The organism is Streptomyces sp. JW3, assembly GCF_052216785.1.
Lineage (GTDB): Bacteria > Actinomycetota > Actinomycetes > Streptomycetales > Streptomycetaceae > Streptomyces.
Window position 1 is genome coordinate 1 of the sequence record NZ_JBQOUX010000031.1, and the last position, 57,671, is coordinate 57,671.

Below are 57,671 nucleotides of genomic sequence, written 5' to 3' on the forward strand. Positions count from 1 at the left end.
TCACCGGACCTTCCGGTGATGCGCGCCGCCCGTGCCGTTTTCGGCCCTGGGGGAGCGGGTCCTGGCGCCGTCGTGCGACGGGCCGGTGTCGATCGCACGGGTCTCCGAGCGGTTCGGTCGCCTCCAGTCGGACGGCGTGCGCGGCGGGCTGCCCCGGTCCGCTGCGGAGCCGGCGCGCCGACCGGCCGGCTCGCCAGGGCACCCCTTGACCGGAGTAGACCGGTCGTATATAAATGAGTCAAGAGACAACACATCCCCTGGAAGGGCGGACGTCATGGGTCGCATCAAGGTCGGCACCGAGAACAGCACGGACATCGAACTGCACTACACGGACCGGGGCGCCGGTCAGCCGGTCGTGCTGATCCACGGCTACCCGCTGGACGGCGACTCCTGGGAAGGGCAGGCGGCGGCCCTGCTGGAGGCCGGCTACCGCGTCATCACTTACGACCGGCGCGGCTTCGGCAAGTCCAGCCAGCCCGCCACCGGTTACGACTACGACACCTTCGCGGCCGACCTGCACACCGTGCTGGAGACCCTCGACCTGACCGACGCGGTCCTGGTCGGCTTCTCGATGGGTACCGGCGAGGTCGCCCGCTACCTGGCCGCCTACGGCTCCGCGCGGATCGCCAAGGCCGTCTTCCTGGCGTCCCTCGAACCGTTCCTGGAGATCACCGACGACAACCCGGACGGCGCGGCCCCCCGGTCCTTCTTCCAGGGTGTCTCGGACGCCGCCAGGAAGGACCGCTACGCCTTCTTCACCGGCTTCTACAACGACTTCTTCAACCTGGACGAGAACCTGGGCACCCGCGTCAGCGAGGAGCACGTCCGGCACGCGTGGAACATCGCCACCGGCGCCGGGGCCATCGCCTCCGCCGCCGCTCCGCTCAGCTGGCCCACCGACTTCCGCGCCGACATCCCGCGCATCGACGTACCGGCCCTGATCGTCCACGGCACCGCCGACCGCACCCTGCCGATCGACGCCACCGGACGCCGCTTCGCCAAGGCCCTGCCCGCCGCCCGGTACGTGGAGATCGAGGGTGCGCCGCACGGGCTGCTGACCACCCACACCGCCGAGGTCAACGAGGCCCTCCTCGCCTTCCTCGGGCAGTGACCCGGCTCGCGCGGGGGTCCGCTAGACGACTAGTCTAATGGATTGTTAACCTGTCCTCATGACAGTAGCTACGCGCAGTACCGACACCCGCGCGAACATCCTCGGGGTGGCCCGGCGCATCGTGGCCCACAAGGGCTACTCCGGGGTCGGCATCAACGAGGTCCTCGCCACGGCCGGCGTCCCAAAGGGCTCCTTCTACCACTACTTCGCCTCGAAGGACGCCTTCGGCGAAGCGCTCCTGCGGGACTACTTCGACGAGTACCTCTCGGACATGGACCGCATCGTCACCCAGCCGGACACGCCGGCCGTCGAACGGCTGATGGCGTACTGGCGGCAGTGGCGGGAGACGCAGAGCTTCGACGAATGCGAGGGCAAGTGCCTCGCGGTGAAACTCGGCGCCGAGGTCGCCGACCTGTCGGAGCCGATGCGGCTGGTCCTGAAGGAAGGCACGGGCGGGATCGTCGAGCGCATCGAGCGCACCCTCGCCGACGGCATCGAGGACGGTTCGATCACGGTCGACGGCGACCCGGGTGAGATGGCTCAGGCGCTCTACGACATGTGGCTCGGCGCGAGCGTCATGGCCAAGATCCACCGCAGTCTCGCACCGCTGGACACCGCCGCGGCCATGACCCGGCACCTCCTCCACCTGTAACAGGACACCCGCGTGTTGGCCGGCAGCAGGCCATCGGCGCCGGAAGCACCCCGTCGGAACGGGCGGGGCGCCTCCGGCGCCGATTGCTGTTCCCGGGTGACCACGGACGGCCCTTCCAGGCACCCGTAAGGCCGATGAGCCGGGACGGACGGCCGGCCGGCCTGCCGAGGCGGTGCTGCCCGTAGTGCGGGGGGAGGTGCCGCCGTTCCGGGACGGATGGACGGACGTGGTGGAATGGCGTGGTGAGCCGGGCCGTCGAGGAGAGCAATCGCCGCATGCTGCGGGCGCGGGACGCGATGGACCGGGAGTATGCGCGGCCCCTGGACGTTCCCGCCCTGGCCCGGATCGCGCAGGTGTCGCCGGCCCACTTCGCGCGTACCTTCCGGGCGACGTTCGGTGAAACACCCCACCGGTACCTGCAACGGCGGCGGGTGGAGCGGGCGATGTTCCTGCTGCGGGAGACCGGGCGGAGTGTGACCGGCATCTGCTTCGAGGTCGGGTTCGGCAGCACGGGGACCTTCAGCCGTACGTTCCGCGACATCGTCGGACGGTCGCCGCGGGAGTACCGGAAGGAGGCGGTGGCCGCGCGCGTGCCGACCTGCTTCACGATGGCGTGGACGCGGCCGAGCGACTGAGCAGTTTCGGATAAGTATCCGGGCGGTCCGCTCAGTAGCGTGGGGTCCATGTTCAACGCCATCACACATTCACAGATTTACGTTCTCGACCAGGACGAGGCCCTCGACTTCTACGTCGGCAAGCTGGGGCTGGAGGTCACGGCGGACATCGACATGGGGTTCATGCGCTGGCTGGCCGTCGGTGTTCCCGGTCACCCCGGCCGGGAGATCCTGCTGGAGAAGCCGGGTGCGCCGGCCATGTCGGAGGAGACGGCGGAGCAGGTGCGCGAACTGGTCACCAAGGGGGCGATGGGCGGCTGGCTCATTCTCACGACCGATGACTGCCGCAAGACCTACGAGACGCTGCTGGCCAAGGGCGTGGAGTTCACCGAGGTGCCGACCGAGCGGCCGTACGGGATCGACTGCGGGTTGCGTGACCCCTTCGGGAACCGGCTTCGCTTCACGCAGTTGAAGGGCTGAGCCCGGCCGACCGCGCGTCGGCGGAAGCGTGGGGGCGTGGGGACGTGGGGGCGCGTGGCGGGGGAGGGCGGGGGAGGGCTTCTGCCCACCCCCGCCCTTCGCAGGTTCCCGAGCGTGCCTCTCCGAGTGGTTCCTGAGTGATCTGAGTGATCCGGCGGTCCACTTGACGAGCGCTAGACGACTGGTCTACTTTTATCTCGGCGGAACCCACGCGGAACTCACGCGGAAAACCACTCGCAAGGGAAACGACATGACGAAGATCCTGATGGTGCTGACCTCCCACGACCGGCTCGGCGACACCGGGCAGCCGACCGGGTACTGGCTGGAGGAACTGGCCGCCCCCTACTACCGGTTCAAGGAGGCGGGCTGGGACATCACGCTCGCCTCGCCCCAGGGCGGCCGCCCGCCCCTGGACCCCACCAGCGCCAAGGCCGACTTCCAGAACGACCTCACCCGACGCTTCGAGGAGGACCCCGAGGCCCAGGCCCAGCTGGACTCCACCGTGCGCCTGGACACGGTCTCGGCGGCCGACTTCGACACCGTCTTCTACCCGGGCGGGCACGGCCCGGTCTGGGACCTCGCCGACGACCCCGTCTCCATCGCCCTCCTGGAGCAGTTCCTCGCCCAGACCAAGCCGGTGGCGCTGGTCTGCCACGCCCCGGTCGCGCTGCGAAACGTACGCACCCCCGATGGCAACCTGGCCGTCGCCGGCCGGCTGGTGACCGGCTTCACCGACACCGAGGAGGAGACCATCCTCGCCATCAAGGGCCTCCAGGAAGCCGGCGCGAAGGGGAAGGCGGCCCAGGTCATGCCCTTCCTGCTGGAGGACGACCTGCTCGCCCGCGGCGCCCGCTACACCAAGGTCGCCGACTACGGCGAGAACGTCGTCGCCGACGGACTGCTCATCACCGGACAGAACCCGGCCTCCTCCGGCCCCGCCGCCGACGTCCTGGTCAAGACCGTCACCAACGGGAGTGCCAAGTGAGCGCCTACGTGATCATGATCCGCGAGCACCTGCGCGACACCGCGGAACTGGACATCTACACAGCGGGAGCCCGCGCCGCACGCGCCGGGCACGACATCACCCCGCTCGCCGCCTACGGCCGGATCGACGTCCTCGAAGGCCCCCCGGCCGAGGGCGTACTGATCAACCGCTTCCCCACCAGGGAAGCCGCGCTCGCCTGGTACCACAGCGAGCAGTACCAGGCCGCGCTCCCGCACCGCCACCAGGCCGCCGACTACCGCGTCCTCATCGTCGAAGGCATCGACGCGTAGGCGCCCACGGTGCCCACGGTGCCCACGGTGCCGGGGAGCGAGGACGGCCCCGACCCGGCGGCCGTCCTCGGCGGACGTCCCCGGCGGACCGGAAGGACGCGTACAGACAGCGGCCGGGCGCGTCGAGGTTCGGACGGAGCGGGAAGCCGGCCTCGCGGATCGTGCGGACGAAGGGGGCGACGGCCAGGCCGTGCATCTGCCCGTACGGCTCGCTCAGCTCGGAAACCAGCCGCACGCCGGCGACTCGGCGTGCCCGAGGTGATGGCCCGGAACGAGTCGCGCACCGTGAGCGGACCGGAGTCACTGATGGGGTGCTCGCATACACTTCCTCGGGCGTCCGGCACGGCCCGTCGGAGCGCGGGTGGCCGACCGGGCGGCAACGCAGGGGGAGAACGCGGACGTGGAACCACTCAGGGACGACGACCCGGCCTGCATCGGTAACTACCGGCTGCTGTGCCGGCTCGGTGCGGGCGGTATGGGCCAGGTGTACCTCGGCGAATCACCCGCCGGGCTCCAGGTCGCGGTCAAGGTCATCAAGCCGTCGGTGCTCGACGAGGACGGCCGCGACCGCTTCCTGTCCGAAGTGGACAGCCTCAAAACGGTGTACGGCCCCTTCATCGCCCCCTTCGTCTCGGCGGACGCCCAGGCCGAGCGACCGTGGCTCGCCGTGGAGTTCGTGCCGGGCCCCGATCTGCTGACCTTCGTCACACGGTACGGCGCGCTGCCCCTCGTCGAGACGGCCAGTCTGGGAGCGCTCCTCGCCGAGGGACTCGGCACGGTGCACGAGGCCGGACTGCTGCACCGGGACCTCAAGCCCCAGAACATCCTTCTCTCCGCGTACGGCCCCAAGGTGATCGACTTCGGTCTGGCCGTGCTCGCCGAGCGGCGTTCCACCCTGACCGCCACCGGCGTCGTGGTGGGCTCGGTGCTGTGCATGCCGCCCGAGCAGGCCCGGGGCGAGCACCGGCTGGGCCGGTCCGCCGACGTGTACGCGCTGGGCGCCGTCCTGCTGTACGCCGCGACCGGTCACTTCCCCTACGCCGGGAACAGTTGGCAGGCGGTGGCCCTGAACATCGAGGACCCGCAGGTGGCTCCGGACCTCTCCGGACTCCCGGCGCAGCTCACACCGCTGATCACCACGATGCTGGCGCTCGACCCCGCCGAACGACCGTCCCTGGACCAGGTCACGAGCCGGCTCGTGAAGGTGCTCGCGGGCCAGGGGGTGAGCGCGGGACAGGCCAAGCGGCGGCTCACGGACCGTACTCCCGCCATCGAGGTGCCCGAGGCGTCGTTCCCGCCGCCGGCGGAGGAACGTGTGCAGGGCTGGACCGGGTACACCCCGACCGTCGTCGACGTGGCGGCGAGCGAGGACGACGGACAGCTGCCGGGGCAGGCCCCGGGAGACGGCCGCGGCCTGCCTGACGACGCCGACCGGGACGACGACGAGCAAGCCGAGCCGGACGGGCCGGACGCGGATCCCGTCGAGGCGCATGGCCCCGGTCCCATCCCTCCCGCTCCCGCGGACGGCTCCGGATCCGGTGGAGCCGGGCCCGCCCGTCCGTCCGGGCCGCCGCCCGCCACAGGCTCCCGTGGGGGCGGCGCCCGCCTCCCCGTTCCGCTGCGGATCGCCGAGCAGCTGCGGGCCGCGTACGCCGGTGACGCCCGCTTCTGACCACCGGCGCCGACTCGTCCGGCGAGATGCGCGAGATGCTCGCTCCTCATCACCGGGGGCGCCCACCCCGTACGAGACGGGCGCCCCGCGTGAAACACTTGCGGGCCCGGTCGGCGACGTCCGAAACGCGTGGGCGAGCGGCGCCCGGCAGGGCCCGAAGACAGCAGAACCCAGGAAGGACAACCGGTGGCACAGCAGGGGGAGACCCGGTATCCGCCAGGCGCCCAGATCCTCGTACGGGACGAGGAATGGCTGGTCAGGACCGCGGTTCGGGCGGGGCATCCCAAGGACGGCGAGCGGATCGAGGCGATCGGCGTCTCGGAGTTCGTCCGCGACGAGGAGGCTGTCTTCTTCACCGGCATCGACCGCGTGGAACTCCTCGACCCGGAGAAGACCCGCCTGATCAGCGACACCTCGTCCTACTTCCGCCGCGCCCGCCTCTTCCTCGAAGCGGTGCTCCGCCGCACCCCGCTGCCCCAGTCGGAACGCGGCCTCGCCCTCGCGGACCGCTTCCTGCTGGACCCCCTGCCCTACCAGCAGCGCCCCGCCGAGCTGGCGCTCTCCCTGCGCAACCTGCGCCCGCGCATCCTGATCGCCGATGTCGTCGGCCTCGGCAAGACCCTGGAGATCGGCCTCACGCTCGCCGAGCTGATCCGGCGCGGCCGGGGCGAGCGCATCCTCGTCGTCACCCCGCAGAGCGTGCTCGAACAGTTCCAGCACGAGCTGTGGACCCGTTTCTCCATCCCCCTGGTACGGCTGGACTCGCTCGGCATCCAGCGCATCCAGCGGGAGATCCCGGCCGGCCGCAACCCGTTCACGCACTACAAGCGCGTGATCATCTCGGTGGACACGCTCAAGAACATCGGCCAGTACCGGCACCACCTGGAACGCATCCAGTGGGACGCGGTCGTCATCGACGAGAGTCACAACCTCATCAACCAGGGCAGCCAGCGCCGCGCCCTCGCCGAGACCCTGGCCCCGCGTACGGACGCCCTGCTGCTGGCGAGCGCCACCCCGCACAACGGCGACAAACGCTCCTTCGCCGACCTGATCAGCCTGCTCGACCCGGCCGCCATCGCCGACCCGGACCACTACGACCCCGCCGAGGACCTCGGCCACCTCTTCATCAGACGTACGAAGATCAGCCCCGAGGTCCGCAACGGCATCGGCACCGAGTGGGCGGACCGCGGCCCCACCCGTTCGCTGCACTGCGCCGCCAACGAAGCCGAGGAGCGGATCTTCGCGGAGCTGACCGAGCACTGGCTGCCCGCCCCGCCCGCCTCCGCCGAGTTCGGGACCGCCGACCAGGAGCGCACCTCGGTGGCAACGGACCCGCTCTTCGCGTACAACCTGCTCAAGACCTTCCTCTCCTCCCACATGGCGCTCGCCGAGACCGTCGGCCGCCGTATCACCGCCCTCGACAAGAAGGTGCGGGACGCCGAAAAGGAGGGCCGCCGCCCCGACCCGGCGATCGGTCCCGAGCAGCAGGCCCTGGCCAGGCTCCGCGAGCTGACCGCCGCCATGGGCGACGGCACCGGACCCGGTGACTCGGCCAAGCTGGACACGCTCGTCGAGCAGCTGAGGGAGATCGGCGTCGGCCCCCGCAGCAGCACTCGCGTGGTCGTCTTCTCCGAGCGGGTCGACACCCTCAAGTGGCTCGTCCGGGTCGTACCCGCCCGGCTCGGCTTCAAGGCCGACCGCGACGGCGCAGTGAAGGCCGTACGCGTCATGCACGGCGGCCTCAGCGAGGAGGAGCAGCGACTGTGCCGGGAGGCGTTCGGCCTGGCCGGCGACCCGGTGCGGCTGCTGTTCACCGGTGACGTCGCCTCCGAGGGCGTCAACCTGCACCGCCAGTGCCACCACCTCATCCACTACGACATCCCTTGGTCGCTGATCCGCATCGAGCAGCGCAACGGCCGCATCGACCGCTACGGGCAGCGTCACGAGCCCCAGTTCCGCGCCCTGATCCTCACCTCGGCCCGGCCGGGCACCAAGGACGACCGGACCGTCGCCGAGAAACTGCTCACCCGGGAGGCGGAGGCCCACAAACTCAACGGCACCGCCGAGGCCGAGACCGGCTACTACCGGGCCGATGAGGAAGAACGCCGGCTCATCAGGGAACTGGTCGAGGGCGGCACGGTGGAGGACTTCCTCGACGCGGCCCCGGCCACCGCGGACACCGACCTCGCCGACCTCTTCGGCCAGGTCGACACCATCACCGAGGAGGAACTGCCGCCGCGCGCGGAGGTCCCCTCCCTCTTCGACGGGGACCTGACGGCCTTCGTCGACACCGCGTTCGCCGAACTCTTCGAGGACCAGGCCGAAGGCGTCCTCGACCTGTCCCACGCCGAGGACGCCCAGGGCCGCCGCTCCCTCTCCCTCTCCCCGGAGAAGGCCCCCGACCTGCTGCGCCGCCTCAAGGCACTGCCGCCCTCCTACCTGAAGGAGCAGGGCGTGGCCCAGCGCATGATCCTCACCTTCGACCGCGACCTGGCGGGGGACAAGCTGACGGAGGCCCGGGAGGCCACGGACACCATGTGGCCCACCGTGTCGTTCCTCAGCGACATCCACCCGGTGGTGGAGTGGCTGACCGACAAGGTCCTCGTCCAGTTCGGCCGGCAGGAAGCACCCGTCATCACCTCGCCGTACGTCACCGAGCCCACGTTCCTCATCCAGGGCATCTGCTCCAACGCCCTGGGCCGCCCCACCGTCGTACGGTGGATGGCCGTACCGGCGCGGCCCGGCGCACCGGTACGGCCCATGACCGAGGCCCTCGCCGAAGCACGGGTGGGCCCCGGCCTCGCCCGGACCGGCGAACCCCGCGACTTGGCCCGTCTCCAGGAGCTGCTCCCGGCGGCGGTGGCGACGGCACGCGAGTACCTGGACACGTACAAGGACGAGTGGGCCGCCCAGATCAGCGGCCCGCTGGCCGAGTACCGCAAGCGCCTGACGGCCTGGCGACAGGACTCACTGCCCGGCGCGACCGCCCGGCGGGAGCAGCAGATCGAGGCGACCGCCGACGAACAAGCCCACCTGCTGGACCAGTTGAGCACCTCCGGCCGCCCCCTGCTGCGCGTCCTCGCGGTCCTGGACAGGCCCGCGCCCGACGACCCCCTCGGCGCCGCCACCACCCTTGACCCGGCCGACCCGGCGGAGGACTGACGTGACCTACGACTCCCTCGTCAACCACGGCGACTACCTGTCGGCGCACTACCTCGCCGAGGTACTGCCCAAGGACCTCAAAGCCAAGGACGGCCTCCTCGCCCGCTGGGCCACCGCCGAGGAGGAGGCCCGCCGCGCCCACGCCGAGGCGGTCTCCCGCGCGAAGACCGACGGCGACGACCCGGCCACCGTCCCGCCCCGCGCCCGCACTCCCCGCGAGGGCCTGCGCGCCCTGCACGGCCCCTACTTCGCGAGCCGCGCCGACTTCGCGCAGGACGCGGAGTCCCTGACCGTGCCGGACGCGCCGCTCCCCGCAGACTGGACCAAGCGCCTCACCGAACTCCACCTCACCACCCTCCGCGCCCTCGGCTACACCGAAGCCCACGAGCAGACGGTCACCGTCCACCGCTCCGGCCACGACTACGCCGTGGAGACCCTGCACACCGAACCCGGCGTCATCGCCCTGGCCTGTGGCTGGACCGCGGAACCGGACGCCGCCCTCGACCCCGACGGCGCCGGTCGCCTGCTCCACCCGGTGCCCCTGGAGGCGTCCGGCCGCCTCCGCGACGCGAAGGCCGTCACCGACTTCCTCTTCGAGTGCGAGGACCCGCCGCGCCACGTGCTCCTGATGGCCGGCGGCGTGATCGTCCTCGCCGACCGCATGGCCTGGCACGAGGGCCGCTACCTCGCCGTCGGTCTCGACGCCGCCCTCAACCGCCGCGACGACCGCAACGGCGGCGAACTCGACACTGTCGCCGCCCTGTTCGGCGCGGACTCGCTGCGCGTCCCCGAGGAGGGCGGCACCGCGCCCCTCGCGGGCTTCGTCGACAAGTCCGGCAGGCACGCCGTGGGCGTCTCCACCGAACTGCGCGAGGGCCTGCGCCTGTCCGTCGAGTGGATCGCCGACGAGGTCCTGACCCGCCTGCGCGAACAGGGCGTCCCCGTCTCGAAGCTCGACGACCCCAAACGACTCGCCAAGGAACTCACCCGCGAGTCCCTGCGCTACCTCTACCGCATCCTCTTCCTCCTCTACGCCGAGGCCCAGCCCGCCCTCGGCATCCTGCCCTCCGACTATCCCGAGTACGGCCGCGGCTACGGCCTCCAGCGCCTCGGCGACCTCGTCGTACGCGACCTGGTGGGCGAGCGTTCCCGGCGCGGCTTCCACCTCTACGAGTCACTCGACCTGCTCTTCCGCAACGTCGAGAAGGGCCACCGCCCCTACGGCTCCGAGCCCGAGGACATCCGCGCCCAGGAAGCCGACCGCGCGGCGACGGAGGCCGAACGGGACGCCGCCCGCCGCCTCGCCGCCGGCGACATCACCCAGGCCGAGCACGACGACCTGACCCGCGAGGCCGACCGCGCCCGCCGCGCCGCCGCCCGCAGCGCCGACGTGGGCCTGCGCTTCGAACCACTGCGCTCCGAACTGTTCGCGCAGGACGCGGTACGGCTCATCTCCGCCGGCCGCCTGGAGAACCCGCTCCACGAGGGTGACGGCACCGACGCCCCCGACGTCCCGGAGTTCCTCGACACCCGGCTGCGCAACGAGACCCTGCACAAGGTGCTGCGCCGCCTGATGCTGACGAAGGGCAAGGGCCGCGAGCGCGGCGGCTTCATTTCCTACGCCCAGCTCGGCATCAACCAGCTCGGCGCCGTCTACGAGGGCCTGATGTCCTACTCCGGTTTCATCGCCGAGGAGGACCTTTACGAGGTCGCCAAGAACGGCGACGCGTCCGGCGGCAGCTGGATGATCCCGGCGTCCCGTGTGCACGACTATCCCGACGAGGTCTTCGTCGAACGCCCCCACGAGGAGACCGGCCGGCCGGTCCGCGTGGTCCACCCCAAGGGCACGTTCGTCTACCGCCTCGCCGGCCGCGACCGGCAGACCTCGGCGTCGTACTACACGCCGAAGTCCCTCACCGAGGTGACGGTCGAACTGGCACTCAGGCATCGTCTCAGCGACGACACCTCAGCCAAAGAGCTCCTCGAATGGCGCATCTGCGAACCCGCCCTCGGCTCGGGAGCGTTCCTGAACGAGGCGATCGACCAGGTGGCGGCGGAGTACCTGCGACGCCGGGAGCGGGAACTGGGCAGACGCGTCGACGCCGAGCAGCGCCAGATCGAACTTCAGAAGGTCAAGGCTTATGTCGCGCTGCACAACGCCTACGGCGTCGACCTCAACGCCACCGCCGTGGAGCTGGCGGAGGTGTCCCTGTGGCTCAACTCGATGCACCCGGGGATGCGGGCACCGTGGTTCGGCCTGCACCTGCGGCGGGGCAACTCGCTGATCGGCGCGGGACGGAAGGTCTACGGACCGGACGTCCTGGCGGACGGCCCCTGGCTGTCCAAGGCGAATGCGCTCCCACCGACCGAACTCCCCTTCCGCGACGGCGACCTGCCCGAAGGCGCCGTCCACCACTTCCTGCTGCCCGCCGTGGGCTGGGGCGCGGTCGCGGGGGAGTCGGAGGCGAAGAAGCTCGCCGAGGACCAGGCGAAGGCACTGGGCGCGTGGCGTCGGGGCATCCTGAAGGCACCGAAGGCCCCCAAGCCGTTCGAGGAGCGGGGCGAGGAGACGCCGGACAAGCGCCAGAAGCGCTTCGACAAGTGGAACAAGGCCGCCACGAAGACCGAACTGCGGCGCCTGCAGCGGGTCGCCCGCCGGGCCGAGTTCCTGTGGAGCCTGGTCGCCAAGCGCCTCGAACTGTCCGAGCGCAAGGTGTCCCGGCGTATCGAGGTCTGGGGCGCGGACTGGCTCGGCCCGTCCGACGAGGCAGCGGACAAGCAGCGCGTACTCGACGACCTGACGGTCGCCGGCACCCCGTACTGGCGGCTCAAGACCGTCATGGACACGTGGTGCGCCCTGTGGTTCTGGCCGCTGGACAAGGTGTCCGCGCTGGACGGCACGGCGCCGGAGTACGGTCCGGGCGGCGGGGTCGTCCGGGCGGCGGACGTGGCGGCGCTGATGTCGGATCCCACCGCCGCCGACGCCGTTCCAGTCCCGACAGCTCCGTCCGCCGCACCCGCGCCGGAACCGACCGGGCCCGCACCGGGCGATCTCGCCTGGCAGGCCGCCGGCCTCTTCGACAACCCCACCGGCGAACAGGGCGACTTCGCCTCGTTGCTCGACGGCGGCGAAGACACCGAGGCGGGCCTGCGCTCGAAGGGACGGAACACGGGCGGTGGCCGCAAGTCACAGCTGGGGGAGGACCCGTGGCGCCCGGTCATCCCCCTGAAAACCTTCGCCGACTGGCTGGACTTCCTGGAGGCCGTACTCGGCCGCGACGACCCCGGCGACGGCTCCTTCCTCGACGGCCTGGACGACCTCCCCGTCGACGAGGCGCTGCCCCTGCTGGAGGCGTACGAACGCACCCTGGACGGCGCCCTGGGCATGGACCGCGTTCTGAACCTGCCGATGCGGTTCCCGTGGCTCAACGTGGTGGAGGACATCGCCGGTTCCACGGAGAAGGACATCAAGGCGGAGGACGGCCACGGCTTCTTCCACTGGGAGCTCCACTTCGCCCACGTCTTCCGGGGCCCGGCGGGCGGGTTCGACCTTCAGGTGGGGAATCCGCCTTGGGTGCGGCCGGACTGGGACGAGGCTCTCGTACTAGCTGAGATTAACCCGTGGTTCAAGCTTACTGATCAACCACCTGCTGATCGTTGGCGTAATTACAAAGACGCGGCGCTAGCAGACGTAGTTCGCCGCACTAAGTACCTCAATGAGCTAGCTGAGATTGCGGGCACGGCTGGGTTTTTGAGCGCCACCGCCACTTATCCAGCGATCGCTGGGACACGACCAGACCTCTATCGAGCGTTCATGTGTGAGGTCTGGCGTCATTTGGGTGTCGCTAGTACGGCCGGGTTGGTTCATCCGGACACGCATTTTACCGGCGTGAAGGACGGGAAACTACGTGAGGTTGCATACCGCCACTTGCGGACACACGCCCACTTTTCCAACAGGCGCGGAGTCTTTTCCGAGATTCATGCGAATACTGAATTTGGCGTTCACATCTACGGCGAAGCGAGGGAGCCAAAGTTCACGCACTTGAGTTGGCTGTTCACTCCGGCCACTCTACGTGATTCGTTCCATCACGATGGAGCGGGACCGCTTCCAGGTATCAAGTCTGAAGGAAAGTGGGAAATCCGAGCTCATCGAGCACGATTGGTGGAGGTCGATGCAGAGTTGCTTGCAGAATGGCATCGATTGGCCGGCGACTCTTCGATCCCTGCCAGCCAGGCGGCACTCCTGTACCCGGTAACTGCCGACGAGCAGGGGGCTATTAGGGCATTGTCGGCAGTCAGTGACCGCTTGGGCGCACATAATCCACAGATCACTGTTGGCATGTTCGAGAATCTAGCTACTAAGAAGCTCGGATTGTACCGCTGGGATACTACAACGCCGGAGACTCTCGATGAGGTGATTCTCCAGGGCCCTCATTTGGGTGTGGCGAATCCCTTCAACAAGCAACCCAACATTCCGTGCCGGACCAACCGTGACTGGTCAGCTTGGGATCTTAAGAAGCTTCCCCTTGCCGCAGTGCCGAGAACTAACTATGTGCGAGACTGTAGTGTGCAGGAATATCGCGCTGTTCAGGATCGGTGGATTGATTCTTCCCGTATGGATAACGACTGGAAGCCTTCCGCCGCAGAGTGGGCCGCGAGAGGTGAAACGTTGCGAGAAGAGGAAATGGCGTTGCCTGTGGCAGATCAGTTGAATCTGCTTCGTGCAAAATCGTGGCAGTCACGTCCGTATACAGAATATTTTCGGCTTGCGTGGCGGGTTATGATTCCATTTGATACGGAGCGGAGCCTCTTCGCGTCTCTGATTCCTCCCGGCCCGGCGCATGTTCATACCGTCGAGTCAATGGCGCTGCCCGACAATCGCGCCACGGCGTTGAATGCTGGTCTGTGGTCTGCGCTGCCACTCGACTACCTCCTTCGCATTACAGGCCGCTCGCATCTGCAGGTAGCGGAAGCTCGTAAAATGCCGTTCGCTGATCCTTCGCACCCTCTTGCATCCTCCCTTCTGGTGCGAGCGTTGCGTCTGAATTGCCTCACTGATGCTTACTCTTCCCTTTGGAGTGAACTTTACGACGCGGCCTGGCGTGAGTCTGAGAGGTGGGGCGTCGTTTGGCCTCAGTTGGCGCCACTGGCGGGACATCTCACGCCGACTTGGGGGTGGGATACCCCTCTTCGAAGTGAGTATGGGAGGCGTGCTGCCCTTGTCGAAGTGGATGCGCTAGCTGCGGTTATGCTGGGAATCAGTGCAAATCAATTGGTGGCGCTATGTAATTCTCGGTACCCTATCCTCATGGACTATGAGTCCGAAACATGGTTCGATGCCAGTGGTCGAAAAATCTCCAGGAACCATCACGCCTATGGAATAGGGCAGACTAAAGAAGTATTTGAACAGTTTTTGCTCTATTGCAATGAAGAGCGAGGTGATCCGCCGGAGGGCTATGCCGCCCCGTTCTATAAGGTCGATCGTGAGCGAGAACTTCGTGCTGCGCACGAGTATTTTGCTCGGCAGATGAAGGCGTGACGCGGCGGCTTGTGCGGGTAGGCGAAAAACTGGACGCGCCCTCCCCGTTTCAGTGGAGTGGGCGCGTCGACTTTCAGGAGGTTTGTGTTTGAAAAGATATTAAACCAAATATGAAGGCGCCGATGCCGGCGGCCACCATAAGCGGTTGCGCCATCTTCTCGTTTGTGTGTGTTATGTAGGCGGCTGACCCTGCGCACACTAAGGCGAGTGCTAATATTAGGGAACTTCTATCCATCTGTATCTCCGACGTGTCAACGCATGGAACCGGGCGGCGAGTGCGTTTGTACTAGCTTGGTTGGTCAGATGGGTTCACGGAGGCTGAGCAAGGTATTCCCGTCAGTGGTGCACCAGGCGGTCCATCCATTCACGGGATGTCCGGCTAGAGCCGCACAGGCTCCTGAAGGGGTGTCGTGAACTGTCCCGTCTTCAAGACGAAGCTTCCCGTCTTCCGTCACGACAGCTTCGTGGACTATTCCGAGCTTCCGGCGACGCCACGTCAGAACTTGTCCCACTGCGAGGCGACCAGTCGAAATCGGCTGGATGAGTGGTGATCTCCGACTGCGCTTAGTCGCTAGGTTGGGGGAAGGCGGGTCCAAACCCAGTAGGCGACGTAGCACACTGTTGGGAGTGTCCAGCAACGGCTTGGCTTCCCGCTCCAAGCAGGCGTATACGTCATCATCGACTTCGATCCTATGTGCAGCCACGACTTCCTCCATCAGAGTGACGACTTGAAGGAGAGTACCTGTCGAGGTGTCGAGGTGTCGAGGTTCCTCGGCAAAGTTTCATGGAGGTCCTGCCGCACCCAGTTGGCTCCTGAAACGGCACAGCCCCGCACCGGGTGGGGTGCGGGGCCACTGTGTGCGCTCTGAAGCGTCTAGTGTCGGGCCACGAGCGAGAGGAAGGAAGTCCAGGTCGACGAGGTGAGAGCGAGTTGCGGACCCCGGCGCCTCTTCGAGTCGCGGACGTGGACGGTGTCCGGGCATGTTGCTACTTCGACGCAGTCGTCGCCGTCGGAGCCGCTGTAGCTGCTCTTGAACCAGATCAGTTCGTATGTGCTCATAGCGCTCCTTGCATCCGCCTCAACAGGCTCCGGGAGTCTTCCGGGGTGAGGGCCTGTGAGCGCATCTTGGCATACCGCTGGAGCATGATGCTGACCTCCTTGCGGTCTGCGATCAGCATCCCACCGCGTTGCCCCTCGGAGTAGCCCAACCACCTGTTCTCCTGGGTCTCCAAGAGTCGCATCGGCCCGTCGAAGCCTGCGTGATCCGGTTGCCGCAACGGCATGAGCTGAAGCTCCACGTTGAACTGGGATGCCCGCTCCAACAGGTGACTGATCAGCTCTCGTGTCACCTCGGCTCCACCTGTGCACCGCTCGATGAGTGCCTGTTCGATGATGAAGCTGAACGCGATCGGTGGCTTGCGGCGGAACAACTCCTGACGTTCCAGACGCGCGGCCACTTGTCGATCCACCTGTTCCTCGTCCTTCACGGGAGGGACGCTGGTCGTTACAGCCCGTGCGTATGCCTCCGTCTGCAAGAGGCCCGGAATCACCCTGCATTCGTACGTCCACAAGGTGATCGCTTCTTCTTCGAGCCGCGCCCACTGCCTGAACCAACTGGCGATTCCAGGTTGCCGGGACAGATGCCGAGCCGCCCCCTTCAGTGCCCCGAACGCGTCCAAGGCCACCTCCGCCCGTTCCACGAAGGGCGGCGGCGGGTAGCGTCGGCCTTGCTCGATGGAGGCCACCGTCGGAACCGAGTACCGCACCTTCGGGGCGAACTGCTCCTGGGTCAGGCCGGCCCGCTTCCGGAAGGCCTTGAGGACTTCGCCAAACGACTTGAGGCTGTCCGACATCTCCGGCTCGCTGCCACCACAGCCGAGAGTGCCCGCCCCGCTCGTGCCGTCCGCCATGTCAGTTCCTTCCGGTCGCCCCGCGCTCACCAACCCCATCGACCTGATTATGGTCACGCACGGTTACCCATACTGTCCATTGTGTGAACTCCTACGCTGGCGGCGCGTACGGGTCGCTGACCTGGTGAACCGAGCGAAAAGCCCGAGAAGTTGGGGCCATGACGCCAACCGTCCCCCACCGGACCTCGATTACCGTACGTATGTTCACCCAGCGGTTCAGCTCCACACCACTGGGCGCCCGCCTCGCCCGGCAGCTCGCGCTGTACCGGCTGCATCGCTGGGACATCCCGTACGGAACCCCGGTATCCGACACCGCCGCCCTGATCGTTGCGGAGTTGGCGGCCAACGCGGTCACCCATGGCCGCGTGCCAGGCAGGGACTTCGAGCTGGCGCTCGTACTCATGCCGTGCGGACGAGCGTGGGAACAAGCGTCGGTCGCGAGTCCCGCCCCCGGAGCAGGCGCCGACGTGCGCGATGACGTACCGCGCCCCGCCCGCGTCCTCCGTATCGACGTCTCCGACACACGGGGCGAACACCGACCGCCACGCCCGGGTGAGATCACCGCTCCGGACGACGGTGCCGCTGGAGGCCGAGGGCTGCTGCTCGTCGGGGCGTTGGCCGACCGGTGGGAAGTCCTGGACCGCCTGCCGATCGGCAAGACCGTACGAGCCGAACTCGACCTGCCGTACTGATGAGACCGCTGTCTCGCGACGACGACCTCCCCGCCGGCCAGGGTGCTGTCGCCGCGCGGTGACCTACTGGGTGGTCGAGCCGGACGGCTGGGAGTCGCCGTCCGGCGGCCGAGGGTCGGGCACTCGTGGGCTGGGCGGGGGGCCCACCAGTCGAGCGGGGTCGAGCATGACCGCTCCGAACTCACGAACCAGGAGACCGTGGATGCTCTCCCACCTGTACATCCGGCTCCGCTCTCGCCGCTCGGCCCAGCGCTCGTGCAGCCGCATCCCGCTGAAGATCGCGAGAGCGCACGCCAGGATGACGGCGATGAGGGCATAGATGGGCGTGTAACGGTCGTCGAACATCGACCGTTGCTCGTCCACCTGCTGGGCGTTCACACCGAAGAACCCGAAGAGCAGACTCAACGTACCGGTGATGGTGGTGACGAAGGTGACCGCTACGACTGTCCGGATGCGGCGCCGGTCTGCGGCGCGTTGTTCGGCGCTTTCCACGGAGGTCAACTCGGCGGCGATGGCGTTGCCGAGGCGTGTCAGCATCTGACCGATGACGGCGGATCGCTCGGTGAGTCCCATCGCCGTGTAGAGAGCGTTATGGAAGCTCTCCACCCGCAGGGCGGGAACGAGAGTCCCTATGTCGCCGCCTGCCTCGACGCTGTAACTGAGTTCCAGTTCGAGGTGGCTCAGACCATCGGAGATGGCTTCCAATGCGGTGCGCCGACGATGTATGTCGCGTTCCCCGTCGGGGCGGGCGCGGAAGCGATGCCCGTAGGAGTAGGTGATCTCCCGGATCTCCCGCAGGCGGGCCGCGGAGCCTACCGTCTGTACGGCGGAGAGCAGGACGCAGTTCTCTATGTAGTCCTGATGGCCGCAGATGAGGCTCGCGTACGGTCCGAGGGCCCCGACTGTGGTGGGACGTCTGTTCAGCTCTGCTGGATAGGTGATGGAGCTGTGTTCCGGTCGGTACGGGAGATCCGTGCGGTAGATGACCCGCTGGACGGTGTCCTCGTCGGGAGCGTCCTCCGGGGATGCCACGCTTCGGAACACCAGTTGGTGTCGTTCGGGCAGGAAGCCGGGTTGCTGCCCTTGCGCGCAAGGAAGGGCATCGAAACCGGCACGCTCGCCTGCCAGCCGTTCCAGAGGAATACCGGCGCATTCAATGCTGGCGTAGTAGAGGTCCTCCATCAGCGGCACCGCTTCGACGAGGCCGAGCGGCACGTCCAGCGTCAGAGCGACCAGGATCTGCCCCGATGGGTGGAGAAAGTGCCAGAGCGTGGCGGCTACGGGGGAGCCCGTTCGCCAGCGCTGGCATACGAGAGAGGCGCAGTCCAAGGTCTCCTTACGGAGGACTCGTGGTAACTGTCTCTCGGCGCTTACGTAGAACGGGGTCAGGCGACCGAAGTCGAGTGTCTCGGTCAGGGGGCGGCGGTCAGAGGGCAACTGGGCCGGATCGCAGACCCAGGACGTCGAGTAGACCGAGGTGATGCGGAGATGCGGGCGCGATGCGTACGGGGCGAAGAGGCCGCCGCCCGATCCGTCAGAGCGCGTGCCATCGCTGTTCAAGGTCGCCCTTCCGTAGAGACTGCATGCGCAACGCGAACTCGTCCGCTGCCGCGCCGGACTGGGCGTTCTGCATGAGCCAGGTCGTCATGCCCAGCTCCCGGGTGGTGCGGAGTACCGGATAACCATGCCACTGGGTGACGTCGAAGCCGTAGGACCGGACGAAGTCCGCGTAGTCACCGGGCGGCAGGCCGAGGCGGTCGACGGCGATGGCTGTGGGAACGAGGTCCCAGGCGCGCGGGCCGATCGCCACCGCCTCGTAGTCGATGAGGAGAGCTCGCGACCCGTCGCACAGGATGTTGCCGCGGTGGGCGTCACCGTGCACCAGGTGCTGGGGCGAGGTGGCGATCAAACTGCGGAAGCCGTCCTCTGCTGCGTCGCAGGCCTCGGCCAGGAACTGAACGTCGTCCCGCTTGATGCCGGAGACGACCTCAAGTCGGCGGCGCATGATGGGGAACGGGTCGAGCGGAGGCAGGGGGAAGTCCGGATCCGGTAGTGCATGCAAGTCGCGCAGGAGGTCCGCGAGTACGGTGACGGATGTAGTGGGAGCGCTGTCCGGCACGTAGGTCCAGAACGTCACCAGCCTGCCGTCCGCCTCGACAGGTTGTGGATCGTCCGTTGGATGCACGGAGGGGAACCCCTGGTGTGCGAGCCAACGGGCCACGGCGAGTTCTTTGGCTACCTTCTCGGCCATCTCCTTCGAACGAGCGACCCGGACGACGACGCCGGCCTCGGGAAGAGCGAACAGCGCGTTCTCGCCGAGCCGTAAGAGTCGTGCATCCGGGATGCCTGGCAGCCCGGCGGCGTCGCACGCGACGAGCATGGCGTGTCGCGCATTGTCCTCGGTCAACCCTTCCTGGGTTGTGTCACAGTCCATCTGGATCAGCCTCCCGAGGTGGCGGAGGTGCTGTCAAGGCGCCGACAGAGGCGGGAACGCGAGTTCGGGACCGGGTGACTTCAGCAGCGCCCCCGCGATGTCCCCACGCGTGCCGGGGCTTGTCGACCAGGTCAGTGCCGTGGCAGCCCGTGGTCAGCGTCGTCAGCCCGTGCGACCGGTCAGCCGGTGCAGTAGTTCCCGCGCCTCCCATAGATCCGCTCCTGCCCGAGAGTGGAACTCGTCGTCACCCAGGTGCTCACAGGTTCGGTACGCGAACTCGCCGAGCCACTTCATTTGGTCTGCACTGATCTCGATCCGCATGTCGGGTAACTTACGCTCCTCGCGCACCGCTGACCGCAGCTCAAGAAACTGGGGCCATGCATCATCGCCCTCCAAGAGGTACCAGGCCTCCCTGATCTCTCGGACGATGACTCGGAAAAGATACTGGTCTCTGCCGTGGAGCTCCATGCTGCCCGCGACGGCCTGTACCTCGATCACGTGGCGTCATTCCGGTTCTTCGTCAAAGCCTTCCCTTTCTCTGGAGTGAGCATCGTGCCATCGGGTGGGGAGGCGGAGTCCTCGATAGGGTCCTTCTATCGCTCGCTCACCTGAAGCGGAAAGTGTTTCTACAGGTCGTGTAGTCGTTCATTGTTCGAGCTTCCTTTTCCCTGTCAACCACTCCCTCCCGCGAGGGGTGATGGCCAGCCACCACAACGCTCCTTGAGGCTCCCAATCAAGACGAGAACATCCATCGATGAACTTGACCAGTGAGTCGTCGATCGACGTTTTCCAGGCCTCGAATCCACTCTCTCCCAAGTCGCCGATGTCCATGAGGTTGGCGAGTAGGAGGGAGCGAAGGAATTCAATGGAGATTTCTTTGGCATCGCCAGCCGCTGACTCTGCATATTCTGAAGTGATGGCCAGCAAATCGTCGACTGGAACCCAGTCGTCCTCCGCATCGGTCAGAATTTCTTCCGTGAGCGGGATAACCCAATCATCCACCGGAACCACCTGATTCATCCTGTTCGATGTGTATCTTCTTGGGCCGCTTGGAGCCTGGCTCGAAGATGTCGATGGTCTCGCCATCTGATTGCGAGCTTTCCCTCCACTGGATCACGGTACCGTCATCCAGCTTGTATACCTCGGGAACCTTCGGGCCACGAGACGGAAGCTGATCGGAGTTTGCGGTCCAGCGAGATAGTCCATTTCGGCGGCGCTCTTCACTTGGATTGGTTCTGGTGTGAGAAGCCCGGTGGCGAGCTACGGCCTGCCTCGACGAGGCCTCCGCGCGGTCGGTACGGCTGCTGCTTGACGGCCGGCGTGGTCCGACTACCGGTTTTTCGGCGCCAGTCGTGCCAGGGCGTTGTCGCAGGCATCGGCATTGCTGGGAACGAGAAATTTCATCCGGTCGAAGAATAGGCGGCCGTTTTTCTGTAACCGCTCGATGAACAAGTATTTCATCGACCACGGCATTACGCCCTTGGGTCGGCCGGTGTAACGACACAAGGAGGTGTCCGACTCCAACCCGCTTGAAGGTCAGTTTGATCGGCTGGTCAGGGAAGAATGTGTGCACCTCGTCCCGCTTGCGCAACTCCTCGATCATATTTAAGATGTACGCCCAAAGCTGGTCCACATAGTCCCACAGCTCTCGGTCGAGAATGGGGACTCCGTGTACGAACAGATCAATGGCCCCGTCAATATAGTCTGAGTTGCGCGGTGGCGCAGCCTCGGTTACGAGGGTGAAGCCTTCGCTCGGGTTCCCGAGGTAGGAATTGATATCGATGGTCACATAGTTACTTATTGTTTCTCTTCAGGGTGGGGAGGTGCTGGTTCATCCGCCGAGGTCAGCATGTTGTAGTACGCGACCGCATAATCGCTCCCGAGTTCCCTTTGTAGTCTGGTGGCGAGTGCCGTGCCCTTCTCGACGAAGGTAGATTCCGCCCTGTCGTCAGAGAAGCCCGACGACAATGGATCGTCGGGATCGTAGGTCGCTTCATACTCCTCGGCCCATCGCCCGATGTCTGCGATCAATCCCCGGCTGATCGGCAGAGTGGCGGCCGGGACATTGTCCATGGATGCGAGACGGCCCACCCACACCGGGTAGCACTCATACTCGGCCATAAGTTTGACACGTACCATTGCAGGAGCCTCCTGCGTCAGGGAGCACTTTTCGGGTTTGCGCCCACGATGAACCCATTGTTTCCGACCGTTACCGCGACTCGCTGAGTCGTCCCCTCGAATTGAACCTCGTAGATCGGGCGGCTTCCCTGCATCCCGACCTTCTCCCCCTGGGTTACTGCCTGCATAACCAGCTCGGGAACGTTTTCACGCGAGACACCCTTGGTTTCGAATTCTTCTGCATGCCTCATGATGTGTTCCAGGCCTGCTCGTTGGTTGCCATTTTCGAGGAAGACGGCTTGCCCATCCTTGGTCCACTGCGCGGCGACAAGATCATCCTCCGAGAACCTTGTTCCCGCTTGCTTGAGATGATCCACCACGCTGCTGTCGACCGATGCGCATTTCCCTGCCAGGCCCAGGGGATCCGCCCAGGTCCAGGGGTTGCTCACCCAGGCCACATGGTTCGGGCCGGCGGCGAGGCCGAGCGGGTCGGGGCTGGTGTAGCGGGCGGTGGCCGGGTCGTAGTGGCGGTGCAGATTGTAGTGGAGGCCGGTTTCCGGGTCGGCGTACTGGCCGGGGTGGCGCAGCGGGGTGTGGGCGGTGGCGCCGCGGGCCACGGCGGTGGTGCCCCAGAGGGTGCTGCGGGTGCGCCAGGCGAGGTCACCGTCGGGGGTGACGAGCTCGGTGGGGGTGCCGATCAGGTCCGTGATGATGGCGAAGAAGCGGGCGTCGACGGCCTGCTGGGTTTTGGGGTCGAGGGCCCGCTCGGTTTGGGCGACGGGGGCGAGGCCGGCGTAGTCCCAGGTGAGAGCGATCGACGGGGCGTTGGCGCGCGTAGAGGTGGTCTGTTCGATGACCTGGGCGCCGTCCCAGGTGAAGACGGTCTCCTCGGCCACGGTGCCGTCGGCGGCGAGGCGTTGTTTGGCGCTGCGGCGGCCGAGGGGGTCGTAGCGGTACCGCCAGGTGGTGCCGTCGGGGGTGGTGCAGGTGGTGAGGCGGTCTTCGGCGTCCCAGGTGTAGCGCCAGACGTCGGGTTTGCGGGAGAGGCGGGTCTTGCGGCGTTCGATGACCCGGCCGGCCTCGTCGTGGAGGTAGGTCCAGCGGCCTGCTTTGTGCAGCCGGGTGCCGGTGTACTCACGGTCGCCCAGTGCCGAGTCACCGTGGGACGCGGGCCAGGTGGCCTGGGTGAGGTTGCCCGCGGTGTCGTAGGCGTAGGTCTCGGTCCAGTTCCGGCCGGTGACCTGGGTGACGCGGCCGGCGCGGTCGAGGCGGAAGTGGCGGGTGCTGCCCCGGCGGTCGGTGACCGCGGTGAGGTAGCCGTCGGCCCGGTACTCGTATGTCTGCTCCTGCACGACCGCGCTGCTGTCCGGCCGGTGTGCCGTGGTGGGCGTGGTGACCGTCTGGGCGAGGAGGCGTCCGGCGGGGTCCCACTGGTTGGCCCAGGTCAGCCCCGTATCGACGTGGCGGCTGGTTTCGCGTCCGGCGGCGTCGAAGGCGGAGTCGAGGGTGTGGCCGTCGGTGTCGAGGCCGACGCGGTTGCCCGCGGCGTCGTAGGCGTAGGTGGTGACAGTGCCGGACGGGGTGATCCGGCGCACCGGTCGGCCGAGCGGGTCGCGGTCCAGGACGAGGACGCGGCCTTCGTACATCTCGGTGCGCGCCCGGCCCATGCGGTCGCGCTGGATGACGAGTTCGGCGTCCGGCGTGGTGGCGGCGACGAGGTGGCCGGCGGGGGCGTAGGTGTAGCGAGTCGCGTCGCCGTCGGCGTTCTTGACGGTGATACGGCCGAGCTGGTCGCGTTCGTATGAGACGGTCTGACCCAGGGGGTTCGACCGCTGGCACAGGCGTCCGGCCGCGTCGTGGGCGTAGACGAGGCGGCGGCCGTCGAAGTCGTGTTCGGCGGTGACGAGGCCGCTGGGGTCGTACTCGTAGTCCCAGGTCAGTCCCTGGGGGTTGGTGACCTGGCGCAGCCGGAGTTCGGTGTCGTAGTGGAACTCGCTGTGGGTGCCGTCGGGTTCGGTGCGGGCCGCGAGGAGGTCGAAGTGGGTGTATTCGTATGCCGTGGTACCGCCGACGGGGTCGATGTGACGGGTGAGGTTTCCTTCGCCGTCCCATTCCCAGGACTCGACGGCTCCGTCCGGGCCGGTGCGGCGGATGAGCCTGCCCTCCGCCGTCCAGCTCATGCGGGTGACGTTGCCCAGCGGGTCGGTCGCCGTGACCGGGCGGCCGAAGGGGTCGCGCTCGTAGGTGAGGGTGGCGCCGAGCGGGTCCGTCACGCTGAGCGGTAGCCCGGCGGCATTGCTCTCGACGCGCGTCGTGCGGCCCAGCGGGTCGGTGACGGCGGCCAGGTGGCCCCGCTCGTCGTAGGCAAGGGTGACGGTGGTGCCGTCCGGCCGCACCGTGCGGGTGAGCCGTCCCGCCTCGTCGTAGTCGCGGCGGGTGACGGCTCCGTCCGGTTCCCGCGTCCTGAGCAGGTTGCCGGTCTCGTCGTAGGTGAGGGCGGCGGTGGTGCCGTCGGGGCGCTCGACGCTCAGGGGGCGGCCCAGATCGTCGTAGGTGTAAGCGGTCGTGGCGCCGAGGGGGTCGGTGACGGTCAGGGGGCGGTGCTCGTCGTCATAGGTCGTACGGGTGGTCCGTCCCGCGCGGTCGGTCTCGGCGACGACCCGCAGCCGGGAGTCGATGGTGAACAGGGAGGTGTGGCCGAGGGAGTCCGTGACTCGCGTCGTCGTGCACGCCGGCTCGGGGCTGTGCAGTCCGTACTCGAAGCGGGCCCGCAGGTGTCCGGCCTCGCCCTGGTGATGGACGCAACGGTCCTCGTCGTCGTAGGTGTACGAGAACGAGCGTCCGTTGCTGTCGGTCCAGGTGACGATGCGGCCCCGCCGGTCGACCTGGTAGTGGGTGGGGCGGTCCGCCGAGTCGGCTGTGGAGGTGAGGAAGCCGCGGTCGGAGTAGGCGTAGGTGCGCAGCCGTACCGGACCGTCGGGTGTGGCGAGTGAGAGCCCGGTGATGCGGTCGGCGGCGCGGGTGAAACGGAGATCGTAGCCGCCGGAATGGGTCATGGAGTGGGGACCGGCGGTGTCCCATTCGACCGAGATCCAGTTTCCGAGGTGGTCGGATATGGAGGCGAGTCTCGCAATGCCGTCGCCTCCGGGTGCGGCCGTGGGCGGCGGATCGAAGGTGCGGGTGGTGCGGGTGACGGGGTCGGTGAGTTCGTAGGAGCCGTCGGGGAGCCGGTCCAGTGACCACGGGATCCCCTGCAGCGGGGTCACCGGCAGGCCCGGAGCCGGATGCGGGTAGGCGCGGACGCTGCCGTCGGCGGCGACGTGGACGACGCCTTCGGCATCGACTTCCAGGCGTTCGTCGATGGTGGAGGACCAGGTGGGGCCGAACCAGCCGCCGTTGCGGTACGCGGACTCGAACGTACGGGTGAACTCCAGGGGGAGACTGCCGGGGAGGACGATGTCGGTCTGTGGCAGCACCATGCGCCCGGTGGCCATGTCGACCGGCTCGTTCCGCAGGACCTTGCAGTTCAGGTCGCGGGCCAGGTCGCTGAGGCGTTCCTTGACCGATTTACGAGCGGTTTCCTTGGCTCCTTGCTCGACGGCCTCCTTGCCCAGTCCCTTCAGGCCGCCCTTCAGTCCTCCCTTGGCGGCCCCGCCGGCCCCCTTGCCGCCGACGAGATCGATCGCGACGCTGCCGAGGGCTTCGGAGGGATCGCGCCAGTTCTGGTTCTTCACGATGCCCACCAGGCGTTCCGGGTGGGCGACGGTGGAGGCGAGGCTGGTGAGGACACCGTTGGCGTTCTGGAGGTACTGGCCGGGGTGGGTCAGGTTGTACGGGTCGGTGGGGTTGAGCATCCGGACCAGACCGACCGTCTCGCCGAGGCCCTTCCAAGCTCCCACGGACGTATGCATGCCGCTGAGGACCATGCCCTCGACCAGGTCCCGGCCCATCGACGTGACCTGGTCCCAGCCGCCGGGCGGCTCCGGTGCCAGTCCGGTCAGGTTCGTCATGGTGCCCTTGGTCCGGCGAGCGGCGTCATCACGCTGGTGGCGGGCCTCGGTCACCATGTGCTGCGCCTGCTCCAGACCGGCCTCGCCCGGATCCTGGAACGCGGCCGGGCGGGGGCCGGGGTCCTGCCCGGCCTCGTTGCGCCGGTTCCATTCGTCCGCCTGCGCGTTGTAATCGGCCACCGCCTTGTCGGACGCGGCCTTGGCCTGCTTGAACAGCGCGACGGCTTCCCTGGCCTGTTCCTGGGCCCACTGGACGGTGGAGGCATACGCCACGAGCGCCTTCGCCGCTTCCTCGCAGGCGTCGGCGGCGGAGAGCCAGAACTTCGGCTGCGGCTCGAACTCGGCCCGGAACGCGTCCCCGGCCTCGCCCTCCCAGCCGTGGACGTCCAGGCCCTTCATCCCCGTGCCGAGCCGGTCGAACGCCTTGAAGAAGTCCCGCAGATGCTCAGCTTGTTCGGTCAGCTTCCGCACATCCCCGTGGATGATCTCCTTGGGGTCCTCGGTCTCGCCGAGGCCGCGCTCGGCGACATCCGCGCCGAGCTGGTCGGCCGTCCACTCGGACGCGTCCCGTACTCCCTCGGCCGTGCCGTCGAGTCCTACCGCGTCCAGGCCGTCGGCGGCCTTGTCACCTGCCCACTCGACCCCGTCCCCGACCACACCCGAGACATCGCTGATGAAGTCGCCCACGCCCACGGCCTACTCGCTCCCGTCGCCCCGCTGTCCGGTCTCGGGTGGCCCGTCCCACTGCCAGTCGCTGCGGTCCCGCGCGGCCGAGCCGGCCACGTCCTGCCACGGTGAGGTGCTGAAGTCCTCGCCGGACTGCTGCCATTGGTCGCCCATCTCGCCCCAGTCCGGCTGCGAGGTGTCCATCTCCGGGATCCGTGGCCGCACGGTGTCCCACACCTCGCCCCAGGACTTGTCCGCCGCCTTGTCGCCCTCCGCCATGCCCTGCTGCGGGTTGTACGAGCCGGCCGTGGTCGCGATCTCCTTCAAGGAGCCGACCACGTACTCCTCCTGCTCGTGATACAGACCCGCCGACAGGCCGAGTTTCCACGCGATGTCGTTCGCGTCCTGCATCTTCGAGTGGATCGCCAGGGCCCAGCGGTCACAGAACTGACCGAAAGTATCCGCCAGTTCACCCGAACCCATCTCCATCCCCGACAAGCTCAAGGACTGGAAACCGTGCCCTAGCTGTGCGGTGATCGAGAAATAGCCCGTCTCCTCCAGCTCGCTGATCGCCGCGGACAAGCCGCGCTCGACCTGCCGGGCCGACTCGGGATCGAAGCTGTAGCCGCTCATGACGACACCCCCTGGCCGGAATCCTCGGTCACCGCCACATGGCCAGGCACGATGCCCTGCGCCGGAGGCAGCAGGAACGCCCCCTCGCTCCCCACGTCCACCGCGACTCCGCACGGCACGCGGATCTCCGCGAGGGTCTCGTCCAGGAGGCGAGCACCGTACACCCGCCGGAACTCCCACCCGCCGCCCTCACCACGCGCCTGCGCGAACGCGGTCAACGTGTCCGTGTCCGTGAACGCGAAGACCCAGCGCAGACCTGCCTGGTCACCAGTGAGGATGCCGCCGTCACGGATCGGCACCAGCACCAGAGACCTACGGAACTCGCCCAGCACGGAGTGCACTTGCGCCAGCGCCAGGTCCGAGTCCCCGGTGTCCTCCCACAGCACAACGGTCACCCGCTTCCTCGTTCGAACAACCCCTCGACTCTAACCCGATGTGAGGCCGAGGCCCGAGGAATTGAGGCCATGACGCCAACCAGCTGATACGGGAAAGCGCACACGCTGGACTCGCCCTGCCGCCCTGCCGCCCTGACGCCGTCACACCTCATCTATAGAGTTGATCGCGGGCACTGTGCGAGTCACGGTGACGGTCACGGACGAGGGCGGCGACGGGGAGTCATGGCGAGCCTGGAGGACAGCAGCGGCAGCGGCGGCAGGCGGGCCGGTGGGGGTGAGCGACATCGGGGGTATCAGCGGTACCTGCCGCTCGACGCGGCCGATGAGGTCGACGCGGCCGGGCTCTTCTCCACGTACGCGCCCGTCGAGGTCGGGGACGACGGCCGGCCGACCGGGGTCGAGTGGGAGGAGCCGTCCGACGAGACCGACGAGGACTGGGCGTCGGAGTCGCCGGACTCCATCTCGGCGCCCTTCCGGCCCGAGAGCATCAAGATCGATACCCAGTCGACCACCGTCGACCTGCTGCTGTCCCGGCTGCGCGAGGACATGATCGATCTCGCGCCGGACTTCCAGCGCCGGGCCGGGATCTGGAGCGACGTGCAGCAGAGCAGCCTGATCGAGTCGCTGCTGCTGCGCATCCCGATCTCCTCCTTCCACATGGCGCAGGACGAGGAGGACAACTGGGCGGTCGTGGACGGCATCCAGCGGCTGACGGCCATCGCCCGGTTCATGGCGCCCGAGACCGTCGGCATGCCGCCCCTCAAACTGCGCGGGCTGGACTACCTCAAGCAGTTCCACGGTCACGGATACGCCGATCTGACCGGGCGGCTCAAGATCCGGCTGCGTGAGACTCAGCTGGTGGTGCACATCATCCAGCAGGGGACCCCCGAGACGGTCAAGTTCAACGTGTTCTCCCGGATCAACACCGGCGGCATGCCGCTCAAGCCGCAGGAGATCCGGCACGCCATGATCGGAGGGCCGGCCCGGAACTACCTGGCTGACCTCGCCGAGGACCCCGCTTTCCTGACCGCGACCGGCGACAGTGTGTCCAACGAGCGGATGGCGGACCGGGAGATGGTCCTGCGGTTCATGGCGTTCCGCATGAGCGACCCGGCCAAGCACACGGAACGGGACTTCGACCAGTTCCTCGTCAACACGATGCACGGGATCAACCGGCTGGGGGACGCGGGGCGGGAGCGGCTGGCCATCGAGTTCCGGGCCGCCATGCGCTGCGCGTCCGACCTGTTCCGCGATCACGCTTTTCGGAAGTGGCGGGGTAAATCAGGTAAATCGCCTATCAATAAAGCCCTGTTCGAGGCTGTCGCCGTCAATCTGGCCATACTCGACGATCAAGAGCGTGAGTATTTGGTAACGTCCCGTGACGCGATGCTCAGGGGCTTCTTCGAGCTGATGGCGGACTGGGACTTCGACCGGTCCATCTCGGTCGCCACCGGCGACCCGAAGAAGGTGCGCACGCGGTTCGAGATGATGGGTGAGCTGTTCCGGGGGAGATGGTGGCGTTGATCGACCGGCTGGCCATGACGAATTTCAAGGCCTTCCAGCACGTCGACCTGCCGCTCGGCCCGCTCACCCTGCTGACCGGTCTGAACTCCTCCGGCAAGAGCAGCGTCCTCCAGGCACTCGCCCTGCTGCACCAGTCGTACACCGCCGGCGATCTCGACCGGGCGGGCGAAGCGGCCCGGGAGGGGCAGCTGAAGACCGGCCCGGTGCCCGGCAACGGCTTCCTGCTCAACGGTGAACTCGTCGGGCTCGGCACCGGCGAGGACGTGCTGCACGAGGACTTCACCGGCGACGAACCCGAGATCACCCTCGCGGTCAGCGAGGGTCCTTACCGGTACTCCTGGACCGTCGGCTACGAGAAGGAGCAGAACCTCCTGCCGCTGACCGGCGTGGACCTGCCGCTCACCAACGCGGGCACCGCCCCGCCGCTCGGTGACGCCGCGGTCTTCCCCGGCTACTTCACGGCCGGGTTCCAGTACCTGCACGCCGACCGCATCTCGCCCGCCGAGTTCTACCCGCGTGACCACCACACCGCGATCGGGCGCGGCTTCCTGGGCGTGCGGGGTGAGCACACCGTGAACTACCTGCGTCACCACGCCGGGCGGTTCGAGGTGCCCGCGGCGCTGCGGCACCGCGGCAGCACGGCCAAGGGACTGCTGCCCCAGGCCGCCGCCTGGATCGGCGACCTGTGTCCCGGCGTCGATATCCAGGCCGCGGCCATCGAGGGCACGGACGTGGTGCGGCTGTCGTACGGGTTCGCCGGGCCGCGCGGGCCCCGGCGGCGGCCCACCAACGTCGGCTTCGGGCTGACGTACGCCCTGCCGATCGTCGTGGCCTGTCTGACCGCCCGTCCAGGGTCGCTCGTCCTGCTGGAGAACCCCGAGGCGCATCTGCATCCGCATGGGCAGACCCGGATGGCGGTCCTCGCCGCGTCCGCCGCCGCGCAGGGTGCGCAACTGGTCGTCGAGACGCACAGCGACCACGTCCTCAACGGTGTACGGCTCGCCGTGAAGCAAGGGCTGCTCGCGCCGGAGCGGGCCGTGCTGCATTACTTCCGGGGTGACCGGGACGGGTCCGGTATCGACATCGTCAGTCCGCACATCGACCGGGACGGACGGCTCGACCAGTGGCCCGAAGGGTTCTTCGACGAGCTGGAGAACACGTTGGAGCGGCTGCTCGACTGAGCCGCTCACGGAGCGGAGCGGGGTGGGGCAGGGCGGGGCAGGGGAAGACGGAGGGGGAGACGTGCCACAGCTGTTCCTGAACGAGAGATCCTGCGAGTCGGCGTGCGAGCCGGACCGGGCCGACCGGGCCATGACGGACTTCGCCGCCGCCGTCCTGAAGGTGTGGCGGACCGACAAGCCCGGCACTGTGCTGGTGGCGCGGGAGCCGGTCACCGGCCTCCAGCTCGCGCAGGGCCACCCCATCGGCAAGTGGCACGGCAACCCGAGGAACCGGGACACCTGGAAGCTCATGCTCCAGATGCAGACCAAGTACCCGCACCGGGTGGTCTACCCGGAGGGCGAGGACTACTACGACATCGAGTACCGCCATGACGGCCGGACCGTGGAGGGGCTCGGCGCGGCCCATCTCATGAAGGGACTGGGCGTCTCCCTGCCGGTCGAGCCGTGCTGGGTCGCCGACCACCTCACCCTGGAGCGCGAGCAGCTCGTCGAGGAGGAGGGCGCGGAGAGCGCGGAGGGCGGGAACGGTTCGGCGGTCAGTGAGGTCCGGGTCCGGCACCTGTCGGTGGCCGAGCACTACGAGACGCACCGGGTCTGGATCCAGGAGGGCGCGGCGGCGCTCCGCAGGGGCGGGCTGGACGCCGTACGCAGTGGGCGGGAACTCTGGCAGGAACGCGCGCGACTGTTCCCGCGGCTGCAGTTCCTGCCGCGGGTCGAGGGCGATCTGCGGGGTCTGGCCGAGGTGTGGGTGGCGCCGGTGCGTGAGCGCCTCGCCGAGCTGGAGGCGGCCGTCACCGCCTGGGACCCGGCCGCGCGGCCCATCGCCCCGGAGTGGAGGTCCGACGTACGGACCGAGTTCCAGCACCGCCGGAAGCTGTGCTGGTTCGCCGACGGGGAGCGGGACGAACTCTTCGACTGGCACTGCGAGTTCCTGCCGAAACCCGGACGGCTGCACTTCCGGTTACTGCACGACCAGCGCACCCTGCGGGTCGCCTACGTCGGCCGCAAACTGGGTGTCTGAGCACCGCGGGGCGGCGTCGCCGCAGGTGGGCGCGGACCGGGCGGGGTCGGCCGGCGGAACTCCGATTACCTTTGGACCCGGCAGGGTGCCACGGACGGTCCGGAACACCGGCCACCGGCGGTCCGCAGCACCGCCGGGAGGTACTGACATCACGAAGGAGAAGCCGGGGTGCGACCGACCCTCGCCGCCGAGCAGGTACGCGACAGCCTGAGCCAGTACCTGTCGACGACGTACGCCTTGGCGGACGAGAGCACCCGGCGGGCGCTGGAACGCTTCCTGGGCGACCCCGAGGACGGCATCTTCCGCGGCCCCTACCTGCGTATCCGCACCCCTTTCCGGGCGGCCGAGGACGACGGTTGGCAGCGGCACCTCACCTGGTGGCCGCGCGGCTTCCGCCCGCACCGCCACCAGGCCGTCGCCTGGCAGCGGCTGTCCACCCTGAACGGCCCGGCCGAACCCACCCTGGTCACCACCGGCACCGGCTCCGGCAAGACCGAGTCGTTCCTCGTGCCGCTGCTCGACCACTGCCGGCGTGAGCGCCAGGCCGGGCGGGAGGGTGTCAAGGCCGTCCTGCTGTACCCGATGAACGCGCTCGCCACGGACCAGGCGCACCGCATCAACGATCATCTGGACAACCCCCGGGACGCCCGGCTGCGGGACGCCGGGGTCCGGGCCGGCCTGTACATCGGGGACAAGGCGTCCAAGGAGTTCAAGGAGGCCAACCCGCGGGTCGCCGTGGACCGGGACGAGATCCGGCACACCCGCCCGGACATCCTGATCACCAACTACAAGATGCTCGATCTGCTGCTCCAGCGTCCCGAGGACCAGCGCCTGTGGCAGACGGAGGGCGGCCCCGCCCTCGCCTATGTGGTCCTCGACGAGTTCCACACCTATGACGGGGCCCAGGGCACCGACGTGGCCATGCTGCTGCGCCGCCTCGGCGCCGTCGCCGGCCTCGCCGAGCCCGGCCGGCCGCTCGGCTCCGTCTGCCCCGTCGCCACCTCCGCCACCCTCGGCGAGGGCACGCCCGGAGCGGGCGGCGGGTCCATGCTGGAGGTGGCCGGGCAGGTGTTCGGCACGCCGTTCCCCGCGGACGCGGTGGTGGGCGAGAGCCGCGCCAGTGTGCGGGAGTTCGCGGGGGAGAGCGACTTCCGGCTGCCCTTCCCGTCGCCGCACGAGGTGGACGAGCTCGGCGATCCCACCCGTGACCGCGCGGCGTTCGACCAGCTCGCCGCCGCGTTCACCGGTAAAAGCGGGCTCGGCCCCGAGCAGCTCGGCCGGGAACTGCGCCGCCACCGGCTCACCGCCGCCGTCCTGGAGATCCTGGACGGCCGCCCCCGCACCATGGCCGAGGTGCTGGAGGTACTGCCCCGGTACGCCTACCACTGGGGCGTGGCCGTGCAGCAGAACCCGGCCCTCGCCGCCCGCGCCCTCGCCCGTTATGTCGCGCTGCTGTCGACCGCGCGGGAACCGGGCCGCCCCGACCGGCCGCTGCTGTCCATCGAGATCCACCACTGGGTACGGTCCGTCTCCCGCGTCCTGCGTGGGATCAGCGCCGCCCGGGCCGAGTTCCGGTGGGACGACGAACGGGTCGCCTCCAGCGGCGCCCTCGTCAAGAGCGGGAGTGCCGCGAGGACGGACGGGCCGCCCGTGCAGGACGCCGCGGGCGGCCCGGAGGCCGTTCCGGCCGGCGACAGCGCCACGCCGCCCGCCCAGGTCTTCCTGCCCGCCGTCTTCTGCCGCGAGTGCGGACGCTCCGGCTGGGCCGCGCTGTCCCCGGAGGCCGACCCGGCCGACCTGGACATGAACGCCACGAAGATCCGGCGGGCCTCGGTGAGCCGGGACAAGCGCCGGGTGCGCAACCTCATCGCCGCCACCCCGCTCCAGGCGTACGAGGCGGCCTTCGCCGTCGACAAGCCGCGCAGCGGCCCCACCGTCATGGTCCTCGACGGCATCGGCGGGCGGCTGCGGCCGCTCTCACCGGAGAAGGACTTCGAAGCGCCGTCCGACGAGCGGGACGGAGTTCCTCGCGCGCCCAAGGCCCTGCACGACAGCGCGTTCGTCATCGCCGACCTCGCCGACGACCGGGCCGCGCTGGGCGACCAGTGCCCGGCCTGCCACACCTTCAACGCCATCCGCTTTCTCGGTACGGGACTCGCGTCCCTGGCCGCGGCCTCCATCACCCAGCTCTTCACCGGCGGAGAACTCGACAAGAACCTCAAGGAGAACAAGACCCTCCTGTTCAACGACTCAGTACAGGACGCCGCACACCGCGCCGGATACGTAGCCAACCGCTCGTACACCTTCTCCCTGCGCGCCCTGCTCGCCAGCCGTATCGACGAGAACGAGCCGACCGCGCTCAACGACCTGGCAGCCGACGTCATCACCGAGGTCGTCGAGAGCAAGGCCGTGCAGGCCGCCGTCATCCCGCCCGACCTGCACGTCGTCCGTGGCGTCGACACCCTCCTGTCGGGCCGCGGACAGGGCACGCGGGCCACCTGGGAACTCATCGCGCAGCGACTGGCCTTCTCGGCGGTCCTGGAGTTCGGCCTGCGCTCCCGGCAAGGCCGGACCCTGGAACTCACTCGTACCGTCGCCGCCGACGTTCCGCTGGCCGACCCCGACGCCGTCGCCGACATCGTCCGCGAGCTGCTGCACACCACACCCGGTGACATCGCCCTGGCGGACGGTTCGCTGCCCGGACCCGACGACTGGACCGGTCACGTCCGCGGCCTCCTGGAACGGCTGCGCACCCGCGGAGCGATCCGGCACGCCTGGCTCGACGACTGGATCGACCAGGCCGGCGTACGCCGCTGGGCGATCTGGGGCGGACGCCAACCGGGCATGCCCGCCTTCCCGCCCGGTGTGTCCGCGCCCGCCTTCCTGCTCGGCGGCCCCAAGCAGGGCAGCGACGACTTCGACGTGGTCACCGGCCGGCTCGGCTGGTACCAGGACTGGGCCCGGCGCAGCCTCGGCCTGCGGCCCGACGCCGCCAACGCCTTCCTGGTACGCCTGCTGCCCGCCCTCGTCGACGCGGGTGTCCTGTCGGCCCGTACCAGCAAGGACGGCACGACCCGGGTGTACGGCCTGCAACCCGGTCACGTGCGGGTCCGCAAGCTGGCCGACGACGTGGTGGCGGACGCCTCCGCGCACTGCCCCCGCTGCTCCTGGCAGCAGACCGTCCACCCGGACCTGGCCGACCAGTGGCACGGTCTGCCCTGCCCGCGCTACCGCTGCGGCGGACACCTGAGCACCGGCCAGGACCTTGAGAGCGGCGTACGGCGCCGGGACTACACCGAGGACTTCTACCGGCGGATGTACCGGGAGGCCGGAGTCTTCACCATCAACACCGCCGAGCACACAGGCACCCTCAGCCGACCGAGGCGGGAGGCGGTCGAGAAGGCGTTCCGGGCCGGTACCGACGCCCACTACGCCAACCCCCAGGTCCTCTCCTGCACCCCGACCCTGGAACTCGGCATCGACATCGGCGACCTGTCCGCCGTGGTCCTCGCCTCCCTGCCCAAGGGACCCGCCAACTACGTACAACGCGTGGGCCGCGCGGGACGCGCCACCGGTAACGCCTACCTGCTCACCATGGTCGACCGGGGCCCCCGCGACCGGTACTACCTCGACGACCCCCGGCAGATGATCGCTGGCGACATCCAGCCGCCCGGCTGCTTCCTGTCCGCCGTGGAGATCCTGCGCCGCCAGTACACGGCGCATCTGCTGGACCTGGTGGCCGCGGGACGCCTGCCCGGCGCACCGGAGGACGGGGACGGGGCCGTCCGACCGATGCCGCACCTGGCCGCCGACCTCTTCGGGCCGTCCGCCTGGCAGGCCGAGTTCCAGCGGGCGGCCCGCGCCGCCGGGCCCCTCCTGGTGGAGACCTTCCTCGGCGCCTTCCCGCCCTGGGACGAAGCGCGCGGGACGGGCGTCAGTCCCCAGGCCGCCGACGAACTGCGCCGGTACGCCGCCACCGGCCTGGCCGAGGCACTGGACCGGGCCCGTGAGCGGTGGGAGGACCGGCGGAACGAACTGCAACGCCGTATCCGGGACATCGATGCCGCACGTGACGCGCTGGTCGCGGGTGACCCCGAACACGAACGGCAGGGCAGGGAACTGCGCGCCGAGCGGCGCGCGGTCGCCCGCGGCTCCGGGGAACTCGGCCGGGAAACCGCGCACGGCGCGCTCGTCGACCTCGGTCTGCTCCCCAACTACAGCCTCGTCGACTCCGTGACCGAACTGGAGGCCACCCTCACCTGGCGCGAGGAGACCCCCGGGAAGAAGGGCGACACCGAGCACCGGAGCAAGGTGCTCAGGTACGACCGCTCGGCCCGGCTCGCCCTGGAGGACTTCGCGCCCGGCAACCACTACTACGTCCAGGGCTACAAGCACCGCGTCACCGGCCTCGACGTCGGAAGCCCCGGCCGTCCCTCCTGGCTGTGGTGGCGGATCTGCCCCGACTGCGGACACGTCCGCACCCATCGGGCACGGCAGGACTCCGCCGCCTGCCCGCGCTGCCACTCGGCCGCCATCGGCGACGTCGGATGCCTGCACAAGGTGCTCGTCCCGCGTCGGGTCCTCGCCCGGGACCAGCGGGACGACGTGCGAGTGCGGGACGACACCGACGAGCGGCAGCGACGGCACTACACCGTGGTGCCCGCCGTGGACATCCCGCGGGAGCACATCGACTCCGCGTGGCGGCACCACAAGGCCACGTTCGGCTGGGAGTTCAGCCGGCAGGCCGTCATACGGCACATCAACGTGGGCGCGTCCCGGGTCGACACCGCGACCGACGACGCCTTCGCGGGACGCCGGGTCCGCGTCAACCCCTTCTGGGTCTGCGACGCCTGCGGCTTCGCCGACGCCGACGGCGGACCGGCGGCCCAGCAGCAGGACAGCCTCACACCCGTCAACACGTCGAAGTACCACCGCCCCTGGTGCCGTCGGCTGCGTGAGGGCGTCGACAGTACGCGCAAGGCACAGCAGGGTCTGAAGCTCCTGCTCGCCCACGAACTGCGCAGTGAGGCACTGCGCATCCTGATCCCGGCCGTCACCGCCCACACCGCCGAACGCCTCGCGTCCTTCAAGGCACTCCTCCTCGCCGGTATCGCGCGCAGCTACGGCGGCGACCCCGACCACCTGGCCGTGGTCACCGACTCGATGCCCGAACCGGGCGGCGACGGCGACGTCCGCAGGCACTTCCTGGTCCTGTACGACACCCTGCCGGGCGGCACCGGCTACCTGCACCGGCTGGCCGGCCCGGACGGCCTGCGCGATGTGCTGACCCGCGCCCGCCGGGCGATCGAGAGCTGCCCCTGCGTCACGGAGGGCCGGCCGGCCTGCCACCGCTGTCTGCTCCGGCACGTCGCCGACAACGAGTACGAACTGGTCTCCCGCGAGCACGCTCTGGACATGCTCGGTGAACTGCTCGGTCGGGCCGGCGAAGGATGGGGCGCCGAGCAGGCGGACACCACCCGGGACATCTCCCTCGTCCAGCAGGTCGAGAGCGAACTCGAAGCGCTGTTCCGGCGGGGGCTGCTCGACTGGGCGCAGGGCGAGGACGGCGTCAGCGTGCGCACCTCACAGAGCCCGGACGGGGAGCGTGACACCACGCTGCGCTTCAAGGCGCCTGACGGCACGGTCAGCGGCTGGCGTATGGAGACCCAGACGGACCTCGGCTTCACGGTGCCCGACGTGGTCTTCCGCAGTCTCGACGACGACCGGCGCAGAGTGGCCGTCTATCTCGACGGCTACCGCTATCACGCGAGTCCCGAGCACAACCGCGTGGCGGCCGACGCGACCCGGCGGACGCGGCTGCGCTCCGGGCACGGCTGGCAGGTCTTCCAGCTCACCTGGGACGACGTCCGGGCCTGGACCGGCCGGGGCAAGCCGCTCCCGGATCCGGTCTGGGAGCCGTACCGGAACACGGCTCGGAAGACGGCGTCCGACCTGCACCGGCGCCTGCACGGCGGTGATCCGCGTGACCTGCCGCGCTTCGTGTGGACCAACCCGGTCGAAACGCTGATCGGCTACCTCACCAGCCCGGACCCGGAAGTCTGGCGGCGGCGGGTGCAGAGTGCCCTCGCCGGGTTCGCCGCGGTCTCGGCGACCAGCCGGGCCCTCGCCGACGGCCCCGAGACCGGGGAGCGCATCGCCGAAGGGCTCGCGGGCAAGCGGCTGGCCGGCGGACGCGGCGGTGTGCAGGTCATGGCGACCCGAGACGGCAGCGGCTGCCCCCTCACCATCGCACTCGACCTGCGGCGCGGGCAGGCCGCGGCGGTGTGGACCGCCCTCACCGTCCTCGACGACCACCCGGACACGATCGCCGCCGACGAGAACGCGCACCGCAGGCGCTGGCAGGCCTGGCTGTACTGGACCAATCTGCTCCAGTTCCTCAACGACGGGGACGGCGACGGTGTGCAGCTCACGAGCAGCGCCCTGTCCGGATTCGACCCCGTCGAACTGGCTGTCACCGGCGGCGCAGGCTGGCTGCGGTCGCGGCGGCGGGCCCATGAGGAGGAGACGCACGGCGCGTCGGAACAGGGCGGGGCCACCCTCACCGTGGACGAACCGGACATGACTTCGGCCGAGACGGTCGGCGCCCCCGCCGGGGACCGGGCGACCGCGGCCGTACGGGACCCCGGCTGGGACGAGGTGCTCGCCTACCTCGTCGACGAGCCCGGCCTCGCCGAGCTGGCCGAAGGGCTGGCCGCCGGCGGCGTACCGGCGCCCGTGGCCGGATTCGAACTTGGCCAGGACGCCTGGCCCGCCGAGCTGGCCTGGCCGGCGCGTCACGTCGGCGTCGTCCTGGCGCCCCGGCCGGACACGGCGGGCACCCCTGACCCGGACGACGTGCGCCGCGACGAGGCGTACGCGAAGGCCGGCTGGCACGTCCGTCCCGCGACCGGGTGGACCGTCGGGGAGCTCACGCGCGTCCTGACCGGTCCGCCGCCCGGTCCCCGCACGGCACCGGACGACCCGAACGACCACGAGGAGCGAGCACGATGAGCGGCACCGGCCCCGGCACGCCCGCCAAGGGCGTGACCCTGCGGCTGCTGGACAAGGCGGACAAGGAGATCGTCAAGCTGGACCGGGCGATCGTCGGCGCGGTCTACAAGTTCCAGCACGAGTTCCGCAAGAACCCGGACGCGGGCGGCTTTGACCTCAAGCAGCTCAAGGGGCACGACCGGCTCTGGTCGGCGCGCGTCAACCGCGAGTACCGTGCCCTGCTGCTCCGTCTGGCGGGCGACGACTGGCTCCTCGTGTCGGTCAAGCACCGGGGGCACGTCCACCGCAACCTCGACCGGCTGACGTACGGCATCAACCAGGTCACCGGCGCGATCGACTACGTCGACCTCCAGGTGGTCGAGGAAGGGGTGCTCGGTCCGCCGGCCCCCGAGGCACGAACGCCGGCCGAAGAACCGACGAAGGACGCCCCGCGTGCCGTGGCGGACGACACGGCCCCGTTGTTCACCGCGTTCAGCGCGGAAGAACTCGCCGACCTGGGCGTCGCTGAGCCGCTCATCCCCATAGTCCGCAAGCTGACCACGGACGACGAACTGCTGGGACTGGCCGAGTACGCGCCCCGGCACACGGGGGAAGTCCTCCTGAGACTGCGGGACGGCGTCCCCTACGACCAGGTCATGGAACAGGTCACCGACCCGCTCGCCGTCCAGCGGGCGGACGGGGAACGCGAGCCGGTCGACACCGACGACTGGCAGAGCGCCGTCGAACGGTCGCAGGCCGTGGTGATCACGGACGACGCGAGCCTGCAGAGCATCATCGAAGAGGGCGACTTCGGCCGGTGGAAGGTGTTTCTGCACCCCACCCAGGAGAAGCTCGTCCACCGTGCCTGCTCGGGGCCGGCCCGGGTCAGCGGAGGCCCCGGCACGGGGAAGACGATCGTGGCCCTGCACCGTGTCAAGCACCTGGTCGACCGGCTGCCGCCCGGCCACACCAAACCGGTGCTGCTCACCACGTTCAACCGGAACCTCGCGGCCGACCTGCGCACCCGCCTGATGTCCCTCGGCGGCCCCGAAACGCTGGCCCGGGTCGACATCACGCATGTGGACCAGCTTGCGACGAGGGTGGTCAGCGAGTCCGATCCCGGCAACAGCAAGCGTCGTATCGACGACGCGCAGGCGCTGCTCGAATGGCGCCGGCTCCTGCTGGAAACGGGCGAGAACCGGTGGGACGCCGAATTTCTGAGCGACGAGTGGAACCAGGTCATCCTCGGCCAGGCCGTCGCCTCCCGCTCCGAATACTTCCGCGCCCGGCGCGCGGGCCGGGGCCGCAGCATCACCCGGGCCGACCGCGCGGAGATCTGGCAGCTCGCCGAGCGTTTCACCCAACGGCTGGACGTCGTCGGCCTGGAGACCCACCGCCAGGTCGCCGAGCGCGCGGCCCAGCTGGAGATCGCCCGGCAGCACAAAATCGAGGAGCGCAGGAAACAGCAGGAGGAGGACGCGCGCCCCGGCAACATCCACGCCGAGTCGGGGACCGGAGCCTGGCTGCGCTACCGCTACCGCCACATCGTCGTCGACGAGGCTCAGGACCTGAGCCCCGCCCACTGGAAGATGCTCCGCGCGATGGCCCCGCGGGAACCCGACGACCTCTTCCTGGTCGGTGACACACACCAGCGCATCTACGACCATCAGGTCACCCTTGGCAGCCTGGGCGTCCACATCCGCGGCCGGTCGGCCCGGCTCACCCTCAGCTACCGCACGACCCACGAGATCCTCAAGTCGGCGACCCACCTGCTGGACGGCACGGACTACGACGACCTCGACGGCGGCCGGGACGACCTGGGGGGGTACCGGTCGGTGCTGCACGGCACGCGACCCTGGCTGCGGGGCGCGGACAGCTGGGACGGGGAACTCGACCTCGTGGCCGAGCAGGTGCGGGCCTGGCACCACGTCGCGCGCGAGTCCGTCGCCGTCTGTGTGCCGACGAACAGCATGGCGGACGACGTCGTGAGCCGGCTCGCCCGGCGTGGCATCGTCGCCACGAAGATCACGCCCGATGGCCCGAAGGGCGGCGAGGGTGTGAACGTCGGCACCATGTACCGCTTCAAGGGACTGGAATACCGGTGCATGGTCATCGCTGGTGTCGCCGAGGGCAAGGTACCGCGATCGACCGTGGATGCCTGGGAGAGCACCGACAGAACCCGGCACGAGCGCGAACTGCGCCGCGCTCGTTCCCTGTTGTTCGTGGCCGCCACCCGGGCTCGGGACGCCCTGGCCATCACCTGGCACGGCGAACCGAGTCGATTCCTGCGCCCGCTCGGCGCGGCGCGGCCGGCCGGCTGAGTGGGAGAGGGAAGGGAGGAAACAGCCGTGAACCGGGCGCGGGTTCGCGAGAATGGGCCGGCGATGACTTCTCAGACTTTTCGCGCCTTCGGTCCGGACCCCGCCGACTACACCCCAGGCGACGCGGCAGACGTTGCCGCCGTATCTCGCCGCGACGCCCCGGCCGTCCAGGAGGGCTGACGGACGGGGCCGGTGTCCGGGGCCCGACTCGTTCGTGCGGCGCACTGCCCACTATGCGCCAAGGACAGGAAGCCGCTGCTCGGCTCACTGCCCAGCGACTGCCATGAGCGAGCCGCGAGCCGGGCGGAAGGTGCCGGTACCGGCCGCGGTGCGCGGCACGTCAGAGTTCGGTAATGCCTCGTGCGGTGGGCAGCCGGGGCACGGCTTCCTAAGGTGTGATCGGGCAGGCGCCCCGCTCATCCACCCCACCCGACAGCGGCCGACCCCAGGGCGCGCAGGACCTGGGACGGTCACGTCCGTGCACCCGCGGCAGATCCCCGACCGGGACCTGCCGCGCGGCCGGAGCCTTCAAGGGAGAAGACCGTGCGTAAGTATGTGGCCGAGTTCATCGGCACGTTATTCCTGATGCTCACCGTCACCGCGACAGTGACCGTCGACGCGCCCCTCGCCCCGCTGGCGATCGGCGGGGTCCTGATGGTCATGGTGTACGCCGGAGGGCATGTCTCGGGCGCTCACTACAATCCCGCCGTGACCCTCGCCGTTCTTCTGCGCGGACGGATCGTCGCCCCGCAAGCCGCGGCCTATGTGGTGGCGCAGGCCGGGGGAGGCGTCGCCGGGGCGCTGATCGGCCGTTGGGCCGTCGATCCGGACGACGTCGCCACCCTTACCCTGTCGGGACGGCATCTCGCCGCGGCGCTGCTGGTGGAGGCGCTGTTCACCTTCGCCCTGGCCTACGTCGTCCTGAACGTGGCCACCAGTCGCAGTCACCCGGACAACTCCTTCTACGGCCTCGCCATCGGCTGCACGGTGCTGGCCGGCGCCGTGGCCGTCGGCGGTGTCTCCGGCGGGGCGTTCAACCCGGCCGTCGCCATCGGCGGAAGTGTTGCCGGACTCTTCTCCTGGTCCTCCCTGTGGATCTACCTGCTCGCTCAGGCCGCAGGCGGCGCCCTCGCGGCCCTCGTCTTCGTCCGGCTCGATCCGCACGAGCAGCGGGGTCTCGGGCGGGCCGCCGAGACCGCCGCGCAGCCCACCACCGCACCGAGCACGAAGGCACCGACACCGGGCATGACCGCCCCTTAGGATTGCCCCGGCCCCGGCCCCGGCCCCGGCCCCGGCCCCGGCCCCGGCCCCGGCCCCAGCCGCCGCCCCAGCCCCAACCCCCGCCCCGCCCCGTGAGCTAACGGCTCGGCCGGTCGGCCGCCCTCTCATCCGCCGTCAGGACCGGCGTGGTCGAGGGGGCGTCTTCTTCTCTCCCGGGCGCGGTCGGCTCACCCCGCGGGCCGTCGTCGCGTACCCCCTGTACGAAAGATGTTTTCCCGTTGTACGACTACTCCGTATCTGATGGCGGAAGTCGTGCACGCGGCAACAGCAATAGTGGCAGTGACAACGTTGTCCCCACGGAGCCGGAGCGTGCGCGTTCAATCGCGATGCTGGAGAGGTTCCGTGTCCATAAGATCGAGAACAAGAGCGAAGAGCTACCCGAGACCCATGAGGTGCACCGCCGCCCTGCTCGCCGGTGCCCTCGGTCTTGCCGCGCTGACCGCCGCCGGCGGTACGGCCGTCGCCGCCCCCCGGGCCCAGACGTCCGCCGGGACCGACTACACCGCCCTGGTCGACCCCTTCGTCGCCACCGCCGGTGACGACGGCAACGACCTGCCCGGCGCCCAGGCCCCGCACGGGCTGGCCAAGGTCAATCCGATGACCACGCCGGACCGCAACCACTCGGGGTACGACTACAACGAGGACCACATCGCCGGGTTCACCGCCACGAACCTGGACGGTGTCGGCGGTTCCGGCGGCGGCGGTGACCTGCTGGTCGTGCCGACCTCGGAGCAGTACGGGAGCCGGCCGGCCACCAGCACGTACGCGCACGCGTACCGCCATGACGACGAGACCGCGACGCCCGGCTACTACCAGGTGGGCCTGGACGACCCGGCCGGGACCATCGACGCCGAGATGACGGCGACCACGCGCACCGCGCTGGAGCGGTACAGCTTCCCCGCCGGGTCCAAGCCGCAGCTCGTGCTGGACCTCGCCAACAACTTCACCAGCCGCACCCGCGCGACCCTCGACACCAGGACGCTCGCGGACGGCACCACCGCGATCGACGGTCTCATCGCCGGGTCGTTCAACGGCGCCTCGTACCGCATGTACTACCACGCCACCACCAACGTCCGGGTGACGTCCTTGAAGACCTGGGGCGGCGACGGCAAGCTCACCGACGCCACCGCGCAGGACGGCACCGACACCGGCGCGGTGCTCGGCTTCGACGCGGCCGACGGCGACGACATCGAGCTGCGCGTCACCCTCTCCCCGATCAGCGCCGAACAGGCCGCGACCGACCAGGCCAATGAGGTCGGCGACGCCACCTTCGACCAGGCGCGGGCGGCGGCGAAGGCCGCCTGGAACAGCACCCTCGGGGCCGTCGCCGTACAGGCGTCCAAGGCGGCCGACCCGGACGCGACGCTGACCAAGCAGTTCTACACGCACCTGTACCGCATGTACGCGCTGCCGGTGAACGCCACCAGTACCAGCGGCACCTACCGGGGTGTCGACGGCGCGGTGCACAAGGCGAACGGGTTCACGTACTACGACGGCTGGTCGTCCTGGGACGACTTCCGCAAGTTCTCCGTCGAGGCGTACATCGACCCGGCCACCTACCGGGACCTGGTGCAGTCGGCCGTCATCCTCTTCGCCGACGCCCGCACCGCCGGCAAGAGCCTCAGCAGCCTGACCCACTCGGTGCCGACCGTGCGCTGGGAGCGGCTGGCCGTCGTGATCGCCGACGCGCTGTCCAAGGGGTACGACGGCTTCGACCGGCTGGACGAGGCGTATCCCGCGCTGAAGTCGTACGTCGGGTACTACACCGGCACGCAGCTGCGGCAGGGGTACATCGCGGGCGATCCCGGTACGACCGTGCAGCGCGGGTACGACCAGTGGGCGCTGGCGATCATCGCGGACGCGCTCGGCGAGGACGCGGACGCCGCGAAGCTGCGCACCCAGGCGACGATGGCCATCGACAACCTCGTCAAGTCCGGTGCCTGGACCGCCGCCGACGGCACCGAGGTCGGCCTGCTGACCCCGCGCGCGGCCGGCGGCGACTGGCAGAGCGTCGACTACGAGAAGTTCGAGGCGACCGGTCTCTACCAGGGCACCCTGTGGCAGTACAACTGGTACGACGCCTACGACATGGACGGCCTCATCGAGGCCATGGGCGGCACGAAGGCGGGCAAGGCCGCGATCGAGCACATGTTCGGCGAGGACTCCGACGCCGACGACGGCTCGACCATGCTGCACTCCAACGCCAACGAGATCGATCTGCAAGCGCCCTACCTCTTCAATTACGTCGGTGAGCCCAGCCTGACGCAGAAGTGGGTGCGGTCCATCTACACCAAGGAGACCTGGAACCGGTACATCGCCACCGGGTCGACCAACGAAGCGCCCAGCTCGGGCGGCGAGTTCACGCCGCCGGTCAAGGACAAGGTGTACGAACTCGCCCCGGACGGCCTCCTGCCGACCATGGACAACGACGCCGGCACCATGTCGACCATGTTCGTCGCCGCCGCGCTGGGGCTGTTCCCGGTGACCGCCGGGTCCAGCCAGTTCCAGATCGGCAGCCCGTTCTTCGACTCGACGACGATCACCTACGCCAACGGCAGCACCTTCACCGTCAAGGCCGACGGGGTGTCGGACAGCAACTACTACGTGCAGCGTGCCACCCTCAACGGCAAGCGGTTCGACAACACCTGGCTGGACTACTCGCAGATCATCGCCGGCGGCACCCTCGACTTCACGATGGGCGCCAAGCCGTCGTCCTGGGGGGCCCGGACCGAGCCCGCGTACTCGCTCAGCACGAGCACCGACGACGGTGACAGCGGGGCGGGCAAGGGTACGTCCGTCCTGGCCGCCCGTCCCGCCACCGTCGCCACCGACGCCGACGGGAGCGTCGACGACAACGTGCGGCTCACCCTGTCGGGCAAGGCGACGTTCGCCGCCCGCGAGGGCACCAGCATCACGCGGAGCGGCGCGGCGTCCGTCACGGGTCTTCCGGACGGTGTCACGGCCGACCTGCGGGTCACCGGCACCCGTACGGCGACTCTGAAGCTCACCGGCAGCACCGAGACCGACGTCCGCCTCGGCCTCACCTTCCGGGACGCGGCCTTCGCCCACAAGGTCGCGGCCTCCTCCGTGACCGGCACCGGCGTGTCCGTGACCGATCCCCTGCGCATCTCCGCCGCCGCCGTGCAGCGCGCGGCGCTCAGCGACCTGACCGACCAGGCGTCCCTGGTGCGGGAGGGCAACTACTCCGACGGCTCCTACACCGTCTTCCGCTCGGCCCTCGAACGGGCCCGGACCGCCCTCGCGGACAGCGACGCGGCCACGGCCACCCTGATGGCCGCGCACGACGCGTTGCGGTCGGCGATCGACGCGCTCACCCTCGACGAGGGCGGGTACGCCGTCCTCCAGGCCGAGGACCCCGACCAGAAGGAAGGGCCCAGCCTGGTCAGTGAGGCGTACTACTCGGACGGCGACCTCGGCGGTGTCACCGAGGGGTCGTGGGTGCGCTACTCCGGCCTCGACTTCGGCGGGGTGGCTCCGCAGAGCATCTCCGTCCGGTACGCCAACTCGCAGGCCACGACCGCGCAACCGAGCAGTGTCGACGTGCACGCCGGGGACGCCTCCGGTCCGGTCGTCGCCACCGTCTCCCTCCCGGGGACGGGCGGCTGGCAGTACTACACCACCGTCCAGGCGGCCGTCACCGACCCGGCCGCGCTGCTGGACGCGCCCGGTGTGACGTTCGTGTTCCACGCGCCGTCCGGGCAGCAGTGGGTGTCGAACTTCGACTGGTTCCAGTTCTCCCCGGACCAGGTCCCCTCGTCCGGCTCCAGCACGACGCTCGCCACCCTCAGCGCGGCCAACTCCACCACCACCGGCAACGGTTCGGCCGCGCTCAAGCTGTCCAACGGCATCTTCGAGAACGTCACCAACGGCGCCTGGGCCCAGTGGCAGGGCACCGACCTCGGCGACGGCGCCGACACGGTCACCGTCAGCTACGACAAGCCTAGCTCCCGCGCGGCCGCCGACTCGCACATCGAACTGCACCTCGGCGCCAAGGACGGCGACCGGACCGTCGACATCCCGCTCGCCTACACCGGCTCCGGCTGGGGCACCGTCGCCACCACCACCGCGCCGCTGGACCCGGACGTCTTCACCGGTGTCCAGGACGTGTACGCCACGTTCGTCTCCAGCACCCAGACCGACGCCCAGCCCTACGTGGCCAACGTCTACTCCCTCACCCTGACGCGGAGGGCCGACACCCCGGTCGGCTTCGACGCCACCGCCTGGCAGGCGAACAGCGCCGGCGGGCTCAAGAGCGAGACGGCCACCTGGAGCGACGCGGGTTCCGCGACCAGCCTCGGCGGCACCTACGACGGGGCCTGGCTGGACTACGGCGACCTCGACTTCGGCACCTCCGCGAAGAACACCGTCACCCTCACCTACGTCAACAACTCCGCCCGCTGCGGCACCGGTTCGGCCGTCCAGCTCTACCTGGACTCCTTCGACGCGGACAGCCCGGGTACGCCGTACGCGACCGTCCCGCTGCCGGTCACCGGCAGCTCGTGGTCGTCGGGCGGCACGACCAGCCTGACCCTCCCCGAGGGCATCACCGGCACCCACCGGGTGCACCTGCGGCTGACCACGACCGCGGACTCCTCGCACCCGTACGTCGCGAACCTCGGCCGGATCACCTTCGCCCACGCCGAGACACCCGCCGGCACGGACACCACCGCGCTCGGCAAGGCGATCGAGCAGTACGCGGGTCTCGCCGCCGACGCGGACCGGTACGGCACGATCGACTTCGGGGTGTACGAGCGCGAGCTCGCCGCCGCCCGTGACCTGCTCGCCGCCGCCGACGCCGCGACACAGCTGGAAGTCGACACCCGGACCCGGAGCCTCACCCTGGCCGCCAACCAACTGGTCCCGCTCCCGAGGCTGAAGCTGGAGGACCTGGTCAGTACCGCGACGGCGCTGACCAACGCCCGGTACACGGCGGCGTCCTGGTCAGCGTTCACCGCCGCGTTCACCGCCGCCCAGACGGCCGTCGCGGACGACACGGCGACCGACGCGGCCCTGACCACCCGCTACCAGGCCCTGGACCGCGCGATCTCGGCGCTCCGGACGCAGCGCAAGACGGCGCCGGCCGCGCCCGACGCGGTGTCGGCGACGGTGTCCGGCAGCAGCGTGACGGTCGCCTGGTCCGCCCCCGAGGACGACGGCGGCTCCCCGGTCACCGGCTACGAGGTCACCCTCAGCGGCGGCCACCAGGTGCGGATCGACGACCCGGCGACCCGGGCCGCCACCTTCACCGCCCTGAAGGACGGGGCGTCGTACACGGCCCGGGTCCGCGCGGTGAACGCCGTCGGCAGTTCCGACCGCAGCGCCGCCACCCAGCCCGTCGTGGCCGGCGACAGCCGGCCCCAGGCGCCGACCGTGACCGGTGTGGTCACCGACGGCAAGCGGGTCCGGGTGACCTGGCACGCGGCCGGTGACGGCGGACACCCGCTCATCGGGTACACCGTGACGCTGGACGACGGCACCACCGCGTACGTCACCGGCGGCGCGGACACCGCCCTGCTCACCACCACGAGCAAGGCGAAGACCCACACCGCCACCGTCACGGCGGTCACCCTGGCCGGCACCTCGGACACCCCGGACACCCCGGAAACGACGGCCACCACGACCACCGACGACGACCCCGCCACCTACGAACCCTCCCCCTTCCCCGACGACACCCTCGACGCCGACTACGCGTCCGACTCCTGGCCCGAGACCGACGACGGGAGCGACTACTTCAACAACCTCCTCAGCGGCATCGACGACCTCGGCACCGACATCCTCGGCGCCGACACCGAGACGGACGAGCTCACCGCGGAGAACGACGAGATCGCCGTACGCGTCAACAACGCGGCGACCCAGGCCCAGGTCGACCGGGCCGAGGTGGACGCGAACAGCAGCGGCACCGTCACCATGGCCGACGGCCTCGGCTCCCGGCTCGGCGAGATCTACCTCGACGCACTGAACGGCGGCGACCTGCCGAAGACGAACGCGCTGTTCGGCCGGGTCACCCAGGACCTCGACACCCACGACGCGGCGAAGGAGCACTACGACTACCCGCGCCCCTACGTGCGGCTCGGGTTCGTCGGTGACGGCGGGCAGATCTACGAGTCGCAGGACGGCGGCTACAGCGGGCTGGCCGGCCAGGGCTCGTACCCGAGCGGTCACACCTACGGCGGCTTCGAGGCGGGCACCATCCTCGCCACGCTGCTGCCGGAGCTGGCCCCGTCGATCCTGGCCCGCGCCTCGGAGTACGGCGACAACCGGATCGTCCTCGGCTTCCACTACCCGCTCGACGTGATGGGCGGCCGGATGACCGCCCAGGCGACCGTCGCGCACCGGTGGGCGGACCCCGAGTTCGAGAAGCTGCTCGGCCAGGCGCACACCGAGATGCGGAACGTGCTGCTCGCGGCGTGCGAGGCGAAGGGGTACGGCGACACGCTCACCGAGTGCGCGGGCGACCCGTACGCCGGGCTGAGCACGGCGCAGGACATCGACCTGTACACGCAGCGGCTGACGTACGGCTTCTCGCAGGTCGGTGAGTCCGGTCAGGCGCTGGACGCGCCGTCCGACGCGGCGGCGCTGCTCATCACGGCGTTCCCGGACCTCGACACCGAGCAGCGCACGCAGATCCTGGAGCAGACCGCGACCGACTCCGGCTACCCGCTCGACCTCACCGCCGAGGGCGGGGCGAGCTGGCAGCGGATCAACCTCGCGGCGGCGATGGCGGCGGACGTGGTCGTGAACGCCGATGGTTCGGTGACGGTGACCAACTTCTCCGACGCGACGAAGGCGAGCGTCGCGGACGCCTCCGCCCTCACCGTCGGGGGCGTGCCGATCGACGGGTTCGACCCGGCAGTGTCGACGTACGTCGTGGACTGGCCGGCGAACGGGAAGCTCCCGGCCGTCGGTGCGGTGCCGGCCGAGTCCGGCGCCCGGGTGAAGGTCACCACCGGCAGTGACACGGTCTCGTCGTCCGCTGCCGGATTCACCACCCGCACCATCACGGTGACCTCGGCCAACGGATCGGTGGTGCGCACCTACACGGTCGGCTTCCACCGGGCGGACCACGACCGCCGGCCGTCCTGGAACCCCACAGGTGCCGGCGGCACCGACCGCGGTGGCTTCGACGCCACGGACGGCACCGGGCTCTGGTCACCGGCCCGGGAGTGGGAGGTGACCGCGGGACGCGCGTCCCGCTGATCCGGCACGGCACCCCGCCGCCGGTGTGACGGCCCAGCCGTTCACGCCGGCGGCGGCGTGCGTCGCGCGGGGCAGAGCCGGGTGGCGAGCGTGGTGGCGCCGCGGGTCAGGGGCGCGGACATGATGCCCGCGACGCTGGTCCGGCCGGCGATGTAGGCGTCGAGCCGGCGCCAGGCCGGCGGCACCCGGGTCAGCGTGGTGTGGAGCAGGCCGGGGCTGCGGACGAAGAGGTTCATCAGCGTGCCGCTGGCGCGCATCTCGACGCCGAGGACGTCGTCCACCTGCCGTCCGTAGTGGTCGGCGTGGGCGTGCGCGGCGGCCTCGTCGGCGGCGCCGACCAGCCGGACGGCGGCCTGTCCCGCGAGGTCTCCGGAGCGCAGCGCGTAGGAGATGCCCTCCCGGGACCAGTGGTCGAGCAGGGCCGCGGCGTCGCCGGCGACGAGGACGCGCCCCCGGGCCAGCGGGGAGTCGGGCTCGCGGCACCGGGTCAGATGGCCGGTGTCGTGCAGGGGGCGCGGGCCGAGCAGGCCCTGGCGGCGCAGGAAGTCCTCCTTGTAGGCGCGCAGGGCGGTGGGGTTGCCGCGGGCGGCCACCACGCCGGCGGTGCACACGTCACCCTTGGGGAAGACCCAGCCGAAGGAGCCCGGCAGCGGCCCCCACTCCATCAGGAGCCGGCCCCGCCACCGGTCGGCGGTACGCGCGTCGACCGGCACCTCGGCCTCCAGGGCGAGGTCGACCTGCGCGCACCGCACCCCCACGTACCGGCCGACCCGGCCGGCGCTGCCGTCGGCGCCGACGACGGCTCGGGCGCGCAGCACGTCACCGCGGTTGGTGCGGACGGTGACGGTGCCGCCCTCCTCCTCCAGGGAGGTCAGCGCGGTGCTGTCGCGGACCTGGGCGCCCGCCGCGGCGGCGGCCTCGGTCAGCGCCGCGTCGAGTTCGCTGCGGTAGACCATGGTGAGCGTCGGCGTGCCGCACTTCAGGGTGCGTTCGGCGCGGCCGTCGTGGGTGAAGGTGAACCGCCCGGCGACGTCGTGGGTCCGCACCGCCAGACCGGGGGGCAGCGCGGCCAGGGAGGCGCCGATGAGGCCGCCGCCGCAGGTCTTGTAGCGGGGCACGGCGGCGCGTTCCAGCAGCAGTGTGCGGCAGCCGTCGCGGGCGGCGACCCGGGCGGCGGTGGCACCGGCCGGCCCGGCGCCGACGACGATCACGTCCCAGGTCTCGGGCGGGCGGGCGGCGGGGACGGCGGCAGGGGGCATACGGGGGTCACCTCGCGGTCGGGCAGGGGGGCGGGCGGGATGGTCAGTCGGCGGCGAGGCGGGTCAGCAGGTAGCGGGTGAGCGCGGTGGCCGTCGGGTGGGTCCACATCACCGTGGTGGGGATGTCCAGGCCCAGTTCGCGTTGCAGGCGGTTGCGCAGCGCGATCGCCATGAGGGAGTCCAGGCCGAGCGTCACCAGGGACGTGTCGGCGTCGAACCGGTCGGTGTCCAGCCGCAGTACGGCCGCGATGTGGTCGACGACCTGCGGCTGGAGGAGGTGCTGACGCCGCTCCGGGCAGTCCGTCTCCCGCAGGGCCGCCAGCAGGGCGCCGTCGGCGCCGGCCGGGTCGGTGCCCGCCGCCGGGGCGGCCAGTTCGGCGAAGAAGGCGGTGCGGGCGGTGGCGGGGTAGGACTCCAGCCAGCGGGCCAGGTCGACGGGGGTGTAGGCGGTGCGGGCCCGGTCGTGGGCCAGGAGGCGTGCCAGGGCGGCGATGCCCTCGGCGGGGTCGATCATGGCGTAGCCGCGGTCGGCCATGCCGGTGCCGCGGCCGACCTCCGCCCACGGCCCCCAGTTGACCGAGGTCGCGGGCAGGCCCTGGGCCCGGCGCCAGGAGGTGAACTCGTCCAGCCAGGCGTTGGCGGCGGCGTAGGCGCCCTGGCCGGGGTTGCCCAGCAGGGAGGCGGCGGAGGAGAAGGTGACCCACCAGTCCAGGTCCTGGCCGGCGGTGGCGTGGTGCAGCAGCCAGGCGCCGGTCGCCTTGGGCCGCCACACCGTGTCCAGCAGGTCGGCGGAGAGGGTGGCGACGGTGGCGTCCTCGACCACGGCCGCCGCGTGCACGACCCCGCGCAGCGGGTGCCCGGTGTCCTGGGCGGCCCGGACGAGCCGGTCGGCGACGCCCGGCTCGGCCAGGTCCCCGCGGACCACCTCCACCCGGGTGCCGTGGCCGGCGGTGAGCGCGTCGAGGGCGGCGCGGGCGGCCGGGCCGGGAGCGCTGCGGGACGTCAGCAGCACCGCCCCGGCGCCGCGTTCGGCCAGCCATCGGGCGACCAGCAGCCCCAGGCCGCCGAGCCCGCCGGTGACCAGGTAACTGGCGTCGGGCCGTACGACGGGAACGTCCGCGGGCCGTACCGGCAGGGTGTCGGTGCCCTCGGCGGGCCAGGTGAGGACGAGTTTGCCGGTGTGCCGGGCGGAGGCCATCGTGTGGAAGGCGGACGACGCCTCGGCGACCGGGCGGGCGGTGACGGGCAGCGGCGGCAGGGTGCCGTCCGCGAGCAGGGCGGCCAGTTCGCGGTAGCCCTCGGCGAGCACATCGGGGGCCTCCCGCAGCATCATCAGTACGTCGACGCTGGCGAAGGTGACGTTGCGGCGGAACGGCAGCAGGCCCAGCCGGGTGTCGGCGTAGATGTCCCGCTTGCCGAGTTCGAGGAACCGGCCGCGGTGCGCGAGCAGGTCCAGACTCGCGGACTGCGCCGGTCCGGTCAGGGAGTTGAGGACGACGTCGACGCCCCGGCCGCCGGTGAGCTCGCGCACCCGGTCGGCGAAGTCCAGGGTGCGGGAGTCCATGACGTGCGCGACGCCCAGGCCGCGCAGGTAGGCCCGCTTCTCCTCGCTGCCCGCGGTGGCCAGCACCTCGGCGCCGCGGGCCCGCGCGAGGTTCAGCGCGGCGAGGCCGGTGCCGCCGCTCGCCGAGTGGATCAGCACCTGCTCGCCGGGCCGCAGCCGGGCCAGGTGGCACAGGGCGTACCAGGCGGTCAGATAGGCGCACGGCAGGGCGGCGGCGTCCTGGACGCTCATGCCGTCCGGCACCGGCAGCAGGCAGTCGGCGCGGACGGTGGCGAAGGAGGACATCACGGCCTGCTGTCCGGTGTCCACGAACATCGCGGCGACCCGGTCGCCCACCGCCACGCCCCGCACGCCGTCCCCGACGCCGGTGACGGTCCCCGCGCCGTCGAACGCGCAGACGTCCTCGGCGGCCCCCTCGCCCGCGTCGAACTGCTGGTAGACACCCAGCGCCTGGAGCACGTTGATGAAGTTGACGCTGGTGGCGGCCACCCGCACCTCGACCTCGTCCGGTCCGGGCCGCCGCCGCGACTGGCCGACGAACTCGAAGGAGTCCAGGTCACTGGGGTGCGCGAGGCGCAGGGCGACCCGGTCGCGGGCCCGGTCGACGGTGCGCCGGCGGCGTTCGCCCGCGGCCAGCGGGGTGTTGCGCAGCCGGGCCAGGTACCGGACGCCGTGCCGGTGGGCGATCTCGTCCTGCTCGTCCGGGCAGGACAGCAGCTCGGCGGCCACGTCCTCGACGGGGGCCGACGGGTCGATGTCCAGTACGGCGGGCCGCAGTTCGGGGTGTTCGTAGCTCAGGACGCGCACCAGTCCGCGCAGCCCCGCCTGGGCCAGGTCCGGCCGGTCCTCGGCGGTGACCTGCTGGGCGGCGGTGGTGACGGTCCACAGCCGGGGCGCGGGTCCGTCGCCGGTGAGCGCGCGGGCCGTCGCCACCAGCCGGGCCACCTGGTCCCGGGCCTGCCGGTCGGGCCGCCCCGTACCGCTGGACTCCGTACCGCTGGACTCCGGCAGGTACACCACCGCCTGCGGTGGGGCCTCGGGGGAGCCGGCCGGCGCGGTGCCGGCCGGCCGGACGTCCACCACCGCGCCCCGTTCCGCCAGCGCCCGGCCCAGCTCGGTCGCGTACGCCGCCCGCCCCGGTTCCGCGAGCAGCACCCAGCCGCCGGTCGCCGCCGCCGGCTCAGGACGTTCGCCGGGCTCCCAGACCGCCTGGAGCAGCCGGCGGTCGAAGCGCTCCTCGGCGCTCTCGGCCGGTACGTGACGGAACTCCACCCCGGTGGCGTCGGCGACCACGGCCCCCTCGTCGTCCCACAGCCGGAAGTCCGCCGTGAACCGGCCGCCGTCGATCGCCGTGAGGGTGACCTGGCAGTACCCGCTCAGCGGCACCGTCCGGTACAGCCGCAGCTCCTCGATGCCCCGGGGCAGGATGCCTCCGGCGGGCACCGCGCCGCAGCGCAGGACGGCGCCCGCGACCGCCTGGAGGCAGGTGTCCAGTGCGACGGGATGGCAGTGCAGCGCCCGCGCGCCGGCCCGGCCCTCGTCGGGCACCCGCAGCCGGGCCAGCAGCCGGGCGCCCGCCCGGTCGGCCGGTGCCCCGTCCGTGTACAGGGCGCGCAGGCCGAGGAACGGCGGGCCGTGGTGCACGCCGCGCTCCTCGCGCATCTGCCGGTACACGTCCGCCGCGTCCACCGGGTGCGGGAACTCCGCGAGCAGCTCCCCGGGTGCGCGGCCCGCCGGGACGGGCGCGTCCTCGGGCGTGATGTGCAGGGTCGCCCGCGCGTGCCGCACCGACGTCCCGTCGGACGCCGTACTGACCACCCGCCAGCGCGCGGTGTCCGGGCCGGCCGCCTCGGCGGTGGCGGTGACCTCGGTGCCCTCGGCGGCCGGCAGCAGCAGCCGTTCCAGGTCCACGCCGGTCAGGCGCAGCCGCCCGGGACCGGTGCCGTACAGGTCGCCGGCGGCGGCGACGGCCATCTCGCACAGCGCGGCGCCGGGCACCACCGTGACGTCGTCGACGCGGTGCGCGTCCAGCCAGGGCAGCGTCGTCGGGGTGAGCCGGGTCTGCCACAGGTGCCGGCCCTCGCCGTCCGGGTCCACGGTGCGCGGCCCCGTCAACGGGTGCCCGGCGGACAGCGCGTGCGCCCCGGCCGACCGCCGCAGCGGCGAGGGACCGACGACGTACCGGGTGCGCTCCCAGGTCGTCGGCGGTACGTCGGCCAGGGCGCCGGCGGCGTACCGGCCGGCCCAGTCCAGCGGGTGACCGGCGCAGTGCAGCGCCGCCACCTGGGTGTGGAACGCCAGCACGTCGTCGGTGTCCCGCAGCAGGGAGGAGACGACCGCGGTGTCGGTGTGGCCGTGCGCGGCGAGGGTGGCCTGCACCGGGTGCGCCATGACGGGGTGCGGGCTCAGCTCCACGAACAGCCGGTGCCCGTCCTCGGCGGCGGCCCGCACCGCGTCGGCGAACCGCACCTCGCGGCGCAGGTTGTCCGACCAGTACGCGGCGTCGAAGGCGGGGTGCGCGCGCGGGTCGTCGGCGACGGTGCTGTAGAACGCCGCGGTCGGCGGCCGGCCGGCGACCCCGGCGAGGGCGTCGGCCAGGTCGGGCAGGATCGGGTCCATGTGGGCGGTGTGCGAGGCGACGTCCACCTCGACGACGCGGATGCCGACGCCGCGCGCGTCCCACTCCTCGGCGAGCGCCCGGATGCGGTCGGCGTCGCCGCCCACGACGGTGTTCTCCGGCGAGGCGACGACCGCGACGCTCACTCCGCGCACCTCCTGCTCGGCCAGCAGCCGTTCGACCTCGGCGCGGCTCAGCGCGACCGACGCCATCAGGCCCAGTCCGGCGGTGCGCAGGATCAGCCGCGAGCGGCGGCAGATGACCCGTACGCCGTCCTCGACGCTCAGCGCGCCAGCCGCCACCGCGGCGGCGACCTCGCCCATGGAGTGGCCGATCACGGCCGCCGGTTCGACGCCGTGCGAGCGCCACATCGCGGCCAGCCCCAGCTGGACGGCGAAGATCACCGGCTGCACCCGGTCGAAGCCGGTCACCACCTCGGGGCGGCGCAGGGTCTCGCGCAGCGAGAAGCCTGACTCGGCGGCCACCAGGGGTTCGAGCGCGTCGACGACCCGGGTGAACTCCGGCTCACGGTCGAGGAGTTCACGGCACATGCCGCCCCACTGCGAACCGTGGCCGGAGAACACCCACACCACGCCCTGCCCGGCGGACGGCACCGCCCGGCCGGTGGCCGTCCCGGCGCCGGCCGCGGTCCCGGCGGCCAACTGCTCCAGCCGGGCCACCAGTTCGGCCCGCTCGGCGGCGACGACCGCGGCGCGTTCCCGGGACGGGGAGCGGCGTACGGCCAGGGTGTGCGCCACGTCGTCCAGCGGCACCTGGGAGCCCTCGCCCCGCAGCCACCCCGCCAGCCGGCCGGCCGCCGCGCGCAGGGCCGCGGGCGTACCGGCGGACAGCGGGTACACCCGCGGCACCGGGGCGGTGCGGGCCGGGCGGGCCGGGCGCCGGACCGGGGCCGGCGACGGCGGCTGCTCCAGCACGACGTGCACATTGGTGCCGCTGATCCCGAACGAGGAGACCGCGGCCAGCCGGGCGCCCTTGCGCACCGGCCACTCGGTGGTGTCGGTGGGCACGAACAGCCGGGTGCCGCTCGGGTCGATCTGCGGGTTCCAGTCGGTGAAGTGCAGACTGGCCGGCACCCGCCCGTGCCGCAGGGACGCGATGGCCTTCAGCAGTCCCGCCACGCCCGACACCGGCTCGGTGTGCCCGATGTTGGTCTTCACCGAGCCGAGCGCGCACCGGTCGCGGCCCTTGCCGTAGACGGCGGCCACCGCCGCGAACTCGATCGGGTCGCCCACCGCCGTGCCCGGCCCGTGCGCCTCCACCATGCCGACGTCACCGGCCGCCACGCCCGCGCGTTCCAGCGCCAGCCGGTACAGGTCGATCTGGGCGGGCTCCGAGGGCGCGCTCAGCCGGGTGCCCCGGCCGTTCTGGTTGACCGCCGTGCCGCGCAGCACCGCCAGCACCCGGTCCCCGGCCCGCAGCGCGTCCGACAGCCGTTTGAGGACGACCACGCCGCAGCCCTCGCCGCGCACGTACCCGTCGGCGCCGGCGTCGAAGGCGTGGCAGCGGCCGGTGGGGGAGAACACGCCCCACAGCGCCGGGGCGACGACCCCCTCCGGGCCCAGGGTCAGCATCGCGGCGCCGGCCAGCGCCACGTCCGACTCGCCGGTGCGCAGGCTCTGGCAGGCGGTGTGCACGGCGACCAGGCCGGACGCGCAGGCGCTCTCCAGGACGACCTGCGGACCGCGCAGGTTCAGCATGAAACCCACCCGGCCGGGACCGATGCTGTCGAAACCGGTGTACATCGCGTAGGCGTTGACGTCCTCCAGCGGCCGCTGCACCCGCAGCATGTAGTCCTTCTGATAGATCCCGAAGAACATGCCGGTCGCGGTGCCGGACAGCCGCTGGGCCGGGAGGCCGGCGTGCTCGATGGCCTCCCAGGCCACCTCGGACAGCAGCCGGTGCTCCGGGTCGACCCAGGGCGCCTCCTGCGCGTTGATGCCGAAGAACTCCGGCTCGTACGCGTACACGTCGTCGTCCAGGAAGCAGCCGTACCGCAGCCGGTCGGCGACCTGGGCGGGCAGCCCGGCCAGTTCCGCCTGCTCCCACCGCTCCCCGGGCACCTCCCGCACCGTCTCCCGGCGGGCCATCAGCAACCGCCACAGCGAGGCGAGGGAGCGGACCTCGCCGGGGAACCGGCAGGCGGCCCCGACGACCGCGACCGGTTCGTCCTGGGCCGCTCCGGGCGCCTCGACGCGGGGCTGTGCATGCATGAGCGGTCCGTCCTTCGCCACGGGAACTGGGAGGCACTGGACATTTCCGCATGCGGGGCGAAGGCGGGCCAAGGGCGTACGGGCCGATTTAAGAGGCATGTTGGGACACCGGTCATGCTCCAACACACCAGGTTCAGCCGCTCGGCCGGGCGTTCAGCGGATCATCGGTGTCCACCGGCGCACGCGGTCCGTGTCTCGGCCGTCGCCTTGAGCCGGTTCATCCAGTCGGTCAGGCCGGCGTCGAGCGCGGCCTGGTTGCCGGGGACGTCGGCTTCGACCGGAGCGCCCGACCAGGACTCCTCGGTGGTGGCGAGGACGCCGCCCTTGACCGGCTTGAAGGTGAACAGGTGGATGCCGTCGATGCCGCCCACGGGCGCGCCCCACGCGGTGCAGCGCAGGCGCCGGACCTCGGTGACGGTCGAGGTCACCTTCATGTTCTGCGGGGACCACGTGAAGACCGAGCCGGGGCGCAGCGGGCCCGGGGTCTGCTTCGCGGCCGGGGTGATCTCCGGTATCCAGGCGGACCAGGCGTCGATGTCGGTGTGCAGGTTCCAGACCGTCTTCAGCGGCGCCTTGATCAGGACGCTCGCCCGGCTGACGACCGGCGCGCTCTGGTCGACGGTGACGTCGCCGCACCGCTGGAACGGGGAGGAGGGGGCGGCGGTCGCCGCGGCGGGGGCGGCGAGGGTCGTCGCGGTGGCGAGGGCGGCGAGGGCCAGGCCCTGGAGGATGGTGTGCCGGGCGGTCATCAGGTGGTTCCCTTTCGAGGTGAGGTGCCGGTGCGGCGGAGTTCGAGCACCGACGCGACGGCGTACGCGCCGCCGCCGGCCAGGGTGAGGACCCAGTACAGGCCGGGGGTGCCGAGGAGGAGGGCTGCCGTGGAGGTCAGGGCGAGCCAGGTGCCGAGGACGTAGTGCAGTGCGTTGCGGCGGGCGGCGCCCTCGGCGACGTAGAGCAGGCCGACGACGAGGCCGGAGCCGGTGGGCCAGAGCAGGGTCTGGATGTCGGGGTTGTCGACGGTGGCGGCGAGGCCCGTGATGGCGAGGAACAGCGCGGCGAAGGCGGTGATCCAGGCGGCGCCGAGGAGTTGGCCGGTGCGG

The 57,671-nt window shown here is 70.4% G+C and carries 33 protein-coding genes (1 of these 33 running past the window's edge); 17 read left to right on the top strand and 16 right to left on the bottom strand.

Going from position 1 to position 57,671, the window contains the following annotated elements; translation table 11 throughout:
• Window positions 1-274: 274 nt before the first annotated feature.
• The 9 genes from ACTT8P_RS15175 to ACTT8P_RS15215 all read left to right on the top strand — a co-directional run bounded on the left by ACTT8P_RS15175 (window position 275) and on the right by ACTT8P_RS15215 (window position 14,505).
• Window positions 275-1,111 carry an alpha/beta fold hydrolase gene (locus tag ACTT8P_RS15175; RefSeq protein WP_442832154.1) on the top strand — a complete coding sequence of 279 codons (837 nt, stop codon included), beginning with the start codon at window positions 275-277 and terminating at the stop codon, window positions 1,109-1,111.
• 58 nt (window positions 1,112-1,169) lie between these two features.
• Window positions 1,170-1,763, top strand: coding sequence for a TetR/AcrR family transcriptional regulator (locus ACTT8P_RS15180; RefSeq protein ID WP_442832155.1), 594 nt, complete (start codon window positions 1,170-1,172; stop codon window positions 1,761-1,763).
• A gap of 242 nt (window positions 1,764-2,005) precedes the next feature.
• Window positions 2,006-2,398 (top strand): helix-turn-helix domain-containing protein, encoded by a 393-nt coding sequence (locus ACTT8P_RS15185; protein WP_442832156.1) that lies wholly within the window; start codon window positions 2,006-2,008, stop codon window positions 2,396-2,398.
• A gap of 48 nt (window positions 2,399-2,446) precedes the next feature.
• Window positions 2,447-2,857 carry a VOC family protein gene (locus ACTT8P_RS15190; protein WP_442832157.1) on the top strand — a complete coding sequence of 137 codons (411 nt, stop codon included), beginning with the start codon at window positions 2,447-2,449 and terminating at the stop codon, window positions 2,855-2,857.
• Between the two features lie 250 nt (window positions 2,858-3,107).
• The gene (locus ACTT8P_RS15195; protein ID WP_442832158.1) at window positions 3,108-3,842 is read left to right on the top strand and encodes a type 1 glutamine amidotransferase domain-containing protein; all 735 of its coding nucleotides are present in this window, start codon (window positions 3,108-3,110) and stop codon (window positions 3,840-3,842) included.
• On the top strand, window positions 3,839-4,132 hold the full coding sequence (locus ACTT8P_RS15200; RefSeq protein ID WP_442832159.1) for a DUF1330 domain-containing protein: 294 nt from the start codon (window positions 3,839-3,841) through the stop codon (window positions 4,130-4,132). Before ACTT8P_RS15195 ends, ACTT8P_RS15200 begins: the two co-directional genes overlap by 4 nt.
• 400 nt (window positions 4,133-4,532) lie before the next feature.
• Window positions 4,533-5,804: a serine/threonine-protein kinase gene (locus tag ACTT8P_RS15205; protein WP_442832160.1), complete on the top strand. Its 1,272-nt coding sequence runs from the start codon at window positions 4,533-4,535 to the stop codon at window positions 5,802-5,804.
• Between the two features lie 186 nt (window positions 5,805-5,990).
• Window positions 5,991-8,966, top strand: a complete 2,976-nt coding sequence (locus ACTT8P_RS15210) for an SNF2-related protein (protein WP_442832161.1) — start codon at window positions 5,991-5,993, stop codon at window positions 8,964-8,966.
• A 1-nt stretch (window position 8,967) separates the two neighbouring features.
• Window positions 8,968-14,505, top strand: coding sequence for a DNA methyltransferase (locus ACTT8P_RS15215; RefSeq protein WP_442832162.1), 5,538 nt, complete (start codon window positions 8,968-8,970; stop codon window positions 14,503-14,505).
• 299 nt (window positions 14,506-14,804) lie between these two features.
• Here the strand turns inward: ACTT8P_RS15215 and ACTT8P_RS15220 are convergent, their stop codons facing one another.
• The 3 genes from ACTT8P_RS15220 to ACTT8P_RS15230 form a co-directional block, all read right to left on the bottom strand.
• The gene (locus ACTT8P_RS15220) at window positions 14,805-15,221 is read right to left on the bottom strand and encodes a hypothetical protein (RefSeq protein ID WP_442832163.1); all 417 of its coding nucleotides are present in this window, start codon (window positions 15,219-15,221) and stop codon (window positions 14,805-14,807) included.
• 158 nt (window positions 15,222-15,379) lie between these two features.
• Window positions 15,380-15,565 (bottom strand): DUF397 domain-containing protein, encoded by a 186-nt coding sequence (locus ACTT8P_RS15225; protein ID WP_442832164.1) that lies wholly within the window; start codon window positions 15,563-15,565, stop codon window positions 15,380-15,382.
• Window positions 15,562-16,416, bottom strand: coding sequence for a helix-turn-helix domain-containing protein (locus tag ACTT8P_RS15230; protein WP_442832165.1), 855 nt, complete (start codon window positions 16,414-16,416; stop codon window positions 15,562-15,564). The genes ACTT8P_RS15225 and ACTT8P_RS15230 overlap by 4 nt, the downstream gene beginning before the upstream one ends.
• 200 nt (window positions 16,417-16,616) lie before the next feature.
• Here ACTT8P_RS15230 and ACTT8P_RS15235 point away from each other — a divergent pair, with 200 nt between their 5' ends.
• Window positions 16,617-17,108, top strand: a complete 492-nt coding sequence (locus tag ACTT8P_RS15235; protein ID WP_442832166.1) for an ATP-binding protein — start codon at window positions 16,617-16,619, stop codon at window positions 17,106-17,108.
• A 63-nt stretch (window positions 17,109-17,171) separates the two neighbouring features.
• On the opposite strand, the gene ACTT8P_RS15240 is transcribed toward ACTT8P_RS15235, so the two are convergent.
• From ACTT8P_RS15240 to ACTT8P_RS15280, 9 genes are all read right to left on the bottom strand, one after another.
• Window positions 17,172-18,668 (bottom strand): hypothetical protein, encoded by a 1,497-nt coding sequence (locus ACTT8P_RS15240; protein WP_442832167.1) that lies wholly within the window; start codon window positions 18,666-18,668, stop codon window positions 17,172-17,174.
• Window positions 18,643-19,515, bottom strand: coding sequence for a phosphotransferase enzyme family protein (locus tag ACTT8P_RS15245; protein ID WP_442832168.1), 873 nt, complete (start codon window positions 19,513-19,515; stop codon window positions 18,643-18,645). The genes ACTT8P_RS15240 and ACTT8P_RS15245 overlap by 26 nt, the downstream gene beginning before the upstream one ends.
• A 189-nt stretch (window positions 19,516-19,704) precedes the next feature.
• The gene (locus ACTT8P_RS15250; RefSeq protein ID WP_442832169.1) at window positions 19,705-20,040 is read right to left on the bottom strand and encodes a hypothetical protein; all 336 of its coding nucleotides are present in this window, start codon (window positions 20,038-20,040) and stop codon (window positions 19,705-19,707) included.
• Window positions 20,041-20,187: 147 nt separating this feature from the next.
• Window positions 20,188-20,544, bottom strand: a complete 357-nt coding sequence (locus tag ACTT8P_RS15255; protein WP_442832170.1) for a hypothetical protein — start codon at window positions 20,542-20,544, stop codon at window positions 20,188-20,190.
• Window positions 20,537-21,331: a hypothetical protein gene (locus ACTT8P_RS15260; RefSeq protein WP_442832171.1), complete on the bottom strand. Its 795-nt coding sequence runs from the start codon at window positions 21,329-21,331 to the stop codon at window positions 20,537-20,539. The genes ACTT8P_RS15255 and ACTT8P_RS15260 overlap by 8 nt, the downstream gene beginning before the upstream one ends.
• A gap of 8 nt (window positions 21,332-21,339) precedes the next feature.
• The gene (locus ACTT8P_RS15265; protein WP_442832172.1) at window positions 21,340-21,681 is read right to left on the bottom strand and encodes a hypothetical protein; all 342 of its coding nucleotides are present in this window, start codon (window positions 21,679-21,681) and stop codon (window positions 21,340-21,342) included.
• A 17-nt stretch (window positions 21,682-21,698) separates the two neighbouring features.
• Complete coding sequence (locus ACTT8P_RS15270) at window positions 21,699-26,357, bottom strand: putative T7SS-secreted protein (RefSeq protein WP_442832173.1); 4,659 nt, start codon at window positions 26,355-26,357, stop codon at window positions 21,699-21,701.
• A 9-nt stretch (window positions 26,358-26,366) separates the two neighbouring features.
• Window positions 26,367-26,969 (bottom strand): hypothetical protein, encoded by a 603-nt coding sequence (locus ACTT8P_RS15275; RefSeq protein WP_442832174.1) that lies wholly within the window; start codon window positions 26,967-26,969, stop codon window positions 26,367-26,369.
• On the bottom strand, window positions 26,966-27,364 hold the full coding sequence (locus tag ACTT8P_RS15280) for an SseB family protein (RefSeq protein ID WP_442832175.1): 399 nt from the start codon (window positions 27,362-27,364) through the stop codon (window positions 26,966-26,968). Before ACTT8P_RS15280 ends, ACTT8P_RS15275 begins: the two co-directional genes overlap by 4 nt.
• A 222-nt stretch (window positions 27,365-27,586) precedes the next feature.
• On the opposite strand from ACTT8P_RS15280, the gene ACTT8P_RS15285 reads away from it, so the two are divergent.
• The 7 genes from ACTT8P_RS15285 (at window position 27,587) to ACTT8P_RS15315 (ending at window position 48,900) form a co-directional block, all read left to right on the top strand.
• Window positions 27,587-28,888: a DUF262 domain-containing protein gene (locus ACTT8P_RS15285; RefSeq protein ID WP_442832176.1), complete on the top strand. Its 1,302-nt coding sequence runs from the start codon at window positions 27,587-27,589 to the stop codon at window positions 28,886-28,888.
• On the top strand, window positions 28,876-30,069 hold the full coding sequence (locus ACTT8P_RS15290) for an AAA family ATPase (protein WP_442832177.1): 1,194 nt from the start codon (window positions 28,876-28,878) through the stop codon (window positions 30,067-30,069). The genes ACTT8P_RS15285 and ACTT8P_RS15290 overlap by 13 nt, the downstream gene beginning before the upstream one ends.
• Window positions 30,070-30,130: 61 nt before the next feature.
• The gene (locus ACTT8P_RS15295; RefSeq protein ID WP_442832178.1) at window positions 30,131-31,090 is read left to right on the top strand and encodes a hypothetical protein; all 960 of its coding nucleotides are present in this window, start codon (window positions 30,131-30,133) and stop codon (window positions 31,088-31,090) included.
• A 168-nt stretch (window positions 31,091-31,258) separates the two neighbouring features.
• Window positions 31,259-38,101: a DEAD/DEAH box helicase gene (locus tag ACTT8P_RS15300; RefSeq protein WP_442832179.1), complete on the top strand. Its 6,843-nt coding sequence runs from the start codon at window positions 31,259-31,261 to the stop codon at window positions 38,099-38,101.
• Window positions 38,098-40,401, top strand: coding sequence for a UvrD-helicase domain-containing protein (locus ACTT8P_RS15305; RefSeq protein WP_442832180.1), 2,304 nt, complete (start codon window positions 38,098-38,100; stop codon window positions 40,399-40,401). Before ACTT8P_RS15300 ends, ACTT8P_RS15305 begins: the two co-directional genes overlap by 4 nt.
• 543 nt (window positions 40,402-40,944) lie before the next feature.
• Complete coding sequence (locus ACTT8P_RS15310; protein ID WP_442832181.1) at window positions 40,945-41,661, top strand: aquaporin; 717 nt, start codon at window positions 40,945-40,947, stop codon at window positions 41,659-41,661.
• Between the two features lie 408 nt (window positions 41,662-42,069).
• A complete protein-coding gene (locus ACTT8P_RS15315; RefSeq protein WP_442832182.1) occupies window positions 42,070-48,900 on the top strand; it encodes a glycoside hydrolase domain-containing protein in 6,831 nt (2,276 codons plus the stop codon).
• A 41-nt stretch (window positions 48,901-48,941) separates the two neighbouring features.
• Here ACTT8P_RS15315 and ACTT8P_RS15320 read toward each other — a convergent pair whose 3' ends face one another.
• From ACTT8P_RS15320 to ACTT8P_RS15335, 4 genes are all read right to left on the bottom strand, one after another.
• The gene (locus ACTT8P_RS15320) at window positions 48,942-50,159 is read right to left on the bottom strand and encodes a geranylgeranyl reductase family protein (protein WP_442832183.1); all 1,218 of its coding nucleotides are present in this window, start codon (window positions 50,157-50,159) and stop codon (window positions 48,942-48,944) included.
• 43 nt (window positions 50,160-50,202) lie between these two features.
• On the bottom strand, window positions 50,203-56,571 hold the full coding sequence (locus tag ACTT8P_RS15325; RefSeq protein WP_442832184.1) for an SDR family NAD(P)-dependent oxidoreductase: 6,369 nt from the start codon (window positions 56,569-56,571) through the stop codon (window positions 50,203-50,205).
• 161 nt (window positions 56,572-56,732) lie between these two features.
• Window positions 56,733-57,320 (bottom strand): SRPBCC family protein, encoded by a 588-nt coding sequence (locus ACTT8P_RS15330; protein ID WP_442832185.1) that lies wholly within the window; start codon window positions 57,318-57,320, stop codon window positions 56,733-56,735.
• A protein-coding gene (locus tag ACTT8P_RS15335; protein WP_442832186.1) for an ABC transporter permease crosses the window boundary here: on the bottom strand, window positions 57,320-57,671 show its 3' portion. The gene runs 272 nt beyond the window's last position; only the last 352 of its 624 coding nucleotides appear in the window; its start codon lies beyond the right edge, outside the window — the gene reads right to left on this strand; its stop codon occupies window positions 57,320-57,322. Before ACTT8P_RS15335 ends, ACTT8P_RS15330 begins: the two co-directional genes overlap by 1 nt.

What these genes read in the sequence shown, in the direction of transcription:
- ACTT8P_RS15290 (WP_442832177.1), top strand. Translation starts at nt 28,876, where the DNA reads ATGGTGGCGTTGATCGACCGGCTGGCCATGACGAATTTCAAGGCCTTC.
- ACTT8P_RS15190 (WP_442832157.1), top strand. Translation starts at nt 2,447, where the DNA reads ATGTTCAACGCCATCACACATTCACAGATTTACGTTCTCGACCAGGAC.
- ACTT8P_RS15315 (WP_442832182.1), top strand. Translation starts at nt 42,070, where the DNA reads ATGAGGTGCACCGCCGCCCTGCTCGCCGGTGCCCTCGGTCTTGCCGCG.
- ACTT8P_RS15325 (WP_442832184.1), bottom strand. Translation starts at nt 56,571, where the DNA reads ATGCATGCACAGCCCCGCGTCGAGGCGCCCGGAGCGGCCCAGGACGAA.
- ACTT8P_RS15285 (WP_442832176.1), top strand. Translation starts at nt 27,587, where the DNA reads ATGGCGAGCCTGGAGGACAGCAGCGGCAGCGGCGGCAGGCGGGCCGGT.
- ACTT8P_RS15220 (WP_442832163.1), bottom strand. Translation starts at nt 15,221, where the DNA reads ATGGAGGAAGTCGTGGCTGCACATAGGATCGAAGTCGATGATGACGTA.
- ACTT8P_RS15175 (WP_442832154.1), top strand. Translation starts at nt 275, where the DNA reads ATGGGTCGCATCAAGGTCGGCACCGAGAACAGCACGGACATCGAACTG.
- ACTT8P_RS15305 (WP_442832180.1), top strand. Translation starts at nt 38,098, where the DNA reads ATGAGCGGCACCGGCCCCGGCACGCCCGCCAAGGGCGTGACCCTGCGG.
- ACTT8P_RS15195 (WP_442832158.1), top strand. Translation starts at nt 3,108, where the DNA reads ATGACGAAGATCCTGATGGTGCTGACCTCCCACGACCGGCTCGGCGAC.
- ACTT8P_RS15265 (WP_442832172.1), bottom strand. Translation starts at nt 21,681, where the DNA reads ATGGTACGTGTCAAACTTATGGCCGAGTATGAGTGCTACCCGGTGTGG.
- ACTT8P_RS15180 (WP_442832155.1), top strand. Translation starts at nt 1,170, where the DNA reads ATGACAGTAGCTACGCGCAGTACCGACACCCGCGCGAACATCCTCGGG.
- ACTT8P_RS15230 (WP_442832165.1), bottom strand. Translation starts at nt 16,416, where the DNA reads ATGGCGGACGGCACGAGCGGGGCGGGCACTCTCGGCTGTGGTGGCAGC.
- ACTT8P_RS15225 (WP_442832164.1), bottom strand. Translation starts at nt 15,565, where the DNA reads ATGAGCACATACGAACTGATCTGGTTCAAGAGCAGCTACAGCGGCTCC.
- ACTT8P_RS15330 (WP_442832185.1), bottom strand. Translation starts at nt 57,320, where the DNA reads ATGACCGCCCGGCACACCATCCTCCAGGGCCTGGCCCTCGCCGCCCTC.
- ACTT8P_RS15320 (WP_442832183.1), bottom strand. Translation starts at nt 50,159, where the DNA reads ATGCCCCCTGCCGCCGTCCCCGCCGCCCGCCCGCCCGAGACCTGGGAC.
- ACTT8P_RS15275 (WP_442832174.1), bottom strand. Translation starts at nt 26,969, where the DNA reads ATGAGCGGCTACAGCTTCGATCCCGAGTCGGCCCGGCAGGTCGAGCGC.
- ACTT8P_RS15235 (WP_442832166.1), top strand. Translation starts at nt 16,617, where the DNA reads ATGTTCACCCAGCGGTTCAGCTCCACACCACTGGGCGCCCGCCTCGCC.